Below are 54,795 nucleotides of genomic sequence, written 5' to 3' on the forward strand. Positions count from 1 at the left end.
CGGCCCCCCCCACCTCCCCCACACCCCGCGCCGCTCGGCGGCCGCCGCCGGGCCGGCCGCGGCCCCCCCCGCGCCGGCCGGTCGGCCGCCCCCCCCCCCCCCCCCCCCCCCCACCGCCGTGGGCCTCAGCCAGGGCGCGATGCTCGCCGCTTCGCTCCCGGATCTGGAGTACGACTGCGGCCTGGGCACGGCAGCCCTCTTCACGCGCGATGTCGCCGATCGCGTTCCCGTCGATGGCGCCGTGACGGTCGGGCGGGTGACCCCGGATGCTGCGGCGCTCGACGACCTCGCCGCAGCCGCGGACCGCCGAGCGTGGTGGCTCGATCGGCTGAGCCGCTGTCACGTACTCCTCGACCACTGATACCCCGTCGGGCTGCGAGGGATGACCCGAGGTCAGCCCTCCGCAGGCGCGATGATGAGGTCGACGAGCTGACCGAGCGCCTCGGCACCCGCGGTGTGCAGCTGGTCGCCGTCGTAGCCGTCGATCGCGGCCCTCGCCATGCATCCCTCCCACTGCACCATGAGCATCCGCGCGGCCGTCGGCACATCGGTGCGCAGGCCGAAGAGCCCGGAGTCGAGGATGCCCTGGATGATCGCCTCGATGCTCGCCACCATCGCCCTGTCCTGCGCGAGGTACGCACGACCGAACTCGCCGTCGCGCAGAGCCCTGATCCGGATCTCGCTCATCATGAGCACTCCGAGCCGGTCATCGAGCTTGGAATCCAGGATCTTCTGGACGAGCTCGATGGGATCGGCATCCCCCTTGAGCACCCCTGAGGCGACGAACTCATCGATCCGGGTGCGCACCGAGGCAAGGCGCTGCTCGGCGACCGAGGAGGCGAGGGCGAGGAACAGCTCGTCCTTGGACTCGAAGTTGGAGTAGAACGCCCCGCGGGTGAATCCCGCGCGCTCGCAGATCGCCTCGACGCTCGCCCCCTCGAGGCCTACCTCGGCGAAGACCTGCGCGGCCGCTTCGAGCAGTCGCGCGCGCGTGTTCTCGCGGCGTCTGGTCACCGGAATCGTCATCGATCTCCCTTCTCCGACCGTCTCCCGAGCGTAGTGGAACGGCTCACACCTGACGCACAGAATGATGCCGCCATCTCCCGTAGGATACACAGTTGTATCGAATACACCTGTGTATCGAACGAGAAGCCCACTCCCGCCGGAGGTCTGCGTGTCCACTCTTCTGTCATCGCTCGGACGCTGGTCGTTCCGCCACCCCTGGCGCGTCCTCGTCTCCTGGCTGATCGTGATGGCCGTGGCCGGTGGCGGGGCTCTCGTGCTCAACCAGGGCACCGACAACACCTTCTCGATCCCCGGCACAGAATCGCAGGCGGGTCTCGAACAGCTCTCGCGCTCCTTCCCACAGGTCAGCGGCACGAACGCCCAGTTCATCGTGGTCGCCGCAGACGGCGATGAGGTCACGGACGACGAGTACCGCGAGCACATCGAGGATGCGGTCGACGAGCTCGGCGATCTCGACGGCGTGCTCGCCGTGACGTCCCCGTACGACAACACGGTGTCCGGCATGATCAACGAGGACGACACCGCCGCGATCGTGCAGCTGCAGTTCGACGGGCAGTCCACCGATGTCTCCGAGGAGACGAAGGACGAGCTCTCCGCCGTCGTCGACGACCTCTCCGCCCAGCTGCCTGACGGCTCGCAGACCGCGCTCGGCGGCGACCTGTTCGCGATGTCGATCCCCGGGGTCACGCTCACGGAAGCCGTCGGCGTCGTCATCGCGCTGATCGTGCTCATCATCACGTTCCGCTCGTTCGCGATGGCCGGCCTCCCGCTCGGCACCGCCCTGCTCGGGGTCGGCGTCGCCATCGCCGGCATCTTCGCCGCGACCGCTTTCGCGACGGTCTCCTCTACGACTCCTCTGCTCGCGCTCATGCTCGGCCTCGCGGTCGGCATCGACTACGCGCTCTTCATCATGGCCAGGCACCAGGATCAGGTGCGCGACGGCGTCGACCCGGAGGAGTCCGCGGCGCGTGCCGTCGGCACCGCGGGGTCCGCGGTCGTGTTCGCCGGTATCACCGTGCTCATCGCCCTCATCGGGCTCGGCTTCGCCGGCATCCCGTTCCTGACGACGATGGGCATCGCGGCGGCCGTCGCGGTGGCGATCGCCGTCGCCATCGCGGTGACGCTCACCCCGGCGCTCCTCGGATTCATGAAGGGGCGCGTGATCGGCTGGAAGCGCACCGAGCGCGCGCCGCGCAGGAAGGATGCCGCCCCGCGCCGCACGTTCAGCCAGCGCTGGGTCGGCGGGGTGACCAAGCGCCCCGTGCTCGCCTCGCTCGCCGTCGTCCTCGGGCTCGGCATCGTCGCGATCCCCGCCCTCAGCCTCAACCTCGCCCTCCCGAACGCGGGTGTGCTCCCGAAGGACGACCCGGCGCGCGTGAGCTACGACCTCGTCGCCGAGGAGTTCGGCGCGGGCTTCAACGGTCCCCTCATCCTCACCGGCACCATCGTCACCTCCGACGACCCGCTCACCCTCATGGAGGACCTCGGGGATGCCGTCGAGCAGATCGACGGCGTGAAGGAGGTGGCTCTGGCCACCCCGAACGAGACGATCGACACCGGCATCGTGCAGATCATCCCCGAGACGGCACCGGACGACCCCGCCACCGCCGACCTCGTCCGTGAGCTGCGCTCGCACCACGACGAATGGCTCGACGAGTTCGGCATCGACCTGAAGGTCACCGGCTTCACGGCCGTCGGCATCGACATCTCCGACCAGCTCGGCCACGCGCTGCTGCCGTTCGGCGTGTTCGTCATCGGCCTCTCGCTCATCCTGCTGACGATCGTGTTCCGCTCCATCTGGGTGCCCGTGACGGCCGCTCTCGGCTACCTGCTCTCCATCGTCGCCGGCTTCGGCATCGTCGGCGCGGTCTTCGAGTGGGGCTGGTTCGCGGACCTCCTGCACGTCGCCAAGGTCGGACCGATCATCAGCTTCATGCCGATCATCCTGATGGGCGTGCTGTTCGGTCTGGCGATGGACTACCAGGTGTTCCTCGTCTCCCGAATGCGCGAGGACTACGTGCACGACCCGGATTCGAAGAGTCCGGTTCGCTCCGTGCGCCGCGCGGCCGCGCAGCGCGCCGTGCGCAGCGGCTTCACCGGCTCGGCGAAGGTCGTGACGGCCGCCGGTCTCATCATGTTCGCCGTCTTCGTCGCCTTCGTGCCGGAGGGAGACTCGTCACTGAAGCCGATCGCGCTCGGCCTCGCCGCCGGCATCGCGATCGACGCCTTCCTCGTGCGCATGACGCTGATCCCCGCCCTGATGGCGATCCTCGGCGAGCGCGCATGGCAGCTGCCCGCCTGGCTGGAGAAGATCCTGCCGAGCGTGGACATCGAGGGCGAGGCCGTCGAGCGTGAGCGTCACCTGGAGGCCTGGCCGGGCGACGACTCGGTCGCCGCCGCCGACGAGCTCGTGCTGAGCGCGGATGCTCCACTGCCCGGCGCCCTCTCGTTCCGTCTCGCTCCCGATGCCGCGCTCATCGCGACGGGCGGTGAGACGCGAGTGCGCCGCGCCCTCGCCCTGGCCGTCGCCGGTCGACTCACCCCCGCCGAAGGGCGGCTGCGGGTCGCGGGTCATCTGCTGCCCGGTCGCGCCGCCTGGGTGCGGGGCCACGTCGGGTACGTCCCGGTCGACGGAGGGGGTGCCGCACTCGACGACCTGCGTGAAGCACTGCGCGGCGCCTCGCCGATCGTCGTGATCGACGGCGTCGACGCGCTCACCGGCGCACGCCGCGACCAGGCGACCGCGATGCTCAGGGATGCCGCTGCCCTTCGCGACCTCGCTGTCTTCGCCACGGCATCCGATGCGGCCGCCGCCCGCGAGGTGCTCGCCGATGCCGGCATCCGCTCGGTCGACGTTCTCAACGTCACCGCTCCCCCTGCTCCCCCGCGCGAGAAGCGCGACTCCGAGACCTCCGAGGTGAACGCATGACCCTCTCGATCGAACGCGCACGCACGAAGCGCCCGGTGACCTGGCTCACCCTGGTCGGCATCCTGCTGCTGCCCGCGGTGATCGGCGGCATCCTCGTCGCCGCACTGCAGAACCCGACCGAGCGTCTGGACTCGATGACCGCTGCCGTGGTGAACCTCGACGAGCCGGTCACGATCGACGACCAGTACACCCCGCTCGGGCGCCAGCTGCTCGCCGGGCTCGTCGAAGGGTCGGACGACCTGGACTCGAACCTCACCTGGGTCGTCTCGAACGAGGAAGACGCCGCCGAAGGGCTCGCCGACGGCACCTACCAGGCGGTCATCACGATCCCCGAGAACTTCTCGGCCGCCGCTACCTCGGCGGGCCAGGCGATCGCGGACGGCGGGGGCGACGCCGAGCAGGCGACGATCTCGGTGACCACGCCGGACGACAGCCTCATCGCCGACGACCTCATCACCTCGCAGATCGCCTCAGCAGCGACCACGAGCATGGGCACCATGCTCAGCGAGGCGACGACGGAGAACATCCTCGTCGGCTTCACCACCATCGGCGAGCAGATCGGCGAGGCCGCGGACGGTGCGGTCGAACTGGCCTCCGGCGCGGCATCGGCCGCGACCGGGGCAGCGGCCATCCCCGACGGGGCGACGCAGCTCGCTGACGGCGCCTCACAGCTCGGGGACGGCGCGTACCAGCTCGCGAGCGGGCTCACGACGATGTCAGGCAGCGCGCGACAGCTTGCGGATGGGACGAGCACGCTCGGCGCCGGGCTGATCAAGGCAGCGGATGGGCTGAAGGAGGGTGAGGCAGGCATCGCCGGGCTCGTCACCGGCATCCAGACGGCCACGGACACGGTATCGGAAGCGACAACCGATATCTCGGACATCGGTTCAACACTCGCCCCTCTGGCGATGGAGTGCGCGAGCCCGACCTCGACCATCCCGCGGAAATACTGCCTCGTCATCGACGAATCGTTGAGCGAGGTTGAGATTGCCGCAACCACGGCGGGGACAGCAGCCTTCATCCTGAAGGACGAGAGGTTCGTCGACGGAGTGGACGGCCTCCCCAGCACCTTCGCGACCCTCGAGACGAGCATGCGCGCTGCCGGTACCGGTGCCTCCACGATCGCCGACGGCATGAACCAGCTCGCGGCCGAGGGACTCGACGGCGCCGCCACCGGCGCCTCCGAGCTCGGCGCAGGAGCCGACCAGCTCAGCACGGGCGCCGGCGAGCTCGCCACGGGTGCGACGGAGCTCGTCGAGGGTCTCGATCAGCTCGCGGACGGCACGAGCAGCCTCTCCGACGGCCTGCAGACCGCGGCGACGTCACTGCCCTCCTTCGACGAGGAGGAGTCCTCCTCGCTCGCCTCGGTGATCGCCGATCCGGTCTCCTCCGGTACCGCGACCTCGACGATCTTCGGGCCGACCGCGATCCCGCTGCTCGCCGCGGTCGTGCTGTGGTTCGGTGGCTTGGCCTCCTACCTCGTCATGCGGGCGCACACCGCGCGCACGCTCACCTCGCGGCGTCCGTCGATCGCCCTGACGCTTCGGGCCTTCGCCCCCGGCGCCCTGATCGGCGCAGGCCAGGGTCTGCTCGTCGCCCTCATCGTCCAGCTCGTCGCGAGCTACGCCGCGGCCACGTGGTGGGCCTTCGCCGGGACGGCCGTCGTCGCCGGCGTCGCGTTCGCGGCTGTGAACCAGGCGCTCGTCGCGATCTTCGGCGGCATCGGCCGCTGGATCAGCGCCCTCGTGGGCGTGATCGCCGTGGCGACGGGGCTCATCTCGACGGTTCCGGGCTGGTTGGCCTCGATCGGCGCGATGCTTCCGACCGCCCCCGCGTTCACCGGCCTCATCGCAGGCAACGGTGCGGCGATCGCCGGCCTGATCGTCTGGGGCGTGCTCTCGCTGATCGCGACGACGCTCGCCGTCGCCCTGCGGAGGACGACCTCGGCCAAGGCCGTCCTCGCGACCTGATCGTCCCGTCTCGCACCCCGGTGAGATGGAAAAGGCACCTCCGACCCCCGTCGGAGGTGCCTTTTCCATCCCGCGTCCTCCGTAACATGCATCCCTGGCGATAAGGCTGCCCGAGCGACCCGGCTAGGCTCGCGCCATGCGCCGGCCGATCATGGACACCCCTCAGCAGCTCGCCTCCCTGGAGGGTCAGCAGTACCTCGTACTGCGCCCCACCGGTGCCGTCGCCGAGACGTTCCGCACGGTTCAGGATGCCGCCATCGCCGCCGCAGGACAGCAGCCGATCACATGGCCGCACACCGAGCACGTCACCCTGCGCGGCTTCTTCGAACCGCACCGGCGCGAGGAGGTCGCCGCCGTCATCCGAGCCTGGGCGGCAGAACGGCATCCGATCGAGATCGTGGCGGATGCCGTGGACTCCTTCCCCTCCCCGTGGCAGATCATCCTCGTCCGTCTCGCGCGCACGGCGACGCTCACCCGCGCCTACGCAGACCTCACCCGAGCGCTCGGCGACACCGATCTCCGCCGCCTCGACGAGCGACCGCTCGAGGAGTGGACCTTCCATCTCTCCGCCGTCTACGCGAAGCTCCTCGACGCCGCGCGCTGGGCGGAGTTGGAACGGGCATCCGTCCGCGAACTCGCCGAACGCCCCTCCGAAACCATCGCCGAGGCCGAGTTCGTCTGGTACGAGGGCGGCGTCGAGCACGCTGAGATCGTCCCGTTCGGCGCGAGCGCCTGACGCAGAACCCGAGCCTGACTCAGAACCCGAAGAGGGTGATCTGCTCCCGGCGCCCTGCGGCGAGGGCGTCGAGCACCACGCACTCGTGGGGGACGACGCGCTCCGGGAGCGCGTCGAGCGCGAACCAGCCGATGCGATCGGCCTTCTCCTCCTCCACGACCCGCGGCTCGCCCTGCCACGAGGAGACCTGGAAGAACACGTCGAGGCGCTGCTCGATCGCGCGCCCTGAGCCGTCGGTGCGGTGCATGACCGTGAGGAGGTCCAGATCCTCCACCCGCACCGAGACGCCCAGCTCCTCGGCCGCCTCCCGCACCGCCGCCGCCGTCATCGCCTCACCGGCTTCGACGTGTCCTGCAGCGCCGAAAGCCCAGTGCGCGTCGTAGTACCCCGTGCCCTGACGCAGCTGCAGCAGCACCTCGTCGCCACGACGGAGCAGCACGTACACCGCGGGAACCACGGCGAACCTACCGTGCGTTGCCGCATAGGCATCCGAGTACCGCTCGGACATCAGCTCAGGCCGGAGTACGCGTGCAGCCCCTTGAAGAAGACGTTCACGATCGTGAAGTTGAAGATCACCGCGGCGAAGCCGACGATCGACAACCATGCCGAGGGGCTGCCCCTCCACCCGCGCGTCGCGCGGGCGTGGATGTAGCCGGCGTAGAGCACCCAGATGATGAACGTCCAGGTCTCCTTCACGTCGAAGCCCCAGTAGCGCCCCCAGGCGTCCTGCGCCCAGATGGCACCCGCGATGAGGGTGAAGGTCCAGAAGATGAAGCCGACGATCGCGAAGCGGTAGGCGAGACCCTCGAGCTTCTCCGCGGTCGGCAGGGTCGAAAGGAACCGCGGGCCGGTCTTCTCTGCCGCCTCGACGATCTTGCGCTCCCTGCGCGCCTGCAGCAGCTGTAGCACCGACAGCGCGCACGCCAGCGCGAGGAACGCCGTGGCGAGCGAGGCCACGAAGACGTGGATGACCAGCCACACGCTCTTGAGCGGGTCCATCAGCGGGGTGACCTCGACGTAGAAGCTCGTCGAGGCGAGACCCAGCAGCACGACGACGAGGCCGATGATGAAGGTGCCGAGGTAGCGGAGGTCGACGCGGGTGAGCACGGCGAGGAACACGAGCACGATCAGCGAGGTGCCGATCATCGCGAACTCGTAGAGGTTCGCCCACGGCACACGCTCGGCGGCGACGCCGCGGAGCACGACGGCTGCGGCGTGCAGGAGGAATCCGAGCACCGTCAGCGACGTGCCGATCCTCGCCATGACGAAGCGCTTGCGCGGAGCCGCCGGCGCATCCGTCTCGGCGGGCGTGCTCGCGGCGTACGGCGAACCCGTACCGCCCGCCGAGACGAGCTCACGCTCGAGGCGGGCATCCGCCGTGGCCTCCGAACGCTGCGCGAGATCGAACGCGTACGCGATGAACGCGGCCGCGTAGACGGCGATCGCGGTCCAGAGGAACAGCACCGAGTAGTCGTTGAGCGCGTCCATGGTTCCAGTCTACTTTCGGGTGGGATCGTCGAGCAGGCGCGCATGCCCCTCGGCGAGATCGGTGACGGCCGCGGCGAGGGTCGGATCCTCGCCGCGGGCGAGTCCGGCGTATTCGAGCTGCACGGAGCCGTCCTTGACGGTCGCCTTGACCCACATCCGTCGACGGGGGACGAACAGGGCGAGGCCGAGACCCGCCAGCGCGAGCAGCGCGAAGACGAGCACCCAGACGGCTGAGGCGTCGTGGTGGATCTGCAGCGAGGCGAAGCGCTTGACCGACTGGCTGAAGTCTCCGGCCTCCGTCCCCTCCGGCGACTCGTCCTCGAAGGTGACCGTGCCGAGACCGTCCGGCAGGTCGACGGTCTCCCCCGGCATCATCTGCAGCGAGTCGGCCTCCGCGTCGGGGCCCGCGATCTCCGTGAGGTCGGTCGTGTCGAGGACGTAGACCGAGCGCGGCGTTCCGTCGTCGATGCCGAGGTCGCCCTGGTACACGCGCAGCGTCAGCACGGGCAGCACGAGGTCGCCGTAGGCGGATGCCAGGGCGCCGGTGTCGAGCTCCACGGCGGTCGGATAGAAGAAGCCGAGCATGCCGAGCTGCTCCGGCATCCCATCGGTGACCTTGACGACCCCGAGCGAGGTCATGCTCGTGTCCTGCGGCAGGAACTCGACCGAGTCGCGGAACACGACCGTGCCCTCGGCGTTGCGTACCGTGATCGTCGGCGCATAGCCGTTCCCGAGCAGATAGACGCTGTCGCCGGAGATGCCCAGCGGATGGTTCACGCGCACGGCGCCGTCCCAGGTCGATCCGTCGCTGTCGCGCACCGAGACGTTGGCGGAGAAGTCGCCCGCCTGTCCGGAGGCGACCGAGCCGTACTCCTGGTAGGTGACATCGAAGGAGTCCAGGGTCATCGCGTAGGGGGCCAGAGCGTCATCCCCCACGAAGCGCCCGCGGTTCATCGAGTTGTAGTCCACGAGCGAGTTGACGAACGTCTCGCCCTCCACGACGACCTTCTGCCCGGTGTAGGCGAACCCGCCGCCGACGCCGACCGTGATGAGCACGCCGACGAGGGCGAGGTGGAAGAGCAGGTTGCCGGTCTCGCGCCAGTAGCCGCGCTCCGCGGAGACCGAGAACGCCTTGCCCCGGTCGTAGCGTTCGACCCGGTAGCCGAGCGCCTTGAGCTGCTTCTGCGCGACGTCGACGGCACGGGATGCCTCGGCGGCGGCATCCTCCGCCTCGCGCTCGACCTCGTGGTGGTCGGCGAGGCGCTGCAGACGCGCAGGAGTCCGCGGCGGACGGGTGCGCAGGGCCTTGGCATGATGCTTGATGCGCGGGATGACGCAGCCGACAAGCGAGGTGAACAGCAGCAGGTAGATCGCCGAGAACCACGGCGACAGGTAGACGTCGAAGAGGCTGAGCGCGTCGAGGACGGGGAACAGCTCTGGATTGTTCTGCTCCCACTGGGTGACGCCGTTGGGGTCGGCCATCCGCTGCGGGAACACCGACCCTGGGATCGCCGCGACGGCGAGGAAGAGCAGCAGCACGAGCGCGGTGCGCATCGAGGTGAGCTGCCGCCACCCCCAGCGCAGCCACCCGACGAGGCCGAGGCGCGGCTGAGCGATGCCGTCGGCGTCGGCGTCCACGTGGTCGGACGGGCGCAGCGGATCGGAGGACTCGGTGCTCACAGCATCCTTCTTCTTCGAATCAGAGGGGGAGGAAGACAGTGCCCATCACCGCCTGCAGTCGGAACATGATCGCGCTCCAGACGCCGGACACCATGAGGATGCCGAGGAGGACGAGCAGGCTTCCGCCGATGATGTTGACCACGCGGATGTGCCGCCGGAGGAAGCCGATCGCGCGGGTCGCCCAGCCGAAGCCGAGCGCGGCGAGGAGGAACGGGATGCCGAGACCGAGCGAGTATGCGACGCCGAGGAATCCGGCGCGCACCGGGTCGCCGACGTTCACGGCGAGGGCGGTGATCGCGGCCAGCGTCGGCCCGAGGCACGGCGCCCAGCCGATGCCGAGCGCGATCCCCAGGAGCGGGGCGCCGATGATGCCCGCCTTGGCGTCGACGTGGAAGCGCAGCTCGCGCTGCGCGAAGCCGAAGAGACCGAGGAAGACGAGGCCCATCAGGATGATCACGACGCCGAGGATGCGGGTGACGAGATCGCCCCAGCGCAGCAGGAAGACGCCCACGGTGCCGCCGAGGACGGTGACGGCGACGAAGACGATCGTGAAGCCGAGGATGAACAGCGCGACCCCGAGCAGGAGACGCCCTCGGCCCGGCCGTCCCCCGCTCGCTGAGCTTGTCTCCCCGCTCGCTGAGCCTGTCGAAGCGAGCGGGGAGACCGCTGCCCCGAGGAATCCGAGGTACCCCGGCACGAGCGGCAGGACGCACGGCGAGAGGAAGGACACCAGCCCGGCGAGCAGCGCGACGGGCACCGCCAGCCAGAGGCTGCCGGCACCGATGATGTCCTGGATGCTCACGCGCTCTCCGCGAGCGCGTCCTTCACGAGCGTGGAGAGGATGGACGCCCCCTCCAGCTGTCCGATGATGCGGGCGGCCACCCTGCCCTGCTTGTCGAGGACGAGTGTCGTCGGCGTCGCCTGGATTGGGGTGACCTGGGCGAAGGCGAGCTTGGCCTCGCCGGAGGCGACGTCCATGACGCTCGGATAGGTCACACCGTAGGTCTCGGCGAACGCCTTGGCGGTGTCGGCCTCGTCGAAGGTGTTCACACCGATGAAGCTGACGCCCTCGTCCTGGTACTCCTGCCAGACGGACTCGAGGTCGGCTGCCTCCACGCGGCACGGCGCGCAGCCTGCGTACCAGAAGTTGACCACCGTGACATCGCCGAGGATGTCCGCGCTGTCGAAGTCCTCGCCGTTCTCGGTGACGCCACCGAACTCGACGGGCTCGCCGCGGTCCTCCGGCGCGATCTCCGCGACGGTGAAGCCGTCGGCGGCGATGTACCCCTTGTCCTCGCCGTTCAGGTACTGCTCCGAGACGGGGTCGGGCGAGCAGGCCGCGAGGACGACGACGGTCAGTGCGGCGAGCGCGGCTCCGATGGCACGACGGGATCGTCCGGTGCGGAGGAGACGGCCGCTGCGAATCGGGGCGAGCGGAGCGTGTGGCACGGTCCCAGCTTACGTGGCGGATTCTATGGGGACTCTGATGGTTCTGCCAGCATCGGATGCCGTCGGCGGCCGATCACAGCCGGGCGAGCACGTCCGCGACTCCGGCCCGGAAGTTCGGGCAGGTCGAGATGTCGTGCGCGCGGCATTGCAGGGCGTGCACCGTCATCTCCCGCGAGCGACGCATCTCGTCCATACGCCGGTCGAGATCCGCCAGATGCGCGTGCAGCACCTCGTGCCGCCCCGATCGATCGTCGTCCAGGAGCACCGCGATCTGCTCGAGGCTCATGCCGGCATCTTTGCTGCGGCGGATGATGGCGATCCGCACGATGTCGTCCTCACCGTAGCGGCGTCGATCGGCACCGTCGCGATCGGGATGCAGCAGGCCGACGCTCTCCCAGTGCCTGAGCACGTGGGTGGGCATGTCGAAACGCTCGGCGATCTCCCCGACGGACCAGGACGGAGCGGAACTTGACTTCATGTTGACATGAAGTCACACACTGATCGAGAACACAAGCTCAGGAGGATATCCATGTACGACGTGATCGTCATCGGCGCAGGCCCGGCCGGTCTTCAGGCGGCTCTGACTCTCGGCAGGATGCATCGCACGACGATGGTGCTCGACTCCGGCGAGTACCGCAACGGCCCCGTGGCGCACATGCACAACATGATCGGCGCGGACGGCATGCCTCCGGCGGAGTTCCGCGCCACGGCCAGGGCCCAGCTCGCCGCGTACGCCGACGTCGAGCTCCGCGCCGCGTCAGCGACTTCGGTCGAGGGCGAGATAGACGACTTCGCGGTGACGCTCGCCGACGGCCGCGTCGAACGCTCCAGGCGGGTCCTGCTCGCCACCGGCGTCGCCGACGAGCTCCCCCCGGTGCCGGGCCTCGACGCACTGTGGGGCGTGCGCGCCTTCACCTGCCCGTTCTGCGACGGACACGAGTTCCACGGCGCGCACATCGGCATCCTCGGCGCGACGCCGCGGACCGCGCATCTGCTCGCCCTCCTCGGCCCGATCGTCGGAGAGGTCACCGTCTTCCCCCTGGGCGACACCGCACCAGAGGACATCGCCGCGATCCAGGCGCGCGGCACGCGCGTGCATCCCGCATCCGTCGTATCCGTCGCCGATGGCCAGGGCGGCGTGGCGGTCGAGACCGACGCAGGAACGGTCCAGGTCGCGGGCCTGTTCGTCGCCGCAGGCACGATGCGTCAGCGTGCGCCGTTCGCGGCGCAGCTCGGGCTGCGGATGCTCGATTCCGGCGCCGTCGAGGTGGACGAGTTCGGTCGGACCTCCGTGCGGGGGATCAGCGCCGCAGGCGACCTGGCCCATCGCGCGACGCTGCCTGGCCCCATGGCGGCCGTCGTACTGGCATCCGCTGCCGGCATGGCCGCTGCCGCCGGGTTCGTTCAAGAGCTGAGCGCCTGAGCCGGCTGCGCCGAGCGGGCCCGCGCCGCGCACGACGAGCCACCCGCATCGCACTCGGGAGGATCGGTCAGACGGCCCCGAGGTCGACGCCGGATGCGGCCGGTTCCGCGTAGTCGACCTCGCGCCAGACGTCGCCGACGCGCTCGAAGCTCGTGACGCTCGACAGGGCGCAGCGCCGGGTGCGCGGATCATGCCGCAGCGGGAGACCGGCGACGGAGAGGTGCGTGATCCAGATCGGCGCCTGGTGGGAGACGAAGACGACGTCACCGCTCTCGGCACCGTGCCAGGCGTCGTCCATCGCAGCCCGCATCCGCTCGGCGATCGACGTGTACGGCTCGCCCCAACTGGGGACAGACGGCCGGCGCAGATGCCTCCAGTTGCGCGGGTCCATGAGCGCCCGCCGCATCCTCGTGCCCTCGAAGACGTTCGTCGGCTCGATGATCCGCTCCTCGATCACGGCCGGCAGGTCGAAGAGCTCGGCGAACGGCTCTGCCGACTCCTGCGTGCGCTGCAGCGGCGAGCAGCGCAGGGTCGTGACGGGGCGGCCGAGGCCGGCCACGTGCACGGCAGCCGCCCTCGCCATCGCACGCCCCGCGTCGCTCAGGCGGTAGTGCGGCAGGCGCCCGTACAGGACGCGCTGTGGATTGTGAACCTCGCCGTGGCGGACGAGGTGGAGGCGCTCGGCTGCCACGCGCTCAGACCCGGCGGTAGGTCGCGGAGCCGAAGCCGATGATGAGGTGCCCGATGAAGGGGAACATCCACAGCAGGAAGAAGGAGAACACCCCGCCCTTGCCGAAGTTGGCGCCCTCCTTGAACGCCACGATGATCGCGAAGACGATGTTCACGATGGGGATCAGATAGAGCAGCACCAGCCACCCCGACATCCCAGCGACCTTGACGAGGAAGATGAGGTTGACGATCGGGATGAGCGCAAGGATGCCCGGGTACCCCGCCTTGGTGAAGACCTTCCACAGCGCCACGGCGTACAGGATGTAGAGCGCGAGGCCGAGAAGGCCGGCGCTGCCGGAGAAGACCTGCTCCGCGTAGTCGTTGATGTCCATGGCACAGAGTCTAGGGCGGTGGTTCCACCCGGACGGATGCCGCGCAGACGACCCCCGTAGAATGGCCGGGTTCCCTTTTCCGAACTGGAGGAATCTTCCGTGCTTCGCACTCACACGACCGGCTCCCTGCGAGCCGAGCACATCGGTCAGACCGTCACCCTCACGGGTTGGGTCGATCGTCGTCGTGATCACGGAGGAGTCGCGTTCATCGATCTGCGGGATGCTTCCGGCATCGCGCAGATCGTCATCCGCGATGAAGAGGTCGCCCACCCGCTGCGCAGCGAGTTCGTGCTGAAGGTCACCGGCGAGGTCTCCCGTCGCCCCGCCGGGAACGAGAACCCGAACCTGCCCACCGGCGAGATCGAGGTCATCGCGGCCGAGGTCGAGGTGCTCAACGAGTCCGCTCCCCTGCCGTTCCAGGTGTCCTCCGGCCTCGCCGAGACCGACCCGATCGGCGAGGACGTGCGCTTCAAGCACCGCTACCTCGACCTGCGGCGCCCCGCTGCGGCATCCGCCCTGCGTCTGCGCTCGGACGTCTACAAGGCGATCCGCGACGAGCTGCACCGCCGGGAGTTCGTCGAGGTCGAGACCCCGACGCTGACCCGCTCGACGCCGGAGGGCGCCCGCGACTTCGTCGTGCCCGCCCGTCTGCACCCCGGCAGCTGGTACGCCCTGCCCCAGTCGCCGCAGCTGTTCAAGCAGCTGCTCATGGTCGGCGGGGTGGAGAAGTACTTCCAGATCGCACGCTGCTACCGCGATGAGGACTTCCGCGCCGACCGTCAGCCGGAGTTCACGCAGCTCGACATCGAGATGAGCTTCGTCGACCAGGAAGACGTCATCGAGATGATGGAGTCCCTCGTCGTGGCGATGTGGAAGACCATCGACGTCGACGTGCAGACGCCGCTGCCGCGCATCACCTACGCCGACGCGATGGCCAAGTACGGCTCGGACAAGCCCGATCTGCGTTTCGGCCTGGAGCTCGTCGAGGCCACCTCGTACTTCGAGAACACCCCGTTCCGGGTGTTCCAGTCGGAGTACGTCGGTGCGGTCCTCATGCCCGGCGGTGCCTCTCAGCCGCGCAAGGTGCTCGACGCCTGGCAGGAGTGGGCGAAGCAGCGCGGTGCACGTGGTCTCGCGTACGTCCTCTTCAACGAGGACGGCACGCTCGGCGGCCCGGTGGCCAAGAACCTCTCCGAGTCCGAGCAGGCCGGTCTGATGGAGCTCGTGGGTGCGAAGCCCGGCGACTGCGCCTTCTTCGCCGCGGGTTCGACCAAGGACTCCCGCGCGCTGCTCGGCGCGGCTCGCGTCGAGATCGGACGCCGTCTCGGCCTCCTCGACCCCGACACGTTCGCGTTCACGTGGGTCGTGGACGCCCCGATGTTCGAGCCTGCGGCGGATGCCGTCGCATCCGGCGATGTCGCCGTGGGCGCTGGCGCGTGGACGGCCGTGCACCACGCGTTCACCGGCCCGAAGCCGGAGTTCGAGGACACCTTCGACACGGACCCCGGCTCCGCGCTCGCGTACGCATACGACATCGTGTGCAACGGCTCCGAGCTCGGCGGCGGATCGATCCGCATCCACCGCGAGGACGTCCAGAAGCGCGTCTTCGAGGTGATGGGGATCTCCGAGGAGGTCGCTCAGGAGCAGTTCGGCTTCCTGCTGGATGCGTTCAAGTTCGGCGCCCCGCCGCATGGCGGAATCGCGCTGGGCATGGACCGGGTGCTCCAGCACCTGACCAAGACCGAGTCGATCCGCGAGGTCATCGCCTTCCCGAAGACGGGCAACGGCTTCGACCCGCTGACCTCCGCTCCGGCGCCGATCACGGTCGCGCAGCGCAAGGAGGCCGGCGTGGACGTCGTCCCCGAGCCCGCTGCCGCCCAGGCCTGACCCGCTCTCCCCCACCTTCGAGACCTCTCGTCGTCGACGAAACCCCGTCCTATCCGCGCGGATAGGACGGGGTTTCGTCGATAGGACGGGGTTTCAGAGGGGAGACACCTGGTGTTCACCGACCGCCCGCATGGACGTCACCCAGCGGGAATAGCTTCCTCTCGACCCGACCACCGGCACCACAGCGCCGGACACCGAGAGGAACCCTCATGGCAACCATCCCCCGCCGCACGCGCCTCGTCGCCGGCATCGCCCTCGCCGGCATCGCGGCGCTGACCCTCACCTCCTGCGCGACGAACGACGTCGGCACCCCCGCGAGCTCAGACGGCTCCGCCGTGGACGCCGCGGCCGCCACCTCGCTCGAGGACTTCGGGTCCTTCGAGGACCTCGAGGCCGCCGCCATCGCCGAGGGACAGCTCAACGTCATCGCCCTCCCCCGCGACTGGGCCAACTACGGCGAGATCCTCGACCTGTTCGCCGAGCGCTACCCCGAGATCACGATCAACGAGCAGTCGCCCGACGTCTCCAGCGCCGAGGAGATCCAGGCCGCCGAGACCAACGCCGGTCTGGACACCGCCCCCGACGTCTTCGACCTCGGCCTGACCGTCGCGCTCGAGAGCACCGACCAGTTCGCGCCGTACCAGGTGCAGACGTGGGACGAGATCCCGGATGCGCTGAAGGAGCCCTCGGGCCTGTTCGTCGGCGACTACGGCGGGTATATGTCCATCGGCTACGACTCCTCGAAGTTCCCGGAGCCCACCGCCCTCGACGACCTGCTCGGCGCCGACTACAAGGGCGCGGTCGCCATCAACGGCGACCCGACCCAGGCCGGCGCGGCGTTCGCCGCCGTGGGCCTCGCGACCGTGCAGTCCGAAGGCACCCTCGATGACTTCCAGCCCGGCATCGACTTCTTCGGCGAGCTGCAGCAGGCGGGCAACCTCCTCAAGGTCGACGTGACAAGCGCCACCGTCGCCAGCGGCGAGACGCCCGTCGTCTTCGACTGGGACTACCTCAACGCCGCGCACGCCGCGGAGAACGAGAACTGGAAGGTCGTCGTCCTCGACGGCACCGGTTACGCCGGGTACTACAACCAGGCCATCAACGTCGACGCCCCCAACCCCGCCGCCGCGCGCCTCTGGCAGGAGTTCCTCTACAGCGACGAGGTGCAGAACCTCTGGCTGAAGGGTGGCGCGCGCCCGGCCCGCATGGAGGCCATGACCGAGGCAGGCACGATCGACGCCGACCTCGCCGCAGCGCTCCCCGAGGTTCCCGCCGAGACCGTCGTGCCCACCGAGGAGCAGTCCGCGAACGCCGGCACCCTGCTCGGCGAGAAGTGGGCAGCGGCCGTCCAGTGACGCTCGTCTCCACGACAACGGGGGCGGATGCTTCGGCATCCGCCCCCTCCGGCGGGCCGGCGCCGCTTGCGCCGGCCCGCCGTGCCGCTCCCCCGCTGGCGTGGCTCGGGCTCGTCCCCTTCGCCGCCTACGTCGTGCTGTTCCTCGCCGTGCCGACGGTCCTCTCCATCGGCTCCGGATTCTTCACGAAGGACGGCGCGTTCACCTGGACGAATGTCGCCGCCCTCGGCGACCCTGTGGTCATCGCCACGTTCGCGAACTCCGCCTGGGTCTCGCTGCTCACGGCGGTCATCGGAGCCGTCGTCGGCGCGCTCGTCTGCTACGCCATGCTCGGCATGAACCCTCAGGGCGCGGTGCGCCAGACCGTGGATGCCGTCGCCGGCGTCCTCGCCCAGTTCGGCGGTGTCATGCTCGCCTTCGTCTTCATCGCCACGATCGGCATCCAGGGCGTCTTGAAGGTGTTCCTGCAGGAGAGCCTCGGCATCGACATCTACGCGAACGGCACGTGGCTCTACGAGCTGCCCGGCCTCATCCTGCCCTACATCTACTTCCAGGTGCCGCTCATGGTGATCACCTTCATGCCCGCTCTCGCCGCCCTCAAGCCGCAGTGGTCCGAGGCGAACCTGACCCTGGGCGGAACCCGTGCGAGCTTCTGGCTGCGCATCGGCATCCCCGTGCTCGCTCCCTCGTTCCTGGCAAGCCTGCTCCTGCTGTTCGCGAATGCCTTCTCCTCCTATGCCACGGCCGCAGCTCTCGCCAGTCAGGGCTCCCAGATCGTGCCGCTGCAGATCAGGGCCGCGCTCACGAGCGAGACGGTGCTGGGCCGTGAGAACCTCGCCGGAGCGCTCGCGCTCGGCATGATCGTCGTCGTCGGAGTGGTGATGGCCCTCTACTCGCTGATCCAGCGCCGGGCCGCGAGGTGGCAGGCATGAACGCTCTCGCCCCTTCGCGCGCCACGCGCTGGATCATCGGCCTCCTCGTCGGCGCGTTCTTCGCCGTCCCGCTGATCGCGACGTTCCTCTACACGATCCGGATGCAGGACGGCAGTTACTCGCTGGAGCGCTGGGCGAGTCTCGCCTCCCCCGAGATGGCGGCGACGCTCAAGCCGATCTGGACCGGACTCGGCAACTCGCTGATCCTCGCGCTGATCACCGTCGTCATCGTGCTGCTGCTGCTCGCGCCGACCATGATCCTCGTGAACCTCCGGTTCGGACGGCTCCGGCCGGCGTTCGAGTTCATCGTGCTGCTGCCGATCTCGATCCCCGCGATCGTGCTCGTCGTCGGGCTCGCGCCGATCTATCTCCAGATCGGCCGGACGCTCGGCACCGGCGCGTGGACGCTCGCCTTCGCCTACGGCGTCACCGTGCTCCCCTTCGCGTACCGCTCGATCCAGGCGTCCATCGACGCGGTCGACATGCGGACCCTCGCGGAGGCCGCTCGCTCCCTCGGGGCGAGCTGGCCCACGGTGGTGCTGAAGGTGCTGGCCCCGAACCTGCGACAGGGCCTGCTCGCGGCCTCGCTCATCTCGGTCGCCGTCGTGCTCGGCGAGTTCACGATCGCCTCGCTCCTGAACCGTCAGGTCTTCCAGACCGCCATGGTCGTCGTGCAGAAGCAGGACGGCTACCTCCCGGCGATCTTCACCCTGCTCGCCTTGCTCTTCTGCTTCCTGCTGCTGCTCATCATCGGCCGCGCCGCACGCGGCACCGGAAAGGCCCGCCCATGACTCAACCGCTCGCTCTGCCTGCCACCGCCGACAACATGCTGCTCGCCGAGGCCGGCGAGGGCACCAGGGTGCAGTTCCGTGGCATCGTCAAGGACTACGGGGCGAACCGCGTGCTGCACGGCGTCGACCTCGACATCGCCCCCGGCGAGTTCATCTCGCTGCTCGGCCCTTCCGGATGCGGGAAGACCACGGCGCTGCGCGTCCTCGCCGGCCTCGAGAGCGCCGACGGCGGGACGGTGCTCCTCGGCGGCCAGGACGTCTCGCGGGTTCCGACGAACAAGCGGGACATCGGCATGGTGTTCCAGTCCTATTCGCTGTTCCCGCACCTGAGGGTCGCTGAGAACACCGCGTTCGGGCTCCGCCGCCGCGGTGTGGGCAAGGCGGAAGCCGCGAAGCGCGCGCAGGATGCCCTGGCGCTGGTCGGCCTCGAAGGCTTCGCGGACCGCTACCCGCACCAGCTCTCCGGCGGCCAACAGCAGCGCGTCGCCCTGGCCAGGGCCCTCGTCACCGAACCGCGCGTGCTTCTGCTGGACGAGCCGCTCTCGGCGCTGGATGCCAAGGTGCGCGTGCAGCTGCGCGACGAGATCCGCCGAATCCAGCTGCGGCTCGGCATCACGACCGTCTTCGTCACCCACGACCAGGAGGAGGCCCTCGCCGTCTCCGATCGGATCGCGGTGATGAATGCAGGACGCATCGACCAGATCGACACCCCGGAGGAGCTCTACCTCCGCCCTGCGACCCCGCACGTCGCCGCCTTCGTCGGGCTCTCCAGCGTGGTCTCCGGCATCGCGACCGGTGGGCACGTCACGGTCTGGGGTGTCCAGCTGCCGACGGGCACGCCGGCGACCGGCGCCGTGGATGTGCACCTGCGGCCCGAGAACATCCGGTTCTCCGCGGAGTCGGATGCCGACGTCGCCGGCGTCGTCGAGGAGAGCACCTTCCTGGGCAGCATCCGCCGCACCCTGGTGAAGACCGACGGCGGAGAGCTGGTGCGCGTGCAGCACGACGCGCGCACGCACCCGTCCTACGGCGATCGGGTCCATCTTGCCGTCGCCCCCGTGCCGGTGGCCGTCCGGCCCAGGGACTGAGAAAACGCTCTTCCCCCGGGCGGAGCGCACCGATACCGTGTCAGCGAGGGGCGACCGAGCCCCTCGCGCACCCCGAGAAAGGACGCCTCATGGCAGGCACGTTCGAGTTGTACACCGACAAGTCCGGCGAGTACCGGTTCCGCCTGAAGGCGGGCAACGGCGAGGTCATCGCACTCGCCAGCGAGGGCTACTCCTCGAAGGCGGGAGCACTGAACGGCATCGACTCGGTGCGGCGCAATGCCGCGGACGCCGAGGTCGTCGAGGTCGACGGCTGATCCGACCCTGAGCTGCGAGAAGGCACCCGTCCATCAGGGCGGGTGCCTTCTCGCTGTTCGGATCAGAGCACGCGAGACAGGAAGTCCTGCGTGCGCGGATGCTGCGGATTGGCGAGCACCTCGCGGGGGTCGCCCTGCTCGAGGATGTTGCCGCCATCCATGAAGATCAGGCGAGACCCGACCTCACGGGCGAAGCCCATCTCGTGCGTCACGACGAGCATGGTCATGCCCTCGTCCGCGAGGGAGCGCATCACCTGCAGCACCTCGCCGACGAGCTCAGGATCGAGCGCCGAGGTCGGCTCGTCGAAGAGCATCATGTCCGGATTCATGCACAGCGCCCTCGCGATGGCCACGCGCTGCTGCTGCCCGCCGGAGAGGCTGCCGGGGTATGCATCGACCTTCTCCGCCAGGCCGACGCGGGCGAGCATCTCCTTCGCGATCGTCTCGGCATCCGTCTTGGAGCGCTTGAGCACTCGGCGCTGCGCGAGCGTCAGGTTGCCGAGCACGCTGAGGTGCGGGAACAGATTGAAGCTCTGGAACACCATGCCGATGCGCGTGCGGACGCGATCGATGTCGACGTCCGGGTCGGTGATGTCGATGCCCTCGATGAAGATCGCCCCCGCCGTCGGCTGCTCGAGCAGGTTCACCGAGCGCAGCAGCGTCGACTTGCCCGACCCCGACGGGCCGATCACGCACACGACCTCCCCCGCCGTGACGGTGAGGTCGATGCCTTTGAGCACCTCGTTCTCGCCGTAGGTCTTGACGAGGCCGCGCACTTCGATCGCGGGAGCGTGGATGTCGATCAGGTCGGTGCTCATCGCTGGTTCGCCAATCGTCGCTCGAGCCACGCGGACAGGCGCGTGAGGGGGATCGTCACGATGAGGTACAGGAACGCCGCCATGATCAGCGGCGTGCCGTTGGCGTTCTGCGACATCGCGTCTCGCGCGAACGTCGTGAGCTCCTTCGACCAGATGAAGGCACCTGCGATGAAGAGCAGCGAGGTGTCCTTCAGCAGCAGGACGAACTCGTTCGTGAGCGGCGGGATGATGATCCGGAAGCCCTGAGGGATGACGATCCAGAACGTCGTCTTCATCGGAGACATGCCCAGCGACCGCGATGCCTCGCTCTGTCCCTTCGGCACGGCTTGCAGGCCCGCCCTGATGGTCTCCGCCATGTAGGCGGAGGCGACCAGGATGAGACCGATGAGCCCGAGGACGACGGGACCGCCGAGGTCCTGGGAGCGCACTCCCGCGGCGAGTGGCACGATGTTGGCGATCGCGAAGATCGTCAACAGCGCGGGCAGCCCCCGGAAGAGCTCGATCCAGACCGTCGCGATCCACCGGAACGGCCCGATCACGGACATCTTCATCAGCGCGAAGAGCACACCGAGTAGAAGCCCTCCGACGAAGGCCACCGCCGTGAACCACAGAGTGTTCACCAACCCGGTTGTGATGATGCCCGGGAGCATCTTCAGCGCGACCTCCGGGTTGAAGAACAGCGGCCCGAGCCGCGCCCAATCCGCCGTCGCGATCGCCCACACGACGAGCGCGACCAGCACGACGTAGACGGTGTACCGGTAGAGCTTCTGCTTCTGCGTGCGCCTCAACGCCATCGTCAAGGTCCTCCTGACCCTCGTCCTCGGATCAGTTCGCCGTGAAGTACGTGTCGTAGATCGTGTCGTACTCGCCGCTGTCACGCAGCTCCTGCAGCGCGCCATTCACGGCCTCGAGGAGCTCCGGCTTCTCGCCCTTGGCGAAGGCGAAGCCGTACTGCTCATCGGTGTTGTAGGTCTCGACGATCTCGTACGCGGAATCAGCCTTCTCGTGCTCGAGGTTCACCGGCTGGTCCTGCAGGATCGCATCGATCGTCCCTGCCTGGATGGCCGGCCACAGCTCGCCGTCCGAGGGGAACTGGAGGATCTGCGCGCCCGTGGCGTTCTCGTTGGCGTACGACTCTCCGGTGGTGCCCTGCTGGACACCGACGAGCTTGCCGTCGAGGTCGTCGATGGAGGCGATGCCCGAATCGGTGCGCACGAGCAGCGACTGCAGCGAGTCGTAGTACGGATCGGAGAAGTCGATGTTCGCCTGACGCTCCTCCGTGATCGTCATCGCGGAGGCCCCGATGTCGCAGGTTCCGGCAGCCAGCGTGGTGCCGGACTGCAGGGCGTCGAAGCCGACGTCCTGCACGGAGAGGGTCAGGTCGAGCTTGCCGGCGATCGCGTTCAGCAGATCGATGTCGAAGCCGGTGTACCCCGTGCCGTTGTCCCCGCCCTCGAACTCGAAGGGCGCGTAGGGGATGTCAGAGCAGACCGTGAGGACGCCGTCCTCCACGAGGCCGTAGTCGACGCCCGCAGCGGGTTCCTCCGATGGCGTGCTGCCTGCTCCGCTCGCGCATCCGGTGAGGACGAGGGCAGCGGTGGCCGCGAGCGCGGCGCCGGCGGCGAAGGTACGTCGAGACATGACGACTCCTGATGTCGAGGGCTGGTGGCCCGAGGACGGATAGGAGAACATCTAAACACGTCAGGGCGCCGGCGACGGCGCTTCCCGACCCCGCGAACGTTACGGTTGGGTTTCGGCGTATGTGGAACTCAGTTCCACATCTCAGACCTCGAAGTCGACCGCCACGCGTCCGCCGACGACGCTCTTGATGTATCCGGCCGCCTCGACATGCGCGGGATGCACCTGGTAGGCCTCGAGGGCGGCGGCATCCGCGAAGTCGGCGATGAGCGTGACATCCCAGTTCGCCTCGGGATACAGGGAGTTCGCACCGGCCGAGATCTCCAGGATCTCGGGGACCACGCCCTTCAGCGCGTTGAGGAGGCGGGCGACCTCCGCGGCCTGCGCGGCTCGCACGGATGCGTCCTCAGCGGCGAGCTTCCAGGTGACGACGTGACGCAGGGTCATGCTTTCTCCAGCCTCTCGCGCAGCCGATCGGCAGAGAGCCGCCAGTGCGCATGCAGTTCGTCGTCGATGAGGACGACGGGGATCTTCTCCCACCAGGTCGCGTAGAGCGCGGGGTCGTCCGCGATGGACTTCTCCACGACCTCGATCCGCGCGGCGGTCTCGTCGGGAAGCTCGGCGATCACCGCGTCCACGATCTCGTGCGCGACATCGCAGAGATGGCAGTCGGGTTTGCCGATGAGAGTGAGCGTGGTCACGCGGCAGGGTGCGCGACGTCGCGGCCCTGGGCGATCCACTCGCCCGTGCCGCCCTCGACGTTGGTCGCGTCGTATCCGCGCGCCTCGAGCGCCTCGACGACGCGGGCGGAGCGCCCGCCGGCCTGGCAGATCACGTCGAACGCCTCGCCCGGGAGCTCGTCGAGCCGGTTGCCGATCTCCGACATCGGGATGTTCACCGCGCCGGGGACATGCCCGTTCGCGAACTCGTCGCGTTCACGCACGTCGATCAGCGGCGTGGCGGATCGGGCTGCGAGCTCCTCGATCGTGATGGTCTTCATGTCTTCTCCTCTGCGTCGCGAGACACGAAGCGCCCCCAGTCGACCGCTCGAAGAGCTCGTCGGGGGCGCTCGGTGTCGCTGCCGCTTACTTCTTGTTGCGGCGCTGGTGGCGAGTCTTGCGAAGCAGCTTGCGGTGCTTCTTCTTCGCCATGCGCTTGCGGCGCTTCTTGATGACAGAACCCACGGAAACCTCACTACGTCAGGGGCTGGGCGTCGGCTGAGCCGGACACCCGGGTACGGGCACGGAAAAAATGCCTCGGATCAGTCTAGCAAACCGCGAGGCATGCTCTGGTCGCGAGAGCGGATCGGGGTCAGCCGACGTCGGCGATAGGGCGCTGCAGGGCGTCGGCGACCGCCGACTCCGGCACGCGATAGCTTCGACCGAAACGGATCGCGGGCAGCTCGCCGGCGTGCACGAGCCGGTAGACGGTCATCTTCGACACGCGCATGATCTCGGCGACCTCTGCGACCGTCAGGAACCGGACATCTGGAACCTCGGGCATCCCCTGTACCCCTTTCTGCTGAAGCACACTCTAGGGGCTCGATGTCACGGATGTAAACCCGTGTGACTGATGTTGTTGGTGAGGCCCATCGGGCCGTCACCCGCGGGCGAGCCGCTCGTGCGCATCCTTCAACGCCTGGCGCTCCGCCTTGCGCGCAGCCCGCAGCGCCTTCTCCGCTTCCCGCACCGCCTTCTGCGCCTCGCGATAGCGCTTGTCGCCGGCTAGCTCGGCATCGTCGATCCCGATCCAGTCGATGATCGCCGCCCGACCGCGCCCCTCCTCCAGGTCCGCGATGTACGCCTCGACGCCGTCGAGCGTGCGCTCCATGGTGAACCGGAACGGATCATCGTCGGCCGTGAAGACCCCGGCCTCGATCGCGGCGCGCAGATGCGGGAACTCGTCCGCCGTGATCACCCGGTCGAACAGAGCGGCCTCCTGCTCCGCCACCTCCTGCGCGGACAACCCCGTGGACCTGGACTGCTCGGAATACCCCGCGAGCACCATGCCGTACCACCGGGCATCTCCTGTCACCCCGAGGACGACGGCCAACCGCTCCATCGGCGACAGCGTCGTCCCGTCGAGCGCCTCCAATCCGGCGTCGATCCACGCGGAGCTGTTCGGCGTGATCGGCGACCCGGTGATCGGCAGCGACAGGATCCACGGATGCCGGAGATAGATGAGCACCTGCGCCTCGAAGAGCGCCCGCAGCCGGTCGCGCCACCCCTCATGTTCGCGGAACTCCTCCGGCGGCACGCCGGTCGCCTCCTCCTGCATGAGGAGGAGAAGGTCATCCTTCGCCGAGACGTATCGGTACAGCGACATCGGCGTGAATCCGAGCTTCGCCGCCACCGCGGCCATCGAGACCGCACCGATCCCCTCGGCGTCTGCCAGCTCGACGGCGGCCTCGACGATCTTCTCGACACTCATCTCGCGCTTGGGCCCGCGCTGCGGGTTGGCGGCGACACCCCAGGCGAGCGCGATGCCTCTGGGCAGTTCAGGCAGGTCGGCCTCGGTCATGGTGGCCATCCTACTTCTGTTTATTTGCTAAACAGTGTGTTACTGTCATACACAGTTGTTTCTCGCATACACAGTTTTTGACGTACACAGAAGGAGAGCTTCCATGACCGCAGTCATCCAGGTGCACGGGCTCCGCAAGCGGTTCGGCCCGCGCACCGTCATCGACGGCCTCGACTTCGAGGTGCAGCGCGGCGAGGTGTTCGCCCTGCTCGGGCCGAACGGCGCCGGCAAGACCACCACGATCAACATCCTGACCACGCTCATCCGCGCCGACGGCGGCGAGGTATCGGTCGCCGGCTTCGACCCGGCCGACGAGGCCGGTGAAGTACGCCGACGGATCAGCCTTACGGGCCAGGCAGCAGCCGTCGACGACGCCCTCTCCGGCACGGAGAACGTCGAGATGTTCGCCCGGCTGTCCGGCCTCGGCGGCAAGGCCGCCAAGCGGCGCGCCGCCGAGCTCATCGCGCACTTCGGGCTCACGGACGCCGCGTCCCGCCGTGTGCGCACCTACTCCGGCGGCATGCGTCGCCGCCTCGACCTGGCTCTCAGCTTCGTCATCACGCCGGAGATCCTCTTCCTCGATGAGCCGACGACCGGGCTCGACACCCGCAGCCGACGGGAGCTCTGGGACATCATCAGAGCACTGGCGGATGCCGGGACGACGGTCTTCCTCACCACGCAGTATCTCGAGGAGGCAGACCAGCTGGCCGATCGCATCGCCGTCCTGCACGACGGAGGCATCGCCGCGATCGGAACGGCGAGCGAGCTCAAGGCGCGCGTCGGCGGCGACACCGTCGAGGTGCACGACGGCGACGGGGAACTGCAGCGCAGCATTCCCACAGACGGCACCGTCGCCGACCTCCGCCGAGCCCTCGACGAGCTCGACGAGCAGGGCGCACATGGCGTCGTCTCGCTGCGCCGCCCCAGCCTGGACGACGTGTTCCTCGCCCTCACCTCCGACGATGCGCCGCATCCCCGACCCAAGGAGTTCGCATGACCACCGCACCCGTGTACTCCCCCACGGCTCCCGCCCTTCGCCCGCGCCTGCGCGGCGCGACCGCCGAGGCGGTCTTCGTCGGGCGGAGCCTTCGCCATTCCCTCCGCGACGGCGAATCGCTGCTCATGGCGATCCTGCTGCCCGTGATGCTGATGCTGATGTTCACCTGGGTCTTCGGGGGCGCGATCGACCCCTCAGGGGCCTACGTCGACTATGTCGTCCCCGGAATCATCCTCACCTGCGCCGGCTTCGGAGCGTCGTCGACGGCGGTCTACGTCGCCAACGACATGCGCACCGGCATCATCGACCGCTTCCGCACCATGCCCCTGCGCGCGAGCGCCGTGCTTACCGGGCACGTCGTCGCGAGCCTGCTGCGCAACCTCGTCGCCACGGGCCTCGTGATCGGGGTCGGCGTGCTGGTCGGATTCCGGCCGACGGCGACCTTCGGAGAATGGGTCGCCATGTCCGCGCTCATCGCGCTGTACATCCTCGCGATCACGTACCTCTTCGCGGCGATCGGACTTGCCGCCGGTTCACCAGAGGGCGCGAACGGCTACGGGTTCATCCTGCTCTTCCTGCCGTATCTCTCCAGCGCCTTCGTGCCTGTGCCGAGCATGCCCGACTGGCTGCAGCCGGTCGCGCAGCATCAGCCGATCACACCGATCGTCGAGACCATCCGCGGCCTGCTGATGGGCACGCCGCTGGAGGCGGAACCGTGGCGGGCGGTGGGCTGGTGCATCCTCATCCTGGCGATCGCCGTGGCGTGGGGTGCGTGGCTGTTCCAGCGCAAGTCCGGGAGGCGCTGAGACAGAGGGGATGCTGCCGCACCACGCCGCAGCATCCCCTGCCGGTGCATAGCCGACTCATGCATCGCGCATAGTCGCGCAGGCGACGGTGGATGCATGACAGACACGCAGAACACCCTCCCCGCTCCCCCACCGCAACCCGTGGCGGCCGCCGACACATCCTCGACCGGGCCCGCACCCGAAGCACCGAAGAAGCGACGCGGCGCCGTCATCGCGGCCGTCATCGCCGGCGCCGTGATCATCGCAGGCCTCGGCTTCGGCGGCGGCGTCGCGGTCGGCATGGCTGTGCCGCAGGGCCCGCAGAGCGGTCCGACGGGCCTCTTCCCCGAGGACGGCGAGCTCCCGGACGGAGGCCCCGGCCAGGGATCGGATCGTGGTATGCCTGGCTCGCCGGATCAGGGCACCGACGACCAGGGCACCGGGGAGGACTCCGGGTCCTGACGCTGGTGCCCGTCAGGCACCGAGGCGCTTCAGCGCCGTCGCGACGACGTGCTTCGCCGACGCGGCAGCGCGCCCGACCGCCTCGGCGGCGTGCGCCGCACCATCGGGCAGGGGAACGATCTCTGCGTCTGCGCCTTCTGCGCCGAACGCATCGACGAGGAAGGGCATCAGCCAGTCGTCGACGGTCTCCAGCGGTTCGACCGCGAGACTGTAGAACCGACGCTGGCCGTCCTCCCGTACCGTCACGAGGTCGGCTTCCCTGAGCACCTTGAGGTGCTTCGAGACGGTCGGCTGACTGATGCCGAGTTCGCTGACGATCTGAGTGACGCTCGTTCCGGCATCCCCTTCGCCGGCCCGTCGCAGCAGGAGCTGGAGGATGTCGCGCCTCGTGCCGTCTGCGATCACGTCGAAGATGTCGGTCATGTGATCAGGGTAGTCGTCCCGCGCGCGGAGTACCATGACGAAGGCTCGTCGATGCAGGTGCGTCGACGTCGGAGCCCGAGTCTGGAGGGGTGGCGATGTCTGGCATGGTGTCGGCCGTCTCACCCCGGCGTACGCTGCGAGGGATCTGGCAGTTCGGCAAGCACCTGGTGACCTCGTCGCCGTCGCGCTTCGCGATCGTCATCTTCGCCTCGCTGATCCTGGTGCTCACGGCACTCCTCTCGTTGCCGTTCGCCTCCGCGTCCGGAACGGTCACCCCTCTCGCCGACGCCCTCTTCACCGCCGTTTCCACGATCTGCGTGACGGGTCTGGCGACCGTCGACATGGCGAACCACTGGTCTCCGTTCGGTCACGTGCTGATCTTCCTCGGCGTGAACATCGGCGCGCTCGGCGTGCTGACGCTCGCCTCCCTGATGGGGATGCTCATCTCCAAGCGCCTCGGTCTGCGCGCCAAGCTCCTGGCCGCCGGCGACACGAATCCGCTGCGCGCGCACGGCGGCGTGGTCAACGAGAGCCAGACCGTGCGGCTGGGCGAAGTGGGTCAGCTCCTGACGACCGTCGCCGTCTCCGCGCTCATCATCGAGGGCGCCATCGCGGTGCTCCTCTATCCCGCGCTGGTGATGGCGGGCGTCGACCCGATCGCGGCGCTGTGGGAAGCGCCGTACTTCTCGGCGATGGCGTTCACCAACACCGGCTTCGCTCCGAACGACGGCGGCGTCGCGGTGTTCGCCGACGACTACCTCGTGCTGACGCTGCTGATGATCGGCGTGTTCCTCGGCAGCATCGGCTTCCCGGTGATCTACACGCTGGCCAAGCACGTCTGGCACGTCAAGAAGTGGTCGCTGCACACCAAGCTCACCCTCGTCACCACCGTCCTGCTGTTCTTCCTCGGCGCGATCGTCTTCGTCGTCCTGGAGTACAACAACCCGAAGACCTTCGGGTCGATGGATGCCTGGGACACCACCTTCCAGTCGCTGTTCCTCTCCGCGATGACGCGGTCGGGCGGCTTCAACACGATCGAGATGTCGGACCTGAACGGATCGTCCCTGCTCGCGGCGAGCATGCTCATGTTCGTCGGCGGCGGTTCGGCGTCCACGGCCGGCGGCATCAAGGTGACCACGCTCGCCGTCCTGGCGATCGCCGTCTGGTCTGAGGCGAAGGGACGCCAGTCGGTGGAGGCGTTCGGCCGCCGGATCCCCAGCGATGTCCAGCGCGTCGCACTGTCGGTGGTGGCGTGGGGCGCCACCATCGTCGCATTGTCGACGATCATCATCGCCCAGATCACCAAGGCAGACATCAGCCACGTCCTCTTCGACGTGATCTCCGCCTTCGCGACGGTCGGTCTGTCGTCCGGGCTCACCGCGGAGCTGCCGGACTCCGGCTCCTACGTCATGGCCGCCACCATCTTCATGGGGCGCGTTGGTACAGTGACTCTCGCCGCGGCCGTCGCCGCGACATCGCGAACGCAGTACTACTCACTGCCCGTGGAAAGGCCGATCGTTGGTTGAAGTCCTCCGGGGCGACGCCCCTGTCCTCGTGATCGGCCTCGGCCGGTTCGGAGCCGCGTGCGCGGGCGAGCTGGACCGCCTCGACCGCGAGGTCCTGGCGATCGACGACAATCTCGAGCTCGTCCAGAAGTGGTCCGATCGCGTCACGCACACCGTGCAGGCGGACGCCCGCAACATCGATGCGCTCAAGCAGATCGGTGCGGAGGACTTCCAGGTCGCCGTCGTCGCCGTCGGTTCGTCCATCGAAGCCTCGGTGCTCATCACCGCGAACCTCGTCGACCTCAAAGTCCCCCAGATCTGGGCCAAGGCGGTCTCGCAGTCGCACGGCAAGATCCTCGCGCGTGTGGGCGCCAATCACGTGATCTATCCGGAGCGGGAGGCCGGCGAACGCGTCGCGCACCTCGTGAGCGGCCGGATGCTCGACTTCATCCGCTTCGACGACGATTTCGTCCTCGCCAAGATGTACCCGCCGAAGTTCATCCGCGGGGTCGGCCTGAACCAGTCCGGGGTGCGCACGAAGTACAACGTGACGGTGGTCGGTGTGAAGAGCCCTGGCAAGCCGTTCCGCTACGCCGAGGCCGAGACCGTCGTCACCAACCACGACCTCATCATCGTCTCGGGCACGAACAGCGACATCGAGCGCTTCGCGAGCCTCGACCGCTGAGGGAAGCCGTCCGCGAGCTCGCCGCCGAGAGGCGTCAGGCTCCCGCGGCGAGCTCGCGGGAGCGGGCGAGCGCGGCATCGGTCGCCTCGGCGAACACGACGTCGAGACGAGCATCCTGGAGCACCGCGATGGCGCGCTCGGTGGTCCCCTTGGGACTCGTGACGCGTCGGCGCAGCTCGGCGGGGTCCTCGCCGGAGGCATCCAGCAGCGCGGCGGCCCCGATGAAGGTCTGCTCGGCCATCAGTCGGGCGTCGGCCTCCGCGAATCCCTTGCCGATCGCGGCCTTGGTCAGCTCCTCGATCAGCAGGAAGACGTAAGCGGGGCCAGAGCCCGAGATGGTGCCCAGCGCGTCGATCCGGCTCTCCGGCACCTCGACGACCGAGCCGACGAGCTCGAACAGGCGCCGCACGACGGCGACGTCCGACGTCGACGCCGCAGCGCCCGCCGCGAGCCCCGTGACGGCCTTGCCCACGGTCGCCGGAGTGTTGGGCATCGACCGGATCACGCTCACGTCCGCACCCAGCACGTCCGCGAAGGTGGCGAGTGTGACGCCCGCGGCGAGGCTTACGACGATGGTGTCCGGACGAAGGACGGGTGCGATCTCGCGGAGGAGGTCAGGCACCATCGCCGGTTTCACGCCGACGAGCACGATGCGGGCGGATGCCGCAGCATCGACGTTCCCCGCCGGATGCTCCTCCAGGGCGACCGCGGTGACGCCGCCGAGCGCGGCAAGACCCGCTGCCTTGGCCGCGCTGCGGTTGGTGGCGACGATGCCGCCGTCCACCGGGATCCCGGAGGCGACGACGCCCTGCAGGATCGCGCCGCCCATCGAACCGGCACCGAGGAAAGCGAGGGAGGGTAGAGCATCAGCCATGCGGCCATCCTATTCTTCAGGGTGCCACGGGCCGGGAGCCCTGCGGATCCGGGCCGGGCGTGCTGCGCATCCACAAGGCCCGGAACTAGACTCGGGACATGAGTGCATCCGGCGGCGGAAGAGCCATCCTCGCAGCGTTCCTGGCGAACATGGGCATCGCGATCGCGAAGTTCATCGCGTGGGCGCTCTCCGGATCCGCCTCGATGCTCGCAGAGGCCATCCACTCCGTCGCCGACTCGGGCAATCAGCTCCTGCTCATGCTGGGCGGCCGCAAGGCGAAGCGCTCCGCCGACCGCGCCCACCCCTTCGGCTACGGCAGGGAACGCTACGTCTACGCCTTCGTCGTCTCGATCATCCTCTTCTCGATCGGCGGAGTGTTCGCGATCTACGAGGGCATCGAGAAGCTGACCCATCCGCATGAGCTCGACGAGACGTGGTGGTGGCTGCCCATCGTGGTGCTGCTCATCGCGATCGGCCTGGAGTCCTTCTCGCTGCGCACCGCCGTGCACGAGAGCAACCTGGTGCGCGAGAAGGGTCAGTCCTGGTTCTCGTTCATCCGCCGCGCGAAGGCGCCGGAGCTTCCCGTCGTGCTGCTCGAGGACGTCGGAGCGCTGACCGGTCTGCTGTTCGCACTGCTGGGCGTCGGCCTCACCGTGATCACCGGCAACCCGGTGTTCGATGCACTCGGCACGCTCATGATCGGCCTCCTGCTCGTCGTCATCGCCATCGTTCTCGGCATCGAGACCAAGAGCCTGCTCGTCGGCGAGGGAGCGAATCAGACCGACCTCGATCTCATCGTCGACGCGATCGGCGCGGGCGACGAGGTCGAGAAGCTCATCCACATCAAGACCCTGTATCTGGGCCCTGACGAGCTGCTCGTCGCCGCGAAGGTCGCTCTCACCTCGGACAAGACGATCCGCGAGGCGGCCGACGACATCGACGACATCGAGAAGCGCATCAGGGATGCCGTCCCGATCGCCCGCGCGATCTACATCGAGCCGGACATCTACCGCCCGGCGATCGACCCCGAGCCTTCGACGGACGTCTTCGTGCTGAAGTCCTCCGACTGATCGGGATCGGCGATCATCGGCGCGCTTCGAAGAAGTCGCGCAGCAGCGCGGTCGTCTCATTCTCGGCGATGCCGCCGATGACCTCGGCGCGGTACGGCAGTCGGCGATCGCGCAGCAGATCGTACATCGATCCCGCAGCCCCCGCCTTCTCGTCCCAGGCGCCGAACACCACCCGCGAGATCCTCGACTGGAGGATCGCCCCCGCGCACATCACGCACGGTTCCAGCGTGACCACGAGCGTGTGGCCGTTCAGGTTCCAGGTTCCGTGCGACGCGGCGGCGGCGCGCAGCGCCACGACCTCGGCATGGCCGGTGGGGTCGCCGGTCTCCTCCCGGGTGTTGCGGCCTTCCCCGACGATCTCGCCTGTCGCATCGAGAACGACGGCTCCGACGGGAACCTCGCCGGCAGCGGCAGCCTCCCGCGCGAGTTCGACGGCCCGCCGCATCCCCCGCTCGTCCTGCTCGGTCATGCGTCGAGACTATCCCTGTCGTGCCGAGGGCACCCGGCGCATTACCCTTGATCCATGCGTGTTCACGTCGCCGATCACCCCCTCGTCACCCACAAGCTCTCGGTGCTGCGCGATGAGCGCACGCCGTCGCCGGTGTTCCGCCAGCTCACCGAGGAACTCGTCACCCTCCTCGCCTACGAGGCGACGAGGAACGTGCACGTCTCGCCCGTCGAGATCAAGACCCCGGTGACCACGACGACCGGTGTGAAGATCTCCGAGCCGCGACCGATCGTCGTGCCGATCCTTCGTGCGGGTCTCGGGATGCTCGAAGGCCTCGTCAAGCTCCTCCCGACCGCAGAGGTGGGCTTTCTCGGCATGGTCCGCGACGAGGAGACCTTCGAGCCGACCACCTACGCGGAGCGGTTGCCTGATGATCTGAGCGACCGACAGTGCTTCGCGATCGACCCGATGCTGGCGACCGGCGGTTCGCTCGCCGCGGCGATCCAGTTCCTCTTCGATCGCGGTGCGAAGGACGTCACGGCGATCTGCCTGCTCGGCACCCCGGAGGGAGTCGCCGCGATCGAGAAGCTCGTCGGCGACCGCGATGTGACGCTGGTGCTCGGCGCACTGGATGAGCGCCTGAACGAGAAGGGCTACATCGTGCCCGGCCTCGGCGACGCCGGCGACCGCCTATACGGAACCGTCTGACTCCGACTGCGGTCGACGCGGCAGCGGACCACCGGGCGGCGTGTCAGGCCACGCCGACGAGTCTGGCGAAGGCGCTCAACCGCGCCACGCCCTCCGGCGTGTGCGGCAGGTCGTCCAGCAGCGCGGGCGAGTGCACGAGATAGGCGGCGACCTGGGCCCGCGAGATCGCGACGTTAAGCCGGTTCTGCAGCAGGAGGAATTCCGGCCCGCGCGGGGCGTCCCGCCCGCTGGAGGCCGCGAGGGTGGTGATCGAGACCGCCGCCTCCTTGCCCTGGAAGTTGTCCACGGTCCCCACCGGCACGTCCGGGAGGCCGTCCGCGGCCAGGGCATCGTGCACGAGCTGACGCTGGGCGTTGTACGGCGCGACGACGATCACGTCGCTCTGCTCGAAGGGGCGTGACCGCCCGTCCATGTCGGTGAAGACGCGTCCGAGCAGATCTCGGACGATGCGCACCACCTCGACCGCCTCCTCGGGCGATTCCGTGGCGTTGCCGCGGTGCCGCATGGGCACGACATGCAGACCTGGCTCGACGCCCTCGATCCTGCGGCGCTCCGTCCCCGGCGCAGACGCGAGCCGGCCGGCGTAGGCGAGCTTCGAGACGGGAGCCGCGACGGCCGGGTGCATCCGCCAGCTCTGCGCGAGGAAGTAGCCGTACTCGGGCCTGATGACCGCGTCGCCGTTCATCACCCAGCCCAGCGCGGACGTGTCGACGGGTTCCGGGTGCGCTCCCTGACTGACCTGCGGCAGCTGCTGCGGGTCGCCGAGCAGCAGCAGACGCTTCGCCCCGGCCGCCACCGCGATCGTCGAGGCGAGCGAGAACTGACCTGCCTCGTCGATCACGAGCAGGTCGAGCTCATGCCTGCCGACGCGTCCCGTGTGACTGAAGTCCCACGCGGTGCCGCCGACGACGACACCCTGACCTGCGCGCTCGGCGAGGAACGCCGCCATTCCCGGCTTGGGTATCACCGTGTACGACGGATCGGCGCCGGGATCCTTCGGGGCCTTGGCGACCTGGCCCGGTGGGACCCCGTCGGCGACGACCCGCTCGAGGAGGGTCTCGATGATCGTGTGCGACTGGGCTACCACGCCGATGCGAAAGCCGTGCTCGAGGACGAGCCGGGCGATCACGCGCGACCCGGTGAAGGTCTTGCCCGTGCCCGGAGGACCTTGGACGGCGAGGTAGCTGTCGTCGAGGTCGAGGATTCCGCGCACGATCGCCTCGATCGCGTCGCCGTCATCGCCCGGTAGGGGCGCCCCTGATCGCGTGCGAGGGGGAACACGGCGCAGGATATCCGTCGCGGCGTCGGCGGGGAATCCCGGCGCGTCGGCGTGGACGGCATCCGCCCACTCGTCGATCGCACCCTGCAGCGAGACGACGCGAGGAGGAGACGGCGGCGTCAAGGCCAGCGGGAGCTCATCCCAGGTCTGCCCGTTGACGGAGGTCTCCTCCACGACGTAGGCGCCGTCGACGACCTCGATCACCGTGACGGTTCGCGGCGCGTGGATCGCCCTGGACGGCACGTCGACGTCGAAGGGGACCGGAACGGGGTACAACGCGAACGGCGTGGACCGCTCCCCCAGGGTCGTCCCCGGCGCCACTTCGCCGCGCAGCTCGATCTCCCTGGATGACACGCGTCGCCCCTCGGGGACGCCCCACTCGCGCCGAACGCGAGACAGCGACGGGTCCACTCGGACGACGTCCCTCGTCTGCTCCCACATCGAGACCGGCTCGCGCAGACGCTGGAAGTGGCCGACCCAGAAGCTCTTCGCCTCGCGGGGGAAGTAGTCGATCGCCGCCGCCGCGATCCGGTGCGTCTCACCGCTTCCGCCGAGCGCGACGTCGGAGACGGCATCCGCGAGCAGCGCCACCGATCTCGGCGACGGCTCGTACATGGCCTCGTCCGGCTCGTCGGAGGGCGCGGGCACCACGCCCTCCGCCCTGGCGATGTCGATGAGCCAGTTGCGCAACCGCCTGGTCGAGACGCAGTCGTAGCGGTTGTAATCCGCGAGGTCGGCGAGGAGCCGGTCGGCCTCCTCCATCTCTCCCGCCGCGGCGAACTCGCGCGCGGCGACGTACTGGACGATCGAGTCATCGCCCTTCTGCACATCCGCGGTGCGCACCTCGTCACCCATGTACAACGGCTCGAGCTTCTTGATCGAGTAGGAGTGCGAGCCCACGCGCACCGTGCGCAGCACGAGCGGATAGAGATCGACGAAAACGCCTTCGCGAAGGAGGCGGTCGACATCGCCCTCCCTGACACCGTGCCTCGCCGCCATCGCGACGAGGTGCGCGGTCTCATAGGGCGCGTAGTGGTAGATGTGCATGTCGGGATGCGCGGCCCTGCGCACGGCGACGAAATCCAGGAACCGCTCGAGGGCTGCGCGCTCCTCGGCGAAGGTGTGCGCCCAGAGCGCGCTGTACTGCTCCTCGTCGTCCACCCAGCCGAACAAGTAGTCGATGCCCCACGTCGGCGGCTGATCGCCCGCCGGCTCCGTGTAGAGGGGGTCGCCCTCGAAGTCGAAGTAGATGTCGCCGCGTGAGGGCCGCGGAAGCGAATGTATCGCCTGCGGATGGTAGACATCGACCGCAGGCACGTCCCCGTGGGTGGCGAGCTGCACCCTGGCCTGCGCGCGCAGCGCAGTGAAGGCGTCGAGGCTCATCCCTGCCGGAGGGGCCGCTGCGACGGCGAGATCGTCGATGCTCGCGATGCCCGCCGCACGCAGCCTCGCTCTCTGCACGGGCCGCATCCTGGCGACCATGAGGAGGTCGCGATGGGCCTCGACCTGCTCCGTGCAGGTCGCGCAGCGCCCGCAGGCGATCAGGTCGAGATCGCCCCGCCCGTCACCCCAGGCGAGCGGCTCACCCGCAGCACCGTCTTCGATCCGCCGATCCGCGATGAGCGACCGCAGGCGTGCTCGGCGGACCATGAACAGCGGGAGGAGATCGTCGACCGCATGCGTGCTGATGGATCCGTCGCCGAGGATGAGATCGACCTCGTCGGATCTCGGGATGCCGAGCGCGTCGAGCTGATCGACATATGCCGCGAGCTGCATGAGAGCCGTGACCTTGGCGCGCCTGGCCAGCTTCGAGTCCTGCACACGCCATCGGCCATCGTCATCGCGCAGCAGGAAATCGGCGAAACCGACGAACTCCCCGGTCGAGAACGCTGCCTGGAAGACGACACGGGCATCGGAGCGGAGCGCCGCTCCCGTCTCTTCTACGACGGCGGCGAGAGAGGAGGCATCGGCCGAGGATACTTTGGAGACCTCGTGCACACCGGAGCCGAACCTGTCGCGATACGACTGGAGGACGTTCTGCTCGTGGACGTCCCCGAGTTCGGCGGCCCGCCGCAGAGTCGCGTCCTCCGGCTCCTCGACGGCGGCAACCCGACCCAGCTTCGCGTCGATCGCTCTGCACCACGCGAACTCGCACTCGGCCGCGAGCTTGAGGTCGCTGGCGCTCCAGATGACTCGTCGGGCGTCGGTGTCGATCCTCATGCTTCGAGAGTAGTCAGAGGGTCCGACACGGCCCCTTCGACAGGCTCAGGGAGCGGGAGAGGAGCAGGCTCAGGGAGCGGGAGAGGAGCAGGCTCAAGGAGCGGGAGAGGAACAGGCTCAGCGCCACCACTCGTCGAACGGTGTGACGGGGAGGTGTCGCTTGTGCTGCGTGGCGAGGTACTTGGCCTCGATCCGCTCTGCGACATCGGGCGCCACATCACGGCCTTCGAGATAGTCGTCGATCTGCTCGTAGGTGATCCCCAGCTCGTCCTCGTCCGCGCGCCCCGGCTGGCCGTCGAGGAGGTCGGCGGTCGGAACCTTCAGCCAGAGCCGGTCCGGCGCATCGAGCATCCGCAGCAGGGCCTTGCCCTGCCGCTTGGTGAGCCCCGACAGCGGCAGGATGTCCGCCGCCCCGTCGCCGAACTTCGTGAAGAAGCCGGTCACCGCCTCCGCAGCGTGATCCGTTCCGATCACGAGCATCCCGTCGTGCCCGGCGAGCGCGTACTGCGTCACCGCACGGATGCGGGCCTTGATGTTGCCCCTGTTGAAGTCCGAGATATCGGCGCCCGCGGCCTGTTCGATGTCCTTCTCGACGCCGTCGACGCCGTGCTGGATGTTCACCTCGATCGACCGGTCGGCGCGGATGAACTCCAGCGCCGCCGCCGCGTCATCCGCATCGTGCTGCACCTTGTACGGCAGGCGCACGGCGATGAACGTCGCCTGACCGCCCTCGGCACGCACCTTCTCGGCAGCGAGCTGCGCGAGACGACCGGCCAACGTCGAGTCCTGCCCGCCCGAGATGCCGAGCACGAACCCGCGCGATCCGGTCTTGCGCAGGTAGTCCACGAGGAACTGCACCCGCCGATCGATCTCCGCCTGCGGGTCGATCTCGGGCTGCGCACCGAGCGTTTGGGCGATCTCCTGCTGAAGCGACACGGAATCCTCCACTCTCTTGCCTCCAGTATCGTGCTTCGACGTTACGACGCGATGACATCGGCGGAATACCGCGACCCCGCCGAGACTTCTTCCCTGAAGACGACGAAAGCGAGAACCAGATGACCCTCCTCGGCCGCAGCGACCTCGATGTGTTCCCCCTCGCCCTCGGCGGCAACGTGTTCGGCTGGACGGCCGACCGTGACGCCTCCTTCGGCATCCTGGACGCCTTCACCGCCGGCGGCGGCGATCTCATCGACACCGCCGACGCGTACAGCGCCTGGGTCCCCGGGAACTCCGGCGGCGAGAGCGAGACGATCATCGGAGAGTGGCTCGCTTCGCGCAAGCCGTCGGACATCGTCATCGCGACCAAGGTCAGCCAGCACCCGCAGTTCAAGGGCCTGTCCGCGAAGAACGTCCGGGCCGCAGCCGAAGCCTCGTTGAAGAGGCTCGGCGTGGAGAGCCTCGACCTCTATTACGCCCATTTCGATGATGCGGACACCCCCTTGGAGGAGACGGTGGCCGCGTTCGGGCAGCTCGTCGCCGACGGCCTGGTGCGTCACGTCGCCGTGTCCAACTACTCCGCCGAGCGCATCCGGTCATGGATCTCGATCGCGCAGCAGATCGGCGCGGCCGCCCCTGTCGCGATTCAGCCGCACTACAACCTCGTGCACCGCAACGATGTGGAGGAGAGCATCATCCCCCTCGCGGAGGAGTTCGGGCTCGGCCTGGTGCCGTACTACGCCCTGGCGAGCGGCTTCCTGACCGGCAAGTACCGCTCGACGGATGCCTCTGCCGTCGCCTCGGCCCGCGCGGGCGGAGCCGCCAAATACGCCACGGAGCACGGCCTGCGGATCATCGAGGAGCTCGACAGGATCGGCACGGCGCACAGCGCCTCCATCGCATCCATCGCCCTGGCCTGGCTGCGCGAGCAGCCGACGGTGATCGCCCCGATCGCCAGCGCCTCGCGTGCAGAGCAGGTGGAGGACCTTCTCGCCAGTGCACGCGTGCAGCTGAGCGCCGAGGAGGTCGCCGCCCTCAGCGCCGTGTCGGCGTGGACTCCGGCGAACGCCTGAGGCGACGCGACGGGGCCGACGGGTTCGCTTCGACAAGCTCAGCGAGCGGAAAGCAGATCCGACGGGGTTCGCTTCGACAAGCTCAGCGAGCGGAAAAGTCGGCTCAGTGGGCGGCAAACGGGCCCAGCGCGCGGGACGTGAGCTCAGCGAGCGAGGATGCGGCTCGGCCCCGCCTCGGTCTGCTCGACGCGCAGCTGTGCGGGAATCTGCTCCTGCATCGCCTCGACGTGGCTGATCACGCCCACCGTTCGCCCGCCCGCCCGCAGTTCGTCGAGCGTGCGCATCGCGACGTCCAAGGTGTCGGCGTCGAGCGAACCGAAACCCTCATCGATGAACAGAGTATCGAGCTGGATCCCACCCGCGCGGGCCGTCACGACCTCAGCCAGGCCCAGCGCCAGCGCCAGTGAGCAGAGGAAGGTCTCCCCTCCGGAAAGCGACTGCGCGGGCCTCGTCTGCCCTGTGAAGGCGTCGTGCACGACGATGCCGAGCCCCGATGCCGCGCCTCTCGCCGCGAGCGCGTCCGAATGCCGGAGCTGATAGCGGCCGTCCTGCATCTGCAGGAGCCGTCTGTTCGCCGCAGACACGATCTCCTCCAGTTCCGCGGCGAGCACGAACGTCTCAAGGGTCATCTTGCGGGTGTTCTCCCCTCGCCCGGAGAGGGTGTCGGCCAGACCTCGCAGCACCTCGTGTTCAGCGGCCTGAGCGGCGCTGCCCTCATGCTCGCGCGTGGCATCCTCGATGAGGCCGGCCAGCTGTTCCACGGCGCCGGATGCCCTCACGGCGACGTCGACGGCTGACCGCCACGCCTGACGTGCCGTCGCCGAGGCGCGCTCCGCCTCATCGAGCTCGATCGGCTCCTCCGGCAGCGTGCGCAGCTCGAGCTCGAAGAGGATCTCGCGCTCCTTCTCGCGCTGCACGGCGTGCGACGTGACGCGAGCCTCGAGCGTCGCCCGCTCGTCCTCTGAGCGCAGCGCTCTACGGACCTCGGCCGCGTCCACGAAATCGGAAACCTCCAGCGCCGTGACCTGCTCACGCACCGCCTCGTCCAGAGCAGCAGCCCGACGGCTGCTCTCCGCGTGAGCGGCGATGAGGTCGCGCGCGGCAGCGATGCGCAGATCGACGTGCTCCAGCCGCTCGGCCACCGTTCCGAACGAACCGCGTGCGGCCTCGATACGGGCACGCCCCTCGCGTGCGCGCTGTTCGAGAGCGCCGAGTTCTTCTCTGGTGGCGGCGAGCGCATCGAGCGACGCCGTCCGCGCGGCATCGAGCTCCTGAGCGCGTGCATCCAGCTCTGCGAGACCGGCATCGAGCGCGACGAGCTCTGTGACCGCCGCCTCGGCGTCGTCCACCGCCGCCGCGGCGGCGAGCCGCTCCTCCTCGGCGGCGGCCGGCGAGCGCCCCTCGGCGATGGCGGCTGCGGCCGCGGACTCGGCGCGAAGCGTCGCCTCCGCGTCCCTCGCTGCGCGCTCCGCCTTCGCCGCCGCATCGCGCACCGCCTCCGCGCACTCGACGTCTTCGGCGGACACCGGATCGGCGTGCTTCGCCGGCGCAGGATGCTCCCGCGAGCCGCAGACCGGGCAGGGCTCCTGCTCGCTCAGTGCATCGGCGAGCTCGCCGGCGTAGCCCTCCAACCGCCGACGGCGCTGAGCCGTCAGCGCCGTCTGGGCCTCAGCCAAGCCCTCACTCGCCGCGAGGAGCTCCCGCTCCGCCGCGCGCAGTGCTTCTCCCAGCCTCTCGGCGTCCTCTGCCGCTGCCGCTCTCGCGGTCGCACGAGTCAGCTCGGCGGCGAGCGCGCTCCGGCGGTCCGCTCTGCGGACCACCGCCTCGCGCTCTGCGGCCAGCTCCCGACGACGCTCAGGCATCGCGGCGCGCTCGTTCTCGTCAGCGTCGATCCGCTCGGATGCCTCTGCGACGCGCCTCCGCGCGGTCTCGACCTCGGCGTCGAGTCCGGCCGCACCGCGCTCGTCCTCGAGCACGCCGCGCCATGCTCCGCTCTGGCGTGTCGCCTCCTCCGCCCAGGCTTCGAGCTCACCCGCGCCGCTTCCGCCGCCCTCGACGCCCAGATCCAGCCAACGCCGTCGCGCAGCCTCCGCCGCCGCCTCGGCCGCAGCGCCCGCCGCAGAAGCGCGATCCACAGCCGCCAACAGGCTGCGCAGCACCTCGGCGGAGCGCGCACGATCGAGCTCGGCGCGCGCCGCCTGGATCGACGGACCCCGCTCATCGAGCGCGGCGAGCGCCGCTCGTGCCCTGTCGCGTTCGCGCTGCGCCTTCTGCGCCTCCCGCACCGAGACCAGCGCCGAGTCGGCATCGGTCGCCGTCTGCTCCGCCTCGTCCCGGTCGGCCGCCGCACGCTCGGCACGGTACCCCGCTCGCGCGAGCGCCTGGCCGAGAGCATCGATCCGCTCCGTCGTCGTCGCGCCGCCGAAAGCGAGAACTGCCGGTTCTGCCGCCCCGTCGGCATCGGTGCCGGCATCGGTCGCCTGGACGCTCAGCGCCGCCGCGGCGACGCGCTCGGCCTCGGAGAGCTTCGCCCCGAGGGTCGCCATCCGCATCCCGATGGCGTTCTCCGAGGCCTTCCGGCGCTCGTCGAATCGCGCCTGGACGTCCTCGAAGCGCTCCGTCCCGAACAGGCGGCGAAGCAGCGCCTGACGATCGCGGCTGTCGGCGAGCAGGAACCGTGCGAAGCGGTTCTGCGCGAGCAGGATCACCTGCAGGAACTGCTCCTGGCTGAGCTGCAGGATGTCCTTGAGCTCGTTCGCCGCGTCGACGGCGCGCGCTGCGCGCCCGATCCAGGCGTCTCCGATGCGCTCCTCCAGCGCGACGGCAGCCGCCTGCTTGGTGAGGCCTCCCCCGCGCTTGGCAGGACGCAGGTACTCCGGTGATCGCGCGACCCTGAAGCGACCTGCGCCGGTGCTGAACTCGACGACGACCTCGCTGAGGTCGTCCGGTTCGCAGTGATCGCTGCGCAACCGCTTCTCTCCGCCCTCGTAACGGGGAACCCCGCCGTAGAGGCCGAAGCACACCGCATCGAGGATGCTCGACTTCCCGGCGCCCGTGCGACCGGCGATCAGGAAGATGCCGTCCTCGGCGAAGGCGTCGAAATCGACGATCTGGCGCTCGCGGAACGGACCGAAGCCTTCGATCTCGAGCCGGTGCAGTCGCACTAGACCAGCGCCTCGGCGACGACCCGTTCATCGAGCACGTCGCGGATCAGTTCGCTCTCGCGCTCCGTCGGCCCCTGCCCTGCACGTACGTGCTCGAGGAAGGCCGCGATGCGTTCGACGTCGGTCGTCGCCCCGCTCAGCCGCGCCGTGTACGAACGCTCCTCGGCGTCGCCGGCGCCCTCCGGCTGGTGCTGCACCATGGCGCAGTAGGGATACTTCTCCTTCAGCCGTCGCATCGGCTCGGCCTGCGGCAGCACGTCGGTGTACACCGCGCAGACCCAGTCGTCTGCGTGCAGTCCGACGTTCTCGGCGGACAGGATCTCATCCAGCGCGCCCGTGAGGGTCACGAGGCGTCGGGGTACGGGCAGTTCGAGCCAGGTCGTCTGCGACAGGCCGTCTTCTCCGAGCTCGACGAGCCATGAGCCGCGCTGCTTGTGCTGTTCGCCGAAGCTGTAGTGCAGCGGTGCGCCGGCGTAGTGCACCCGGTCGCTGAGCCGCTGCCTGCCGTGGATGTGGCCGAGGGCGACGTAGTCGGGCCCGTCGAAGACGTCGAGCGGAACGACGTCGAGACCGCCCTGACGCACCTCGCGCTCGAGACCAGCCGTCGCATCGACGCCTGCGGCGAAGCAGTGCGCGATCGCGACCGAACGCCCGGCGTGCTGCTGCATGCCCGCGCGGACGAGATTCATGGCGTGCGCCATCGTCTGCGCCTGGGTCCGAAGCACCTGATCGGGCCAGACGCCTCGGACGATCGCTGGCTCGAGATAGGGGATGCCGTAGAAGTTCACCGGCCCTGACGCATCCTCGACCGTCACGGGCTCGCCGATCGTTCGGGGGTCGGTGAGCACGTGGATGCCCTCGCGCAGCAGCCGCGCCTGGAAGCCGAGGCGCGCCGCGGAGTCGTGATTGCCGCTGGTCACGATCACGTGCGCCCCTGCGTCTGCCAGCGCGACGAGCGTGTCGCCGAGCAGCGTGTAGGCGGGGCCTGCGGGGGTGGCCGAGTCGAACACGTCACCGGCGACGACGACGACGTCGACCTCGTGCTCGCGCACCTGGTCGACGAGCGCCGCGAGCACCTGCCCGAGCGCGGACATCGTCGACGCGCCGTGGAAGGTGCGGCCGATGTGCCAGTCGGAGGTGTGCAGGATTCGCATACTCACACGTTACGAAGGGCCACCGACATCGCCCCTGAGGCGTGCCGCGGCACCGGGGAGACCGATGCCGCGGCATCCCTCAGTGCGCGGCTGCGGGCACCGCATCCTGCGCGGGAAGGAGCTGGTCCTTGGAACCCCGCACCATCAGTGCGGCCACGACGGATCCGGCGACCATGAACGCGGCGGCGGCGATGAACGTCCACCCGTACGCATCCGTGAGCTGCACCGGCGCCAGACGGTCCTGCGAGACCCCGCCGACCGAGGCGGCGTAGACGGCCGTGAACACCGAGAGGCCGATCGACCCGCCGATCTGCATCGCCGAGTTCGCGACGGCCGACGCCACACCCGCATCCCGCGCCTCCACGCCGGAGAGGGCGAGGTTCTGCAGCGGGATGAAGATGAAGCCCATGCCGACGCCGAGCAGCACCAGCGCCGGGGCGACCTGCACGAGGTACGTGCCGTCCGGCGTGACTCCGGAGAGGACGACCATCGCCACGGCGGCGATGAGCGGGCCCACGATGAGCATCGGCCTCGGCCCGATGACCGGCAGCAGCCGGGTGGCCACCGGAGCGACGAGCATCGTCGCGAAAGGCAGCGGCAGGCTGGCGAGCCCGGCGGCGAGCGCGCCCATCCCAAGCACGAAGGTGAGGTGGAAGGTGAGGTACACCGTCGCTCCGATCATGATCGCCCCGGCGACGGCCTGCACGAGGAACGCACCGGCGCGCACCCGGTGCGCGACGACGCGCAAAGGGAGCAGCGGATGCGCCACCCTGCTCTCCACCCAGACGAACACGGCGAGCAGCACGACGCCGACGGCGAGGAACGCGATCGTGAGGGGCTCACCCCACCCGTGCTCGGCGAGGCTGAACCCGTAGACGAGCGCCCCCAGGCCGAGCGTGACGGTGATCGCTCCCCAGGCGTCGAAGCGGTTCTCCCCGTCGGCCTTGGTCTCCGTGAGGAACAGCGCGCCGCCGACCAGACCGATCACGACGAAGAAGATGTTGACGAGCAGGCACCAGCGCCAATCGGCGAACTCTGTGAGCACCCCGCCGAGCAGCAGCCCGACTGCGGCACCCGTGCCGGCGACCGTTCCGAACACCGCGAAGGCGGTGTTGCGGTCACGCCCGGATGGGAAGGTGACGGTGAGGAGCGCCAGCGCCGCCGGAGCCAGCAGCGCCGCGAAGACGCCCTGCAGGCCACGAGCGAGGATCAGCTCCCAGCCCTGCTGCGCCATGCCGCCGAACAGCGAGGCCAGGCCGAACCCGACCATGCCGATGAGGAAGGCCCTCTTGCGGCCGATGTAGTCGGCGATGCGCCCGCCGAGGAGCAGGAGCGCGCCGAAGGCGAGCGCATAGGCCGTGACGACCCACTGCCGCTGCCCGTCGCTGAGCCCCAGCGCCTCTTGAGCGCGCGGCAGCGCGATGTTCACGATGGTGCCGTCGAGGACGACGACCAGCTGGGTGAGCGAGATGACGATGAGCGCCCACCATCGGGCCTGGGGCCGGGAGCGCAGGGATGACGACATGGAAGAACCTCCGGTGTCTTGTGAAGGATGCCGGAGGTTTCGAGCCTCGGACCAGCGCACCGGATCGGTGCCTGACCGCCTCAGCCAGCGGGGCTGAGCAGACCTCCATTGTATCGGAGGCCTGCGAGCCGTCGTAAGCGGAAGATCCCCTGACCCGCCCTCGTCACGACGATCGGCACGCGGTGGTGCGTCTTGCGCGGTGCGCCTTCACCTGTCGTGCGTGCGGGGCTGCGCGATACGGGATCTGGGCTGCCCACCGCCCGACAGTGCCGGACTTGCCCCTCCGGCTGGGGGTGTGCCCGCCTCGTCGTGACTACCGACTTCCGCTCTCCTCCTCGAGGTCGTTGTTCCAGTTCGCCTGCTGGATCCTGTTGTCGAGCTCGCGCAGCTCCCGCGCGATGTCGTCGGCTCCCGATCGCAGCTCCGCGACCGGGAGAGCGGGGATCTGCCGAAGCTCGGACCGCAGCTGCCGCATCCCGAGACCGGATCCGGATGCCGCGGCGGCGGCATCCGCGAGCAGCGAATGCTGCAGTCGCAGCACGTCCCTCGTCGCGAGCGCGTCCGTCATCGTCCCGTCCGCTCCGAGATCGAGCCGGGCGTTGGTGGCGTTGATGCGCCGGATGAGATCGCGCAGCTCCCCCAGCGCCGCCTCCGCCTCGACGAGGAGCGCCGCGGCGTCCTCCGCCGGCTCCTCGCCCTCCTGATACCGCGCGTTCGCCGTGATGCGGGCGCGGAGCTGTTCGATCCGGCGCTGCAGATCGGCGCGTGCTGTCAGTGCCTCGGCGAGTCTCATGCCCTCATCCTGTCATTCAGACCTCCGCGCGCAATGCGCGAGGGGGATGCCGTTCAGCGCCGGCGCAGCAGACCTCTGTGCTCGGGGTGCGCCTCGAACCAGTCGGCGACGTACCAGCAGACCGCATCGACGGCGCGGTCGCCGCGCGCTTCGATGTCCGCCACTGCTCCGGCGACGACCTTCGCCGCATGGCCGGAGCCTCGGAAGGTGGGGATCGTGAAGGCCCTCGTGAGGGCGATGGTGGTGCCGTCGTCTCGATAATCGAGCACGCTCACGAGCTGCCCGTCGCGGGTGAGCGTGTAACGGGAGGCATCCTTCTCATCGGTCAGGAGGAAGCCGTCGATCAGCGCGGAATCGGTCACCAGACCACGTTAAGCCCGCCGAGCCCGCGGAAGGCCGTTTTGACACGGAGGGACATGATCAGACATAATCCCCCCATGACCACCAACGCACGCCCTTTGTCCGCCCAGGAGGCGAACGGGACTGCCGGGATGATGATGCCCGGTCGCGTTGGCATGTGTTGCCGAATGTGTCGCTGATCCTTCAGCTCACCCCGCCGCGCTCCGTCGTCGCTATCTGCGACGTCTGAGCCCCGAGCACCCACCTGCGTGCTCGTCCTCGGCCCTCTGGGTCTTCCGCAACGCATGGAGCCGCATCGGCTCACCTCCCGCTAGGACTTCATCATCATGTCGAACACCGCACTCCTCGAGCGCCCCTCCGCAGACCTCCGCACCATCGCCGCTGAGCCGGCCGCCGCTGACCTTCCCGCCACCCGCTCGCCGCGCGGCTTCGCCCTCTACGTCGGTCTCGACGAGATCAAGGCGGCCGAAGCAGGTGTGAGCCTTCCCCTCCTCGTCGACGCGCTTCGCCGCACGCTGGCAGAGCTCGCACCCGGCGCCGAGACCCATGCCACCGTCGCACTCGCCCCGCACGGCGCAGGCGGTCGGGATCTCGATGTCGTCCGCCTGGCGCTGCAGGAGCCGGGCGCCATCGCCCGCACCAAGGCGGCTGAGGTCGAGGAGACGCAGGAGGAGGAAGGCGTCGTCGTCGACATCTCCCGCAAGCGCGTCCTCATCGACGGCGAATCCGCCGCATTCACCTACAAGGAGTTCGAGCTCCTGCAGTACCTCGTGCTCCGCGAGGGCCGCACGATCGAGCGCACCGAGCTCGTCACGGCGCTCTGGCAGTCGCCGGACGACGAGACCCCCGGCGAGCGCACGATCGATGTGCACGTGCGGCGACTGCGCGCCAAGCTCGGCCGCTACGAGGACATCGTGCGCACCGTTCGCGGCGTCGGCTACCGATTCGACCGTCACGCGGATGTCGTGATCCGCTACGGCCACGGAACCCCCTCGCCCGACCGCTTCTGAGCGCTGCGGGCGGTGTCGGCGCCGCGGCGTAGGGTGAGGGCATGTCGTCGATCGCGGATGCCGGAGCCACTGTCGCACCGCAGACGACCGTCTATCGGCCGGCCGCCCCGCTCGATCTGATCCGCACGGTTCGTGTGCTCGCGCGCGGCCCGAAGGATCCGACGATGGTCGTCGACGGCACGACCCTCTGGCGCGCCAGCCGGACGCCATCCGGCATCGCCACGCTCGCGGTGCGCAGCGTGAGCGGCGAAGTGCACGCGACAGCATGGGGGCCGGGCGCGGAATGGGCGCTCAGCCAGGTCCCTGCTCTGTGCGGGGCGCTCGACGACGCCACCGGATTCGATGTCTCGACGCATCCCCTGCTCGGCGAGGTCGCTCGCCGCACAGCCGGTGTGCGGTTGACGCGCACCGATCTCGTCTTCGACTCCTTCGCCAGCGCGGTCATCGAGCAGAAGGTCACCTCCTTTCAGGCGTTCGGCGCGTGGCGCGTCCTCGTCTCGCGCTTCGGCGATCGAGCCCCAGGCCCGACCCCACGGCCCATGCACGCCCCTCCGTCGAGCGAGGGGTGGCGGATGATCCCCTCCTGGGCATGGCACCGCGCGGGCGTCGAGCCGCCCCAGTCGCGCACGATCGTGCAGGCTGCGTCGCGCGCCGAACGCGTCTCGACCGCGGTGCTCTCCGCCCAGACGGGACGAGAGCGCGACCGCGTCCTCACGAGCCTGCCGGGGGTGGGCGTGTGGACGGCATCCGAGACCCGCATCCGCGCTGTCGGCGACCCTGACGCGGTGAGCTTCGGCGACTACCACCTCGCCCACGAGGTCGGCTACGCCCTCACCGGCGCACGAGTCGACGACGACGGGATGCGCGAACTGCTCGCGCCCTGGGAGGGGCACCGTCAGCGGGTGATCCGTCTGATCCTCGCGAGCGGCGTGCGCGAGGGGCGTCGCGGCCCGCGGCTGGCCCCGCAGGATCACCGTCGGCACTGAGGCCGTAGGCTGAGGACATGGCGGCGACGAAGAGACAGCGGTGGACCTGGGTGGGCGGCACGGTCGTGCTCTTCACGCTGGGCGTCGTTTTCGGCCTCATCCTGCAGAACGTCTGGCTGGGGCTCCTGCTCGCCGCCATCGTGAGCATCGTCTGGTTGATCGCCGCGGAGTCGCGCAAGGGCGACAACGCCGGGGTGAACGACGAGTCGCACGGCATCGAGCTCTGACGCCGCTCAGAAGGTCAGCGCCACCGGCTTGCCGTCGATGATGCGCACCTCGACCGGGTGGTCGTAGATCGCCTGCAGCACCTCCGCGGTGACGATGCCCTCCGCATCGGCGTCGGCGACGACTCTCCCCGACCGCATCGCGACGATGCGGTCGGCGTGGTGACCGGCGATGTTGATGTCGTGCAGCACGACGATCACGCGTTTGCCGAGATCGTCGGCCATCCGACGGATCAGCTGCATGATCTCCGCCGCGTGCCGAAGATCAAGGTTGTTCAGCGGCTCGTCGAGGAGGACGTAGCGGGTGTCCTGGGCGAGGACCATGGCGATGAAGGCGCGCTGCCGCTGCCCGCCGGAGAGCTCGTCGAGGAAGCGCGCCCGCAACGGGCCGAGATCGAGGTACTCGATCGCGCGATCGATGTGCTCCCTGTCCTCGATCGTCAGCCGCCCCTTGGAGTGGGGGAACCGACCGAACTCCACGAGATCGTGGACGGTGAGTCGTGCGCCGATGTGGTTGTCCTGCCGGAGCACCGCGAGCGTCTTCGCCAGCTCGCCGGACGACGCGGTCGTCACGTCCGCTCCATCGACGCTGACGCGTCCCTCGTCCGCGCGGATGAGGCGCCCGATGACCCCGAACAGGGTCGATTTCCCTGCTCCGTTCGGGCCGATCAGCGCGGTGACCCCCTCTGCGCCGAGCTCGAGCGACACATCGTCGAGCACGGTGCTCGTGCCGTAGCGCTTGGTGACGTTCTCGAGCGCGATCATCGCGCCCCCTTTCTGAGGACGAGGTAGAGGAAGAACAGGCCGCCCGCGAACTCGATGATCATCGACAGGCTGCCGCCGAAGGCGAAGACCTGCTCGAGGACGAGCTGCCCGCCCAGCAGGCACACGACGCCGATGAGCGCGGCGGTGGGCAGCGTCCAGGCGTGGCGGAACGTCCCGGCGTACGAGTACGCGAGGTTCGCGACGATGAGGCCGAAGAACAGGATCGGCCCGACGAGGGCCGTCGACGCCGCGATCATGACCGACACGAGGGTGAACAGGGTCATCACCAGCCGGCGATGATCGATCCCCAATCCCACGGCCATCGGCTCGCCGAGCGTAAGGACGTCGAGCCTTCGGACCAGCGGCACGAGAGCGATGCAGGAGGCGGCGACGAGGCCGCCCGTGAACAGGAGCAGCAGCGGGTCTGGCCTGGTGAGCGAGGCGAACATCGCATCGGAGAGGATCTGGAAGTCCAGGGGATCCAGCATCCGCTGCATCCACTCCGTGAAGCTGCGGAAGAAGACGCCGAGCACGATGCCGACCAGCAGCATCAGGTGGATCGAGCGCCGCCTGCCGCCGAACATCCAGGTGAACAGGAACACGCTGAAGGCCACCATCACCAGCAGCTGGATGCTCCACAGCGTGAACTCGTTCGCTCGCAGGAACGATGCGGAGCCGAAGAAGAACACGATGATCGTCGCGATCAGCACGTAGAACGCGTCGAACCCCATGATCGACGGCGTGAGGATGCGATTCTGCGTGATGGTGTGGAACACGACGGTCGAGACGCCCACCGCGACGGCCACCACGAGCATCGCCGCGACCGTGAGGCCCCTGATCCGCAGGGCGAACAGCAGCGAACCCGGCACATCGGTGAAGAGGTACACGCCCACGAGCACGAGGACGAGTGCGGCCAGCACGGCGAGGCGGACGCCTGGCCTCGCCCAGCCCTGGGCGAGGCGGACGCGGATGCCGGATGCGGCGGTGTCAGTGCGCACTGCTCCTCCTTCGCAGCAGCAGCCAGAGGAACAGGCCGGCGCCGACGATGCCGACGATGACGGAGAGGGGGATCTCGTACGGGAAGCGCACCACCCTGGCGACGATGTCGCAGGCGAGCACGAACACCGCGCCGAGCCCGGCCACCCAGGGGATCGACCGGCGGACGTTGTCACCGATGATGAGGCTCACCACGTTGGGCACGACGAGGCCGAGGAACGGCAGCATGCCGGCGGTGACGAGCACGGCGGCGGTGATCACCGCGATGATCACCATGCCGATCGCGACGACACGCCGGTAGTCCACCCCCAGATTCGTCGCGAACTCCTCGCCCATGCCGATCACGCTGAACCGGTCGGCGGCGACCCACGCGACGAGCATCATGACCCCGGCGATCCAGATGAACTCGTACCGGCCCTGCATGACGGTGGCGAAGCTTCCCTGCGACCACTGCCCGAGGGACTGCAGGAGATCGAGCCGATAGGCGAAGAAGGTGGTCGCTGCGCCGACGACTCCGCCCAGCATGATGCCGACCAGCGGGACCAGGACGAGCTGACGGACGGGGACGGCTTTGACCACCTGCAGGAACACCCAGGTTCCGATGAGCCCGAACACGGCGGCGACACCCATCTTGCCGACGACGGCCATGCCTGGCCAGAAGATCATCGTGAGGAGCATCCCGAACGTGGCGAACTCGGAGACTCCGGTCGTTCCCGGTTCGACGAAGCGGTTCCGCACGAGCATCTGCATGATCAGACCCGCGATGCCGAGAGAGGCGCCGACGAGGATGACGGCGACGGTCCGCGGAATGCGGCTGACCACGAGGAGGAACGCGGCGTCGCCGTCCGTCCCGCCGCGCAGCAGCGAGATCGGCGAGACGTCCGAGACGCCGATGAACAGACTCGCCGTGGCGAGGACGACGAGGAGCACGCCGATGAGCACCCCCACCCAGCTCCGCCGTGGGCGAGCCGGAGCGGGAGTGCTCGTCGGGGTGGAACGGAGCAGACTCACGCGGGAGCGGTCGTCACTCCGCGATCTGCATGACGTCGTCGATGAGCAGCTGCGTGGTCTCGATACCGCCGTAGACGATGTACCACGGCACGGGGTCGAGGTACACGATCGCATCGTTCTTCGCAGCCATGGTCTGCTTCACGATGTCGTTGTCGAGCACCTGCGCGGCCGCTCCCGCCTGAGCCTCGCCGGTGGCGGCGTCGCGGTCGACGACCCAGAGGGTGTCGGGATCGATCTCGAGGAGGAACTCGAACGAGACCGGCTCGCCGTGGGTGGCCGAGGCGATGTCCTCGACGACCGGCTCGACGCCGAACACGTCGTAGAGGAGGCCGCCGCGCACGTTCGCGCTGCCGGCCTCGGTGCCGGCGGGCGCCATGGCGTTGAGCTCGCCGCCGGAGACCATCACGGCGAGCCCGTTGCCCGCTGCCGCCGTGGCCTCCTTCGCTTCGTCGATACCCGCCTCGAGCTCGGCGAGCGCGTCAGCGGCCTCATCCTCCGCGCCGAGGACCTCCCCGAGGAAGCTCACATTCCGCTCGAGCGTCTCGAGGTAGCTGCCGCTGATCCCCAGGTCGATGGTGGGTGCGATCTGGCTGAGGTCGTCGTACAGTCCGGACGAGCGTCCGCCGATGATGATCAGGTCGGGCTGCTGCGCCTCGATCTCGATCAGGTCGGCCTCGAACAGCGTCCCTGCATTGAAAGCGTCGTCGGCGAGCGCATCCTGGAGGTAGTCGGGCACCGACTCGATGGGCGCGCCGGCGACCTCGCCGCCGAGAGCGCCGATGGTGTCGAGCGTCGCCATCTCGAAGGCGACGATCTTCTCGGGGTTCTGGGGCACCTCGACGGTCTCCGTGACGTAGCTGGGTTCCTCGTCCTCGCCTGCGGTGTTCCGCTCCCAGCTGTACGAGACGGTCCCCGTCCCGGTCTCCGTGTCCTCGGCGGCCGGCTCTTCGGCGGCTGCGGAACAGGCCGCGAGAGCGAGCGCTGAGACGAGGACGATGGATGCTGCGGCAAGCGGCCGACGCGACGACATGGAGGCTCCTTGGGGTCGTGTGAATGGTTTTCCGGGCGGCGCAGAAGCGCGCCGGAGCCGGACGAAGATAGGTTAGCCTAACTTTATGAGCGAGCTCACTTCCCCCTTCCGCATCGTGCGCCGGATGAACGATCTGCGGTTCCGCCGCGTCTCGCTCACCGCCCGCGAGAGGCTCGCCCCGGACTATGTCCGCGTGCGCCTGGAGGGCTCCGACCTCGAGGGGTTCGACTCCCCCGGCGCCGACGATCACATGCGCCTGTTCTTCCCCGCAGCGATGCCGGAGTCGGTGGAGGAGCTGCGCGCGGCACCCAGTCGCGAGTACACGCCGCTCGCGTGGGGCGAGAACTGGCTCGACGTCGAGTTCGCGCTGCATGCCGGCGATGGCGTGGCAGCCCCCTGGGCCGCAGATGCTCCGTTGGGCTCGCAGATCGGGGTGGGCGGCCCTCGCGGCTCGGCCGTGCTCGAGGGGCAGCCGGGGAGCTGGCTGCTCGTCGGAGACGAGACGGCGATCCCGGCGATCCGCCGCTTCGCCGCGCGCATCGGCGAGGAGCCGGCGCGCATCGTCATCGAGGTGCGCGACGAAGCCGGCGAGGTCGAGGTCGACGCGCCGGTGCCCGTGGAGTGGCTCCACCGCGGCGACGCGCCAGCCGGTTCCGCCCTCATCGCTCTCCTCGACGGGCTGACGACCGCGGATGCCGTCGGCGAGCATCCCTTCGTCTTCATCGCCGCCGAGCAGTCCATCGTGAAGCCCGGTCGCGCGCTGCTGGAGCGCTGGGGCGTGCCCGCAGAGCAGGCCGTCGTGAAGGGCTACTGGAAGCGCGGCGAGACGGAGTATCACGCGCCGCACTGAGACCCTTGCCAGCGTCCGCGAACGAATGGAGAATGAACCTGTGCCGGTGCGGCGCACCCGGTTCGACCGTTCCTTCGAGGGAGTCGTGATGGTGAATCTCAACCCGTACCTGTCGTTCCAGAACTCCGCCCGTGAGGCCCTGGAGTTCTACCAGAGCGTGCTGGGCGGCACGCTCGATCTCAGCGAGTTCGGTTCGATGCCCGAGATGGCCTACGCGCCGGACGAGGCGAATCTGATCATGCACGGCCAGCTCACCACCGAGGACGGCCTGGTGCTGATGGCCTCCGACACCCCGAGCAGCATGACCTACGAGAAGCCCCAGGGCATCTCCGTGTCGCTCAGCGGGAACGAGGGCGAGCGGCTGCACGCCGCCTGGGACGGTCTCGCGAACGGCGGACAGGTCGTCATGCCCCTGGACGCGGCGCCCTGGGGCGGCGAGTTCGGCATGCTCGTCGACCGCTTCGGGATCTCCTGGATGGTCGCCGTCGACGAGTACTTCGGCTGACACGGTCCGGGAGATGGCCGTGCCCGGCGGTTGACAGCAGCCCCGGACAGGGTCTAGCTTTGCAAAGCTGTGCCGACCGGCGCAGCACGCAGCCGAGGAGACGACGCATGACCGCTTTGCGGTACCTGCCCATCGCCGCGGTCGGAGCCCTTCAGCAGAAGCGCAACGACCGCTACGAGTCGTACCCTCCGGCGCGCGCCGTGTGACAGCATCCGCTCTCACCACGCCCCGCACCGTCAGGTCCGGGGCCTTTTTTCTGCGTTCCCGACCTGTGGCTGACACATCACACGAAGGAAAGGAACCATGGAGAGGCTCTCCGCGCGGCTGCTGTCGTGGGCGTCCCTGATCGATGAGAAGACACTCGATCAGGCGCACACCACGGCGCGCATGCCGTTCATCCACCCGCATCTGGCGCTCATGCCCGATGCCCACCTCGGCAAGGGGGCGACGGTCGGCTCGGTGATCCCGACACTCGGCGCGATCATCCCCGCCGCCGTCGGCGTCGACATCGGCTGCGGCATGATCGCCGTCCGCACGCAGTTCACGAGGGACGATCTCGACGCTCGCGAGCTCTCGGAGCTCAGGACGCAGATCGAGCGCGCCATCCCGCTCTCGGCAGGCCGCTACAACAACAAGGTGGTGGCGACCGCGCAGCCGCGGATCGCCGAGCTCGAGGACAGGGCGGAGAAGGCCGGATTCGATCCCGAGCGGTACGCGAAGAACTGGCGGCTGCAGCTCGGGACGCTCGGCTCGGGGAACCACTTCATCGAGGTCTCGCTCGACGAGCAGGACCGGGTGTGGATGTTCCTGCACTCCGGTTCCAGGGGTGTCGGCAACAAGATCGCCACGCACCACATCGCGGTCGCGCAGCGACTGAACAGGCAATGGTGGATCGACCTGCCCGACCCCGATCTCGCTTACCTCGTCGAGGGCACCGAGGAGTTCACCCGGTACATCAGGGAGCTGCGGTGGGCGCAGCACTTCGCGCTGCTCAACCGTGAGGAGATGATGGACAGGGTCGCCAGGCAGGTCTCGGAGTTCCTCCGGACGCCCGTCGTCGAAGAGGAGCGGATCAACTGCCACCACAACTTCACCGAGTCGGAGATGCATTTCGGCAAGCGGGTGTGGGTATCGCGGAAGGGCGCCATCCAGGCGGATGCCGGCCGGCCGGGCCTCATCCCAGGGTCGATGGGCACTGCCTCCTACGTGGTGGAGGGCCTCGGCGACCCGCTGTCGCTGAACTCCTCCCCGCACGGCGCCGGTCGGGAGTACTCCCGGTCCGCCGCGCGGCGGACGTTCACGCACGAGCAGCTGCGGGAGGCGATGGCCGGCATCGAGTTCCGTGACACGGATGCCTTCATCGACGAGATCCCGCAGGCGTACAAGCCGATCGATCGGGTGATGGCGGATGCCGAGAGCCTCGTGTCGATCAGGCACACCCTGCGCCAGATCGTGAACGTCAAGGGCGATTGAGGCCCGGGAAGCCCAGACCGATGGATGCGGGTTCGGCGTGTCGCCCGTCGACACGCCGAACCCGCACGATTCGGTCCGGGTTCTCCGACGCACCCCACCCCGAAGGCCGCCGCTCAGTGTGCGGCGACGACCGCATCCGATCGGTCGGTGAAGGCCTCCTTGGGCACGAAGACGAGGAGCACCGCGGCGACCAGGGCCGTCACGCCGCAGACGGTCCACACCGTGATGTAGCCGGCGAGCGACCCAGCCGTCCCCTCCGCACCTGCCGCCGAAGAGGCGACGCCGTTGAGCAGAGCGATGCCGAACACGCACGAGGCGATCGCTCCTCCCACGGTCTTCACGGAGTTGGTCAACCCTGTCGCCACGCCCGTCTGCGACGCCGGCGCCGCCGAGGCAGCGGCGGCGGGGAGAGCAGCGA

58 protein-coding genes (1 of these 58 running past the window's edge) are annotated in these 54,795 nt (G+C 69.1%); 25 read left to right on the plus strand and 33 right to left on the minus strand.

The features are described 5' to 3' along the window. The first annotated feature begins 139 nt into the window (after positions 1 to 139). Positions 140 to 361, plus strand: coding sequence for a hypothetical protein (locus tag ACWGJP_RS02220; protein ID WP_452328117.1), 222 nt, complete (start codon positions 140 to 142; stop codon positions 359 to 361). Between the two features lie 32 nt (positions 362 to 393). On the opposite strand, the gene ACWGJP_RS02225 is transcribed toward ACWGJP_RS02220, so the two are convergent. Then, positions 394 to 1,026 (minus strand): TetR/AcrR family transcriptional regulator, encoded by a 633-nt coding sequence (locus tag ACWGJP_RS02225; protein WP_452328118.1) that lies wholly within the window; start codon positions 1,024 to 1,026, stop codon positions 394 to 396. 148 nt (positions 1,027 to 1,174) lie between these two features. On the opposite strand from ACWGJP_RS02225, the gene ACWGJP_RS02230 reads away from it, so the two are divergent. From ACWGJP_RS02230 to ACWGJP_RS02240, 3 genes are all read left to right on the plus strand, one after another. Then, positions 1,175 to 3,955 (plus strand): MMPL family transporter, encoded by a 2,781-nt coding sequence (locus ACWGJP_RS02230; protein WP_452328119.1) that lies wholly within the window; start codon positions 1,175 to 1,177, stop codon positions 3,953 to 3,955. Then, positions 3,952 to 5,925 carry a YhgE/Pip domain-containing protein gene (locus ACWGJP_RS02235; RefSeq protein WP_452328120.1) on the plus strand — a complete coding sequence of 658 codons (1,974 nt, stop codon included), beginning with the start codon at positions 3,952 to 3,954 and terminating at the stop codon, positions 5,923 to 5,925. Before ACWGJP_RS02230 ends, ACWGJP_RS02235 begins: the two co-directional genes overlap by 4 nt. 136 nt (positions 5,926 to 6,061) lie before the next feature. Then, on the plus strand, positions 6,062 to 6,661 hold the full coding sequence (locus ACWGJP_RS02240) for a 2'-5' RNA ligase family protein (RefSeq protein WP_452328121.1): 600 nt from the start codon (positions 6,062 to 6,064) through the stop codon (positions 6,659 to 6,661). A 19-nt stretch (positions 6,662 to 6,680) separates the two neighbouring features. Here ACWGJP_RS02240 and ACWGJP_RS02245 read toward each other — a convergent pair whose 3' ends face one another. From ACWGJP_RS02245 to ACWGJP_RS02270, 6 genes are all read right to left on the minus strand, one after another. Continuing rightward, a complete protein-coding gene (locus tag ACWGJP_RS02245) occupies positions 6,681 to 7,169 on the minus strand; it encodes an NUDIX domain-containing protein (protein ID WP_452328122.1) in 489 nt (162 codons plus the stop codon). Continuing rightward, positions 7,169 to 8,149: a c-type cytochrome biogenesis protein CcsB gene (gene ccsB / locus ACWGJP_RS02250; RefSeq protein ID WP_452328123.1), complete on the minus strand. Its 981-nt coding sequence runs from the start codon at positions 8,147 to 8,149 to the stop codon at positions 7,169 to 7,171. The genes ACWGJP_RS02245 and ccsB overlap by 1 nt, the downstream gene beginning before the upstream one ends. A gap of 9 nt (positions 8,150 to 8,158) precedes the next feature. After that, positions 8,159 to 9,868 (minus strand): cytochrome c biogenesis protein ResB, encoded by a 1,710-nt coding sequence (gene resB, locus ACWGJP_RS02255; protein ID WP_452329482.1) that lies wholly within the window; start codon positions 9,866 to 9,868, stop codon positions 8,159 to 8,161. After that, on the minus strand, positions 9,849 to 10,631 hold the full coding sequence (locus ACWGJP_RS02260) for a cytochrome c biogenesis CcdA family protein (protein WP_452328124.1): 783 nt from the start codon (positions 10,629 to 10,631) through the stop codon (positions 9,849 to 9,851). The genes resB and ACWGJP_RS02260 overlap by 20 nt, the downstream gene beginning before the upstream one ends. Continuing rightward, positions 10,628 to 11,278, minus strand: coding sequence for a TlpA family protein disulfide reductase (locus ACWGJP_RS02265; protein WP_452328125.1), 651 nt, complete (start codon positions 11,276 to 11,278; stop codon positions 10,628 to 10,630). Before ACWGJP_RS02265 ends, ACWGJP_RS02260 begins: the two co-directional genes overlap by 4 nt. 73 nt (positions 11,279 to 11,351) lie before the next feature. Then, positions 11,352 to 11,756: a helix-turn-helix domain-containing protein gene (locus tag ACWGJP_RS02270; RefSeq protein WP_452328126.1), complete on the minus strand. Its 405-nt coding sequence runs from the start codon at positions 11,754 to 11,756 to the stop codon at positions 11,352 to 11,354. Between the two features lie 51 nt (positions 11,757 to 11,807). Here ACWGJP_RS02270 and ACWGJP_RS02275 point away from each other — a divergent pair, with 51 nt between their 5' ends. Continuing rightward, entirely contained in the window at positions 11,808 to 12,701 is an 894-nt protein-coding gene (locus ACWGJP_RS02275; RefSeq protein WP_452328127.1) for an NAD(P)/FAD-dependent oxidoreductase, read from the plus strand. Positions 12,702 to 12,768: 67 nt separating this feature from the next. On the opposite strand, the gene ACWGJP_RS02280 is transcribed toward ACWGJP_RS02275, so the two are convergent. Then, positions 12,769 to 13,392 carry a histidine phosphatase family protein gene (locus tag ACWGJP_RS02280; RefSeq protein ID WP_452328128.1) on the minus strand — a complete coding sequence of 208 codons (624 nt, stop codon included), beginning with the start codon at positions 13,390 to 13,392 and terminating at the stop codon, positions 12,769 to 12,771. Between the two features lie 4 nt (positions 13,393 to 13,396). Continuing rightward, a complete protein-coding gene (locus ACWGJP_RS02285) occupies positions 13,397 to 13,762 on the minus strand; it encodes a DUF5684 domain-containing protein (RefSeq protein ID WP_452328129.1) in 366 nt (121 codons plus the stop codon). 99 nt (positions 13,763 to 13,861) lie between these two features. On the opposite strand from ACWGJP_RS02285, the gene aspS reads away from it, so the two are divergent. From aspS to ACWGJP_RS02315, 6 genes are all read left to right on the plus strand, one after another. Continuing rightward, the gene (gene aspS / locus ACWGJP_RS02290) at positions 13,862 to 15,649 is read left to right on the plus strand and encodes an aspartate--tRNA ligase (protein ID WP_452328130.1); all 1,788 of its coding nucleotides are present in this window, start codon (positions 13,862 to 13,864) and stop codon (positions 15,647 to 15,649) included. A 209-nt stretch (positions 15,650 to 15,858) separates the two neighbouring features. Next, positions 15,859 to 17,004: an ABC transporter substrate-binding protein gene (locus ACWGJP_RS02295; RefSeq protein ID WP_452328131.1), complete on the plus strand. Its 1,146-nt coding sequence runs from the start codon at positions 15,859 to 15,861 to the stop codon at positions 17,002 to 17,004. Next, positions 17,001 to 17,936 (plus strand): ABC transporter permease, encoded by a 936-nt coding sequence (locus tag ACWGJP_RS02300; protein WP_452328132.1) that lies wholly within the window; start codon positions 17,001 to 17,003, stop codon positions 17,934 to 17,936. Before ACWGJP_RS02295 ends, ACWGJP_RS02300 begins: the two co-directional genes overlap by 4 nt. Next, on the plus strand, positions 17,933 to 18,727 hold the full coding sequence (locus tag ACWGJP_RS02305) for an ABC transporter permease (RefSeq protein WP_452328133.1): 795 nt from the start codon (positions 17,933 to 17,935) through the stop codon (positions 18,725 to 18,727). The genes ACWGJP_RS02300 and ACWGJP_RS02305 overlap by 4 nt, the downstream gene beginning before the upstream one ends. Further along, the gene (locus ACWGJP_RS02310) at positions 18,724 to 19,815 is read left to right on the plus strand and encodes an ABC transporter ATP-binding protein (protein ID WP_452328134.1); all 1,092 of its coding nucleotides are present in this window, start codon (positions 18,724 to 18,726) and stop codon (positions 19,813 to 19,815) included. Before ACWGJP_RS02305 ends, ACWGJP_RS02310 begins: the two co-directional genes overlap by 4 nt. 89 nt (positions 19,816 to 19,904) lie before the next feature. Further along, positions 19,905 to 20,090, plus strand: a complete 186-nt coding sequence (locus tag ACWGJP_RS02315) for a YegP family protein (RefSeq protein WP_452328135.1) — start codon at positions 19,905 to 19,907, stop codon at positions 20,088 to 20,090. Between the two features lie 62 nt (positions 20,091 to 20,152). Here ACWGJP_RS02315 and ACWGJP_RS02320 read toward each other — a convergent pair whose 3' ends face one another. The 9 genes from ACWGJP_RS02320 to ACWGJP_RS02360 form a co-directional block, all read right to left on the minus strand. Next, the gene (locus tag ACWGJP_RS02320; protein ID WP_452328136.1) at positions 20,153 to 20,908 is read right to left on the minus strand and encodes an amino acid ABC transporter ATP-binding protein; all 756 of its coding nucleotides are present in this window, start codon (positions 20,906 to 20,908) and stop codon (positions 20,153 to 20,155) included. Then, positions 20,905 to 21,702 (minus strand): amino acid ABC transporter permease, encoded by a 798-nt coding sequence (locus ACWGJP_RS02325; RefSeq protein ID WP_452328137.1) that lies wholly within the window; start codon positions 21,700 to 21,702, stop codon positions 20,905 to 20,907. Before ACWGJP_RS02325 ends, ACWGJP_RS02320 begins: the two co-directional genes overlap by 4 nt. A 31-nt stretch (positions 21,703 to 21,733) precedes the next feature. After that, positions 21,734 to 22,549 (minus strand): basic amino acid ABC transporter substrate-binding protein, encoded by an 816-nt coding sequence (locus ACWGJP_RS02330; protein WP_452328138.1) that lies wholly within the window; start codon positions 22,547 to 22,549, stop codon positions 21,734 to 21,736. Between the two features lie 141 nt (positions 22,550 to 22,690). Next, positions 22,691 to 22,993: a Dabb family protein gene (locus ACWGJP_RS02335; protein WP_452328139.1), complete on the minus strand. Its 303-nt coding sequence runs from the start codon at positions 22,991 to 22,993 to the stop codon at positions 22,691 to 22,693. Continuing rightward, a complete protein-coding gene (locus ACWGJP_RS02340; protein WP_452328140.1) occupies positions 22,990 to 23,247 on the minus strand; it encodes a glutaredoxin family protein in 258 nt (85 codons plus the stop codon). Before ACWGJP_RS02340 ends, ACWGJP_RS02335 begins: the two co-directional genes overlap by 4 nt. Further along, on the minus strand, positions 23,244 to 23,546 hold the full coding sequence (locus ACWGJP_RS02345) for a rhodanese-like domain-containing protein (protein WP_452328141.1): 303 nt from the start codon (positions 23,544 to 23,546) through the stop codon (positions 23,244 to 23,246). The genes ACWGJP_RS02340 and ACWGJP_RS02345 overlap by 4 nt, the downstream gene beginning before the upstream one ends. Before the next feature lie 85 nt (positions 23,547 to 23,631). After that, on the minus strand, positions 23,632 to 23,730 hold the full coding sequence (locus ACWGJP_RS02350) for a 30S ribosomal protein bS22 (protein ID WP_003792170.1): 99 nt from the start codon (positions 23,728 to 23,730) through the stop codon (positions 23,632 to 23,634). Between the two features lie 127 nt (positions 23,731 to 23,857). Continuing rightward, positions 23,858 to 24,049 (minus strand): helix-turn-helix domain-containing protein, encoded by a 192-nt coding sequence (locus tag ACWGJP_RS02355; RefSeq protein WP_309104883.1) that lies wholly within the window; start codon positions 24,047 to 24,049, stop codon positions 23,858 to 23,860. Between the two features lie 96 nt (positions 24,050 to 24,145). Then, complete coding sequence (locus ACWGJP_RS02360) at positions 24,146 to 25,066, minus strand: TetR/AcrR family transcriptional regulator (RefSeq protein ID WP_452328142.1); 921 nt, start codon at positions 25,064 to 25,066, stop codon at positions 24,146 to 24,148. Positions 25,067 to 25,169: 103 nt separating this feature from the next. Here ACWGJP_RS02360 and ACWGJP_RS02365 point away from each other — a divergent pair, with 103 nt between their 5' ends. The 3 genes from ACWGJP_RS02365 to ACWGJP_RS02375 all read left to right on the plus strand — a co-directional run bounded on the left by ACWGJP_RS02365 (position 25,170) and on the right by ACWGJP_RS02375 (position 27,310). Next, on the plus strand, positions 25,170 to 26,063 hold the full coding sequence (locus ACWGJP_RS02365) for an ATP-binding cassette domain-containing protein (protein ID WP_452328143.1): 894 nt from the start codon (positions 25,170 to 25,172) through the stop codon (positions 26,061 to 26,063). Then, positions 26,060 to 26,869, plus strand: coding sequence for an ABC transporter permease (locus tag ACWGJP_RS02370; protein WP_452328144.1), 810 nt, complete (start codon positions 26,060 to 26,062; stop codon positions 26,867 to 26,869). Before ACWGJP_RS02365 ends, ACWGJP_RS02370 begins: the two co-directional genes overlap by 4 nt. A 96-nt stretch (positions 26,870 to 26,965) precedes the next feature. Next, positions 26,966 to 27,310, plus strand: a complete 345-nt coding sequence (locus ACWGJP_RS02375; protein ID WP_452328145.1) for a hypothetical protein — start codon at positions 26,966 to 26,968, stop codon at positions 27,308 to 27,310. A gap of 12 nt (positions 27,311 to 27,322) precedes the next feature. On the opposite strand, the gene ACWGJP_RS02380 is transcribed toward ACWGJP_RS02375, so the two are convergent. Continuing rightward, positions 27,323 to 27,733, minus strand: coding sequence for an ArsR/SmtB family transcription factor (locus ACWGJP_RS02380; RefSeq protein WP_452328146.1), 411 nt, complete (start codon positions 27,731 to 27,733; stop codon positions 27,323 to 27,325). 104 nt (positions 27,734 to 27,837) lie between these two features. Between ACWGJP_RS02380 and ACWGJP_RS02385 the strand changes: the two genes are divergently transcribed. Together ACWGJP_RS02385 and ACWGJP_RS02390 are read left to right on the plus strand one after the other, a co-directional pair. Next, a complete protein-coding gene (locus ACWGJP_RS02385) occupies positions 27,838 to 29,259 on the plus strand; it encodes a TrkH family potassium uptake protein (protein ID WP_452329483.1) in 1,422 nt (473 codons plus the stop codon). Next, on the plus strand, positions 29,252 to 29,923 hold the full coding sequence (locus ACWGJP_RS02390; protein ID WP_452328147.1) for a potassium channel family protein: 672 nt from the start codon (positions 29,252 to 29,254) through the stop codon (positions 29,921 to 29,923). The genes ACWGJP_RS02385 and ACWGJP_RS02390 overlap by 8 nt, the downstream gene beginning before the upstream one ends. Before the next feature lie 34 nt (positions 29,924 to 29,957). Here the strand turns inward: ACWGJP_RS02390 and proC are convergent, their stop codons facing one another. Beyond that, entirely contained in the window at positions 29,958 to 30,797 is an 840-nt protein-coding gene (gene proC, locus ACWGJP_RS02395; protein ID WP_452328148.1) for a pyrroline-5-carboxylate reductase, read from the minus strand. Between the two features lie 98 nt (positions 30,798 to 30,895). Here proC and ACWGJP_RS02400 point away from each other — a divergent pair, with 98 nt between their 5' ends. Continuing rightward, a complete protein-coding gene (locus ACWGJP_RS02400) occupies positions 30,896 to 31,867 on the plus strand; it encodes a cation diffusion facilitator family transporter (protein ID WP_452328149.1) in 972 nt (323 codons plus the stop codon). Between the two features lie 13 nt (positions 31,868 to 31,880). On the opposite strand, the gene tadA is transcribed toward ACWGJP_RS02400, so the two are convergent. After that, complete coding sequence (gene tadA / locus ACWGJP_RS02405; protein ID WP_452328150.1) at positions 31,881 to 32,336, minus strand: tRNA adenosine(34) deaminase TadA; 456 nt, start codon at positions 32,334 to 32,336, stop codon at positions 31,881 to 31,883. Positions 32,337 to 32,390: 54 nt separating this feature from the next. Between tadA and upp the strand changes: the two genes are divergently transcribed. Then, complete coding sequence (gene upp, locus ACWGJP_RS02410) at positions 32,391 to 33,023, plus strand: uracil phosphoribosyltransferase (protein WP_452328151.1); 633 nt, start codon at positions 32,391 to 32,393, stop codon at positions 33,021 to 33,023. A 43-nt stretch (positions 33,024 to 33,066) separates the two neighbouring features. Here the strand turns inward: upp and ACWGJP_RS02415 are convergent, their stop codons facing one another. Beyond that, positions 33,067 to 36,522, minus strand: a complete 3,456-nt coding sequence (locus tag ACWGJP_RS02415) for a TM0106 family RecB-like putative nuclease (RefSeq protein ID WP_452328152.1) — start codon at positions 36,520 to 36,522, stop codon at positions 33,067 to 33,069. Between the two features lie 117 nt (positions 36,523 to 36,639). Next, positions 36,640 to 37,458, minus strand: a complete 819-nt coding sequence (nadE, locus tag ACWGJP_RS02420) for an ammonia-dependent NAD(+) synthetase (protein WP_452328153.1) — start codon at positions 37,456 to 37,458, stop codon at positions 36,640 to 36,642. Between the two features lie 119 nt (positions 37,459 to 37,577). Here nadE and ACWGJP_RS02425 point away from each other — a divergent pair, with 119 nt between their 5' ends. Then, positions 37,578 to 38,531 (plus strand): aldo/keto reductase, encoded by a 954-nt coding sequence (locus ACWGJP_RS02425; RefSeq protein ID WP_452328154.1) that lies wholly within the window; start codon positions 37,578 to 37,580, stop codon positions 38,529 to 38,531. A gap of 143 nt (positions 38,532 to 38,674) precedes the next feature. Here ACWGJP_RS02425 and ACWGJP_RS02430 read toward each other — a convergent pair whose 3' ends face one another. From ACWGJP_RS02430 to ACWGJP_RS02450, 5 genes are all read right to left on the minus strand, one after another. Beyond that, positions 38,675 to 41,695 carry an AAA family ATPase gene (locus ACWGJP_RS02430; protein ID WP_452328155.1) on the minus strand — a complete coding sequence of 1,007 codons (3,021 nt, stop codon included), beginning with the start codon at positions 41,693 to 41,695 and terminating at the stop codon, positions 38,675 to 38,677. Further along, positions 41,695 to 42,849, minus strand: a complete 1,155-nt coding sequence (locus ACWGJP_RS02435) for an exonuclease SbcCD subunit D (protein ID WP_452328156.1) — start codon at positions 42,847 to 42,849, stop codon at positions 41,695 to 41,697. The genes ACWGJP_RS02430 and ACWGJP_RS02435 overlap by 1 nt, the downstream gene beginning before the upstream one ends. Positions 42,850 to 42,928: 79 nt before the next feature. Continuing rightward, complete coding sequence (locus ACWGJP_RS02440) at positions 42,929 to 44,374, minus strand: MFS transporter (RefSeq protein WP_452328157.1); 1,446 nt, start codon at positions 44,372 to 44,374, stop codon at positions 42,929 to 42,931. A gap of 313 nt (positions 44,375 to 44,687) precedes the next feature. Continuing rightward, entirely contained in the window at positions 44,688 to 45,167 is a 480-nt protein-coding gene (locus ACWGJP_RS02445; protein ID WP_452328158.1) for a DIP1984 family protein, read from the minus strand. A gap of 53 nt (positions 45,168 to 45,220) precedes the next feature. Beyond that, complete coding sequence (locus ACWGJP_RS02450) at positions 45,221 to 45,529, minus strand: GNAT family N-acetyltransferase (protein WP_452328159.1); 309 nt, start codon at positions 45,527 to 45,529, stop codon at positions 45,221 to 45,223. 324 nt (positions 45,530 to 45,853) lie between these two features. Here ACWGJP_RS02450 and ACWGJP_RS02455 point away from each other — a divergent pair, with 324 nt between their 5' ends. Genes ACWGJP_RS02455 through ACWGJP_RS02465 form a run of 3 tightly spaced genes read left to right on the plus strand, consistent with a single transcriptional unit; the run spans position 45,854 to position 47,750 of the window. Next, positions 45,854 to 46,537 carry a winged helix-turn-helix domain-containing protein gene (locus ACWGJP_RS02455; RefSeq protein ID WP_452328160.1) on the plus strand — a complete coding sequence of 228 codons (684 nt, stop codon included), beginning with the start codon at positions 45,854 to 45,856 and terminating at the stop codon, positions 46,535 to 46,537. 41 nt (positions 46,538 to 46,578) lie between these two features. Beyond that, entirely contained in the window at positions 46,579 to 47,523 is a 945-nt protein-coding gene (locus ACWGJP_RS02460; protein ID WP_452328161.1) for a DNA-3-methyladenine glycosylase family protein, read from the plus strand. 17 nt (positions 47,524 to 47,540) lie between these two features. Then, positions 47,541 to 47,750 carry a hypothetical protein gene (locus ACWGJP_RS02465; protein WP_452328162.1) on the plus strand — a complete coding sequence of 70 codons (210 nt, stop codon included), beginning with the start codon at positions 47,541 to 47,543 and terminating at the stop codon, positions 47,748 to 47,750. 6 nt (positions 47,751 to 47,756) lie between these two features. Here the strand turns inward: ACWGJP_RS02465 and ACWGJP_RS02470 are convergent, their stop codons facing one another. Genes ACWGJP_RS02470 through ACWGJP_RS02485 form a run of 4 tightly spaced genes read right to left on the minus strand, consistent with a single transcriptional unit; the run spans position 47,757 to position 51,549 of the window. Beyond that, entirely contained in the window at positions 47,757 to 48,512 is a 756-nt protein-coding gene (locus ACWGJP_RS02470; protein WP_452328163.1) for an iron ABC transporter ATP-binding protein, read from the minus strand. Next, positions 48,509 to 49,510 (minus strand): iron chelate uptake ABC transporter family permease subunit, encoded by a 1,002-nt coding sequence (locus tag ACWGJP_RS02475; protein WP_452328164.1) that lies wholly within the window; start codon positions 49,508 to 49,510, stop codon positions 48,509 to 48,511. The genes ACWGJP_RS02470 and ACWGJP_RS02475 overlap by 4 nt, the downstream gene beginning before the upstream one ends. Next, positions 49,500 to 50,519: an ABC transporter permease gene (locus tag ACWGJP_RS02480; RefSeq protein ID WP_452328165.1), complete on the minus strand. Its 1,020-nt coding sequence runs from the start codon at positions 50,517 to 50,519 to the stop codon at positions 49,500 to 49,502. Before ACWGJP_RS02480 ends, ACWGJP_RS02475 begins: the two co-directional genes overlap by 11 nt. A gap of 13 nt (positions 50,520 to 50,532) precedes the next feature. Further along, a complete protein-coding gene (locus ACWGJP_RS02485; protein ID WP_452328166.1) occupies positions 50,533 to 51,549 on the minus strand; it encodes a siderophore ABC transporter substrate-binding protein in 1,017 nt (338 codons plus the stop codon). Positions 51,550 to 51,634: 85 nt separating this feature from the next. Between ACWGJP_RS02485 and ACWGJP_RS02490 the strand changes: the two genes are divergently transcribed. The 3 genes from ACWGJP_RS02490 to ACWGJP_RS02500 all read left to right on the plus strand — a co-directional run bounded on the left by ACWGJP_RS02490 (position 51,635) and on the right by ACWGJP_RS02500 (position 54,377). Continuing rightward, positions 51,635 to 52,399, plus strand: a complete 765-nt coding sequence (locus ACWGJP_RS02490) for a siderophore-interacting protein (protein WP_452328167.1) — start codon at positions 51,635 to 51,637, stop codon at positions 52,397 to 52,399. A 40-nt stretch (positions 52,400 to 52,439) separates the two neighbouring features. Continuing rightward, complete coding sequence (locus ACWGJP_RS02495) at positions 52,440 to 52,904, plus strand: VOC family protein (RefSeq protein ID WP_452328168.1); 465 nt, start codon at positions 52,440 to 52,442, stop codon at positions 52,902 to 52,904. 303 nt (positions 52,905 to 53,207) lie between these two features. Next, positions 53,208 to 54,377, plus strand: coding sequence for an RtcB family protein (locus ACWGJP_RS02500; protein WP_452328169.1), 1,170 nt, complete (start codon positions 53,208 to 53,210; stop codon positions 54,375 to 54,377). Between the two features lie 113 nt (positions 54,378 to 54,490). On the opposite strand, the gene ACWGJP_RS02505 is transcribed toward ACWGJP_RS02500, so the two are convergent. Further along, a protein-coding gene (locus ACWGJP_RS02505) for an MFS transporter (RefSeq protein ID WP_452328170.1) crosses the window boundary here: on the minus strand, positions 54,491 to 54,795 show its final stretch. The gene runs 1,150 nt beyond the window's last position; the window shows 305 of its 1,455 coding nt (coding positions 1,151–1,455); its start codon lies beyond the right edge, outside the window — the gene reads right to left on this strand; it ends in the stop codon at positions 54,491 to 54,493.

It is taken from the genome of Microbacterium sp. NPDC055903 (assembly GCF_053615555.1).

Bases quoted from the DNA above. Each gene is read 5' to 3' on its own strand.
- ACWGJP_RS02220 (WP_452328117.1), top strand. From the start codon at position 140: ATGCTCGCCGCTTCGCTCCCGGATCTGGAGTACGACTGCGGCCTGGGC.
- ACWGJP_RS02225 (WP_452328118.1), bottom strand. From the start codon at position 1,026: ATGACGATTCCGGTGACCAGACGCCGCGAGAACACGCGCGCGCGACTG.
- ACWGJP_RS02235 (WP_452328120.1), top strand. From the start codon at position 3,952: ATGACCCTCTCGATCGAACGCGCACGCACGAAGCGCCCGGTGACCTGG.
- ACWGJP_RS02240 (WP_452328121.1), top strand. From the start codon at position 6,062: ATGCGCCGGCCGATCATGGACACCCCTCAGCAGCTCGCCTCCCTGGAG.
- ACWGJP_RS02245 (WP_452328122.1), bottom strand. From the start codon at position 7,169: ATGTCCGAGCGGTACTCGGATGCCTATGCGGCAACGCACGGTAGGTTC.
- ccsB (WP_452328123.1), bottom strand. From the start codon at position 8,149: ATGGACGCGCTCAACGACTACTCGGTGCTGTTCCTCTGGACCGCGATC.
- ACWGJP_RS02270 (WP_452328126.1), bottom strand. From the start codon at position 11,756: ATGAAGTCAAGTTCCGCTCCGTCCTGGTCCGTCGGGGAGATCGCCGAG.
- ACWGJP_RS02275 (WP_452328127.1), top strand. From the start codon at position 11,808: ATGTACGACGTGATCGTCATCGGCGCAGGCCCGGCCGGTCTTCAGGCG.
- ACWGJP_RS02285 (WP_452328129.1), bottom strand. From the start codon at position 13,762: ATGGACATCAACGACTACGCGGAGCAGGTCTTCTCCGGCAGCGCCGGC.
- ACWGJP_RS02295 (WP_452328131.1), top strand. From the start codon at position 15,859: ATGGCAACCATCCCCCGCCGCACGCGCCTCGTCGCCGGCATCGCCCTC.
- ACWGJP_RS02305 (WP_452328133.1), top strand. From the start codon at position 17,933: ATGAACGCTCTCGCCCCTTCGCGCGCCACGCGCTGGATCATCGGCCTC.
- ACWGJP_RS02310 (WP_452328134.1), top strand. From the start codon at position 18,724: ATGACTCAACCGCTCGCTCTGCCTGCCACCGCCGACAACATGCTGCTC.
- ACWGJP_RS02315 (WP_452328135.1), top strand. From the start codon at position 19,905: ATGGCAGGCACGTTCGAGTTGTACACCGACAAGTCCGGCGAGTACCGG.
- ACWGJP_RS02320 (WP_452328136.1), bottom strand. From the start codon at position 20,908: ATGAGCACCGACCTGATCGACATCCACGCTCCCGCGATCGAAGTGCGC.
- ACWGJP_RS02325 (WP_452328137.1), bottom strand. From the start codon at position 21,702: ATGGCGTTGAGGCGCACGCAGAAGCAGAAGCTCTACCGGTACACCGTC.
- ACWGJP_RS02330 (WP_452328138.1), bottom strand. From the start codon at position 22,549: ATGTCTCGACGTACCTTCGCCGCCGGCGCCGCGCTCGCGGCCACCGCT.
- ACWGJP_RS02335 (WP_452328139.1), bottom strand. From the start codon at position 22,993: ATGACCCTGCGTCACGTCGTCACCTGGAAGCTCGCCGCTGAGGACGCA.
- ACWGJP_RS02345 (WP_452328141.1), bottom strand. From the start codon at position 23,546: ATGAAGACCATCACGATCGAGGAGCTCGCAGCCCGATCCGCCACGCCG.
- ACWGJP_RS02355 (WP_309104883.1), bottom strand. From the start codon at position 24,049: ATGCCCGAGGTTCCAGATGTCCGGTTCCTGACGGTCGCAGAGGTCGCC.
- ACWGJP_RS02360 (WP_452328142.1), bottom strand. From the start codon at position 25,066: ATGACCGAGGCCGACCTGCCTGAACTGCCCAGAGGCATCGCGCTCGCC.
- ACWGJP_RS02365 (WP_452328143.1), top strand. From the start codon at position 25,170: ATGACCGCAGTCATCCAGGTGCACGGGCTCCGCAAGCGGTTCGGCCCG.
- ACWGJP_RS02370 (WP_452328144.1), top strand. From the start codon at position 26,060: ATGACCACCGCACCCGTGTACTCCCCCACGGCTCCCGCCCTTCGCCCG.
- ACWGJP_RS02375 (WP_452328145.1), top strand. From the start codon at position 26,966: ATGACAGACACGCAGAACACCCTCCCCGCTCCCCCACCGCAACCCGTG.
- ACWGJP_RS02380 (WP_452328146.1), bottom strand. From the start codon at position 27,733: ATGACCGACATCTTCGACGTGATCGCAGACGGCACGAGGCGCGACATC.
- ACWGJP_RS02385 (WP_452329483.1), top strand. From the start codon at position 27,838: ATGGTGTCGGCCGTCTCACCCCGGCGTACGCTGCGAGGGATCTGGCAG.
- proC (WP_452328148.1), bottom strand. From the start codon at position 30,797: ATGGCTGATGCTCTACCCTCCCTCGCTTTCCTCGGTGCCGGTTCGATG.
- ACWGJP_RS02400 (WP_452328149.1), top strand. From the start codon at position 30,896: ATGAGTGCATCCGGCGGCGGAAGAGCCATCCTCGCAGCGTTCCTGGCG.
- tadA (WP_452328150.1), bottom strand. From the start codon at position 32,336: ATGACCGAGCAGGACGAGCGGGGGATGCGGCGGGCCGTCGAACTCGCG.
- upp (WP_452328151.1), top strand. From the start codon at position 32,391: ATGCGTGTTCACGTCGCCGATCACCCCCTCGTCACCCACAAGCTCTCG.
- ACWGJP_RS02415 (WP_452328152.1), bottom strand. From the start codon at position 36,522: ATGAGGATCGACACCGACGCCCGACGAGTCATCTGGAGCGCCAGCGAC.
- ACWGJP_RS02425 (WP_452328154.1), top strand. From the start codon at position 37,578: ATGACCCTCCTCGGCCGCAGCGACCTCGATGTGTTCCCCCTCGCCCTC.
- ACWGJP_RS02435 (WP_452328156.1), bottom strand. From the start codon at position 42,849: ATGCGAATCCTGCACACCTCCGACTGGCACATCGGCCGCACCTTCCAC.
- ACWGJP_RS02440 (WP_452328157.1), bottom strand. From the start codon at position 44,374: ATGTCGTCATCCCTGCGCTCCCGGCCCCAGGCCCGATGGTGGGCGCTC.
- ACWGJP_RS02445 (WP_452328158.1), bottom strand. From the start codon at position 45,167: ATGAGACTCGCCGAGGCACTGACAGCACGCGCCGATCTGCAGCGCCGG.
- ACWGJP_RS02455 (WP_452328160.1), top strand. From the start codon at position 45,854: ATGTCGAACACCGCACTCCTCGAGCGCCCCTCCGCAGACCTCCGCACC.
- ACWGJP_RS02460 (WP_452328161.1), top strand. From the start codon at position 46,579: ATGTCGTCGATCGCGGATGCCGGAGCCACTGTCGCACCGCAGACGACC.
- ACWGJP_RS02465 (WP_452328162.1), top strand. From the start codon at position 47,541: ATGGCGGCGACGAAGAGACAGCGGTGGACCTGGGTGGGCGGCACGGTC.
- ACWGJP_RS02470 (WP_452328163.1), bottom strand. From the start codon at position 48,512: ATGATCGCGCTCGAGAACGTCACCAAGCGCTACGGCACGAGCACCGTG.
- ACWGJP_RS02485 (WP_452328166.1), bottom strand. From the start codon at position 51,549: ATGTCGTCGCGTCGGCCGCTTGCCGCAGCATCCATCGTCCTCGTCTCA.
- ACWGJP_RS02490 (WP_452328167.1), top strand. From the start codon at position 51,635: ATGAGCGAGCTCACTTCCCCCTTCCGCATCGTGCGCCGGATGAACGAT.
- ACWGJP_RS02500 (WP_452328169.1), top strand. From the start codon at position 53,208: ATGGAGAGGCTCTCCGCGCGGCTGCTGTCGTGGGCGTCCCTGATCGAT.